49 protein-coding genes and 2 riboswitches (1 of these 51 running past the window's edge) are annotated in these 57671 nt (G+C 45.4%); of the genes, 37 read left to right on the top strand and 12 right to left on the bottom strand.

Annotated features, from left to right (window positions below):
• The 3 genes from zrgA to TW84_RS06450 all read right to left on the bottom strand — a co-directional run.
• Positions 1-116 carry the 5' portion of a zinc uptake protein ZrgA gene (gene zrgA, locus TW84_RS06460; RefSeq protein WP_045974833.1) on the bottom strand. It extends 550 nt beyond the left edge of the window, so only the first 116 of its 666 coding nucleotides appear in the window; the start codon lies at positions 114-116; the stop codon falls past the left edge of the window.
• A gap of 70 nt (positions 117-186) precedes the next feature.
• A complete protein-coding gene (locus tag TW84_RS06455) occupies positions 187-489 on the bottom strand; it encodes a DUF2607 family protein (protein ID WP_052707892.1) in 303 nt (100 codons plus the stop codon).
• A 73-nt stretch (positions 490-562) separates the two neighbouring features.
• Entirely contained in the window at positions 563-1114 is a 552-nt protein-coding gene (locus TW84_RS06450; protein ID WP_045974832.1) for a YtfJ family protein, read from the bottom strand.
• A gap of 209 nt (positions 1115-1323) precedes the next feature.
• Here TW84_RS06450 and TW84_RS06445 point away from each other — a divergent pair, with 209 nt between their 5' ends.
• On the top strand, positions 1324-1524 hold the full coding sequence (locus tag TW84_RS06445) for a DUF1107 family protein (protein ID WP_045974847.1): 201 nt from the start codon (positions 1324-1326) through the stop codon (positions 1522-1524).
• A gap of 47 nt (positions 1525-1571) precedes the next feature.
• Here TW84_RS06445 and msrA read toward each other — a convergent pair whose 3' ends face one another.
• Entirely contained in the window at positions 1572-2201 is a 630-nt protein-coding gene (gene msrA / locus TW84_RS06440) for a peptide-methionine (S)-S-oxide reductase MsrA (RefSeq protein WP_045974831.1), read from the bottom strand.
• A gap of 119 nt (positions 2202-2320) precedes the next feature.
• Here msrA and tamA point away from each other — a divergent pair, with 119 nt between their 5' ends.
• From tamA to TW84_RS06425, 3 genes are read left to right on the top strand one after another with little or no spacing between them, the layout of a single operon-like run.
• Complete coding sequence (gene tamA / locus TW84_RS06435; protein WP_045974830.1) at positions 2321-4030, top strand: autotransporter assembly complex protein TamA; 1710 nt, start codon at positions 2321-2323, stop codon at positions 4028-4030.
• Positions 4027-7788, top strand: coding sequence for an autotransporter assembly complex protein TamB (gene tamB / locus TW84_RS06430; protein ID WP_045974829.1), 3762 nt, complete (start codon positions 4027-4029; stop codon positions 7786-7788). The genes tamA and tamB overlap by 4 nt, the downstream gene beginning before the upstream one ends.
• A 20-nt stretch (positions 7789-7808) precedes the next feature.
• Positions 7809-8156, top strand: a complete 348-nt coding sequence (locus TW84_RS06425) for a gamma-glutamylcyclotransferase family protein (protein WP_045974828.1) — start codon at positions 7809-7811, stop codon at positions 8154-8156.
• Between the two features lie 43 nt (positions 8157-8199).
• Here TW84_RS06425 and ppa read toward each other — a convergent pair whose 3' ends face one another.
• The gene (ppa, locus tag TW84_RS06420; protein ID WP_006958318.1) at positions 8200-8727 is read right to left on the bottom strand and encodes an inorganic diphosphatase; all 528 of its coding nucleotides are present in this window, start codon (positions 8725-8727) and stop codon (positions 8200-8202) included.
• Positions 8728-8884: 157 nt separating this feature from the next.
• Entirely contained in the window at positions 8885-9898 is a 1014-nt protein-coding gene (gene fbp, locus TW84_RS06415; RefSeq protein ID WP_045974827.1) for a class 1 fructose-bisphosphatase, read from the bottom strand.
• A 314-nt stretch (positions 9899-10212) separates the two neighbouring features.
• Here fbp and mpl point away from each other — a divergent pair, with 314 nt between their 5' ends.
• The 5 genes from mpl (at position 10213) to thiQ (ending at position 15705) form a co-directional block, all read left to right on the top strand.
• Positions 10213-11565 carry a UDP-N-acetylmuramate:L-alanyl-gamma-D-glutamyl-meso-diaminopimelate ligase gene (gene mpl / locus TW84_RS06410; protein ID WP_045974826.1) on the top strand — a complete coding sequence of 451 codons (1353 nt, stop codon included), beginning with the start codon at positions 10213-10215 and terminating at the stop codon, positions 11563-11565.
• Positions 11566-11579: 14 nt separating this feature from the next.
• Positions 11580-12206: a flavin prenyltransferase UbiX gene (locus TW84_RS06405; RefSeq protein ID WP_045974825.1), complete on the top strand. Its 627-nt coding sequence runs from the start codon at positions 11580-11582 to the stop codon at positions 12204-12206.
• Between the two features lie 37 nt (positions 12207-12243).
• Positions 12244-12357: riboswitch (TPP riboswitch) on the top strand.
• A gap of 53 nt (positions 12358-12410) precedes the next feature.
• Complete coding sequence (gene thiB / locus TW84_RS06400; RefSeq protein ID WP_045974824.1) at positions 12411-13403, top strand: thiamine ABC transporter substrate binding subunit; 993 nt, start codon at positions 12411-12413, stop codon at positions 13401-13403.
• Positions 13404-13412: 9 nt separating this feature from the next.
• Complete coding sequence (gene thiP, locus TW84_RS06395) at positions 13413-15017, top strand: thiamine/thiamine pyrophosphate ABC transporter permease ThiP (RefSeq protein WP_045974823.1); 1605 nt, start codon at positions 13413-13415, stop codon at positions 15015-15017.
• Positions 15001-15705, top strand: a complete 705-nt coding sequence (gene thiQ / locus TW84_RS06390; RefSeq protein WP_045974822.1) for a thiamine ABC transporter ATP-binding protein — start codon at positions 15001-15003, stop codon at positions 15703-15705. The genes thiP and thiQ overlap by 17 nt, the downstream gene beginning before the upstream one ends.
• 67 nt (positions 15706-15772) lie before the next feature.
• Here thiQ and yjgA read toward each other — a convergent pair whose 3' ends face one another.
• Positions 15773-16300 (bottom strand): ribosome biogenesis factor YjgA, encoded by a 528-nt coding sequence (yjgA, locus tag TW84_RS06385; RefSeq protein WP_045974821.1) that lies wholly within the window; start codon positions 16298-16300, stop codon positions 15773-15775.
• A gap of 108 nt (positions 16301-16408) precedes the next feature.
• On the opposite strand from yjgA, the gene pmbA reads away from it, so the two are divergent.
• A complete protein-coding gene (gene pmbA, locus TW84_RS06380) occupies positions 16409-17752 on the top strand; it encodes a metalloprotease PmbA (protein ID WP_045974820.1) in 1344 nt (447 codons plus the stop codon).
• A gap of 270 nt (positions 17753-18022) precedes the next feature.
• On the opposite strand, the gene lysC is transcribed toward pmbA, so the two are convergent.
• The gene (gene lysC / locus TW84_RS06375; protein WP_045974819.1) at positions 18023-19375 is read right to left on the bottom strand and encodes a lysine-sensitive aspartokinase 3; all 1353 of its coding nucleotides are present in this window, start codon (positions 19373-19375) and stop codon (positions 18023-18025) included.
• Positions 19376-19465: 90 nt separating this feature from the next.
• Positions 19466-19643, bottom strand: a riboswitch (Lysine riboswitch).
• Between the two features lie 219 nt (positions 19644-19862).
• Between lysC and TW84_RS06370 the strand changes: the two genes are divergently transcribed.
• On the top strand, positions 19863-20984 hold the full coding sequence (locus tag TW84_RS06370) for a pyridoxal-phosphate-dependent aminotransferase family protein (RefSeq protein ID WP_045974818.1): 1122 nt from the start codon (positions 19863-19865) through the stop codon (positions 20982-20984).
• A 55-nt stretch (positions 20985-21039) separates the two neighbouring features.
• Here TW84_RS06370 and TW84_RS06365 read toward each other — a convergent pair whose 3' ends face one another.
• The 4 genes from TW84_RS06365 to TW84_RS06350 all read right to left on the bottom strand — a co-directional run bounded on the left by TW84_RS06365 (position 21040) and on the right by TW84_RS06350 (position 27467).
• Entirely contained in the window at positions 21040-22803 is a 1764-nt protein-coding gene (locus TW84_RS06365; protein ID WP_045974817.1) for a PglL family O-oligosaccharyltransferase, read from the bottom strand.
• A gap of 64 nt (positions 22804-22867) precedes the next feature.
• The gene (uvrA, locus tag TW84_RS06360) at positions 22868-25690 is read right to left on the bottom strand and encodes an excinuclease ABC subunit UvrA (protein WP_045974816.1); all 2823 of its coding nucleotides are present in this window, start codon (positions 25688-25690) and stop codon (positions 22868-22870) included.
• A gap of 139 nt (positions 25691-25829) precedes the next feature.
• Positions 25830-26702 carry a UTP--glucose-1-phosphate uridylyltransferase GalU gene (gene galU, locus TW84_RS06355; RefSeq protein ID WP_045974815.1) on the bottom strand — a complete coding sequence of 291 codons (873 nt, stop codon included), beginning with the start codon at positions 26700-26702 and terminating at the stop codon, positions 25830-25832.
• A 117-nt stretch (positions 26703-26819) separates the two neighbouring features.
• On the bottom strand, positions 26820-27467 hold the full coding sequence (locus tag TW84_RS06350; protein ID WP_045974846.1) for a response regulator transcription factor: 648 nt from the start codon (positions 27465-27467) through the stop codon (positions 26820-26822).
• A 281-nt stretch (positions 27468-27748) separates the two neighbouring features.
• On the opposite strand from TW84_RS06350, the gene TW84_RS06345 reads away from it, so the two are divergent.
• The 26 genes from TW84_RS06345 to tldD all read left to right on the top strand — a co-directional run bounded on the left by TW84_RS06345 (position 27749) and on the right by tldD (position 57631).
• Positions 27749-28300: a single-stranded DNA-binding protein gene (locus TW84_RS06345; RefSeq protein WP_045974814.1), complete on the top strand. Its 552-nt coding sequence runs from the start codon at positions 27749-27751 to the stop codon at positions 28298-28300.
• Positions 28301-28445: 145 nt separating this feature from the next.
• The gene (gene csrD, locus TW84_RS06340) at positions 28446-30461 is read left to right on the top strand and encodes an RNase E specificity factor CsrD (RefSeq protein WP_045974813.1); all 2016 of its coding nucleotides are present in this window, start codon (positions 28446-28448) and stop codon (positions 30459-30461) included.
• Positions 30458-31897, top strand: coding sequence for a hypothetical protein (locus TW84_RS06335; protein WP_045974812.1), 1440 nt, complete (start codon positions 30458-30460; stop codon positions 31895-31897). Before csrD ends, TW84_RS06335 begins: the two co-directional genes overlap by 4 nt.
• Positions 31897-32547, top strand: coding sequence for an MSHA biogenesis protein MshJ (locus TW84_RS06330; protein ID WP_045974811.1), 651 nt, complete (start codon positions 31897-31899; stop codon positions 32545-32547). The genes TW84_RS06335 and TW84_RS06330 overlap by 1 nt, the downstream gene beginning before the upstream one ends.
• Positions 32540-32863 carry a hypothetical protein gene (locus TW84_RS06325; protein ID WP_045974810.1) on the top strand — a complete coding sequence of 108 codons (324 nt, stop codon included), beginning with the start codon at positions 32540-32542 and terminating at the stop codon, positions 32861-32863. Before TW84_RS06330 ends, TW84_RS06325 begins: the two co-directional genes overlap by 8 nt.
• Positions 32864-32878: 15 nt before the next feature.
• Positions 32879-34513, top strand: coding sequence for a pilus (MSHA type) biogenesis protein MshL (gene mshL / locus TW84_RS06320; protein WP_045974809.1), 1635 nt, complete (start codon positions 32879-32881; stop codon positions 34511-34513).
• Between the two features lie 6 nt (positions 34514-34519).
• Positions 34520-35365: an ExeA family protein gene (locus TW84_RS06315; protein WP_045974808.1), complete on the top strand. Its 846-nt coding sequence runs from the start codon at positions 34520-34522 to the stop codon at positions 35363-35365.
• Positions 35362-36399 (top strand): tetratricopeptide repeat protein, encoded by a 1038-nt coding sequence (locus TW84_RS06310; protein ID WP_045974807.1) that lies wholly within the window; start codon positions 35362-35364, stop codon positions 36397-36399. The genes TW84_RS06315 and TW84_RS06310 overlap by 4 nt, the downstream gene beginning before the upstream one ends.
• Positions 36389-38113, top strand: a complete 1725-nt coding sequence (locus tag TW84_RS06305; protein ID WP_045974806.1) for an MSHA fimbrial ATPase MshE — start codon at positions 36389-36391, stop codon at positions 38111-38113. The genes TW84_RS06310 and TW84_RS06305 overlap by 11 nt, the downstream gene beginning before the upstream one ends.
• A gap of 8 nt (positions 38114-38121) precedes the next feature.
• Complete coding sequence (locus TW84_RS06300; protein ID WP_045974805.1) at positions 38122-39345, top strand: type II secretion system F family protein; 1224 nt, start codon at positions 38122-38124, stop codon at positions 39343-39345.
• 1 nt (position 39346) lies between these two features.
• Positions 39347-39808 (top strand): hypothetical protein, encoded by a 462-nt coding sequence (locus TW84_RS06295; protein ID WP_045974804.1) that lies wholly within the window; start codon positions 39347-39349, stop codon positions 39806-39808.
• A gap of 77 nt (positions 39809-39885) precedes the next feature.
• Entirely contained in the window at positions 39886-40461 is a 576-nt protein-coding gene (locus TW84_RS06290; RefSeq protein WP_045974803.1) for a prepilin-type N-terminal cleavage/methylation domain-containing protein, read from the top strand.
• A gap of 34 nt (positions 40462-40495) precedes the next feature.
• The gene (locus TW84_RS06285; protein ID WP_045974802.1) at positions 40496-40957 is read left to right on the top strand and encodes a type II secretion system protein; all 462 of its coding nucleotides are present in this window, start codon (positions 40496-40498) and stop codon (positions 40955-40957) included.
• Between the two features lie 149 nt (positions 40958-41106).
• On the top strand, positions 41107-41598 hold the full coding sequence (locus TW84_RS06280) for a type II secretion system protein (protein WP_045974801.1): 492 nt from the start codon (positions 41107-41109) through the stop codon (positions 41596-41598).
• Complete coding sequence (locus TW84_RS06275; protein ID WP_045974800.1) at positions 41576-42142, top strand: prepilin-type N-terminal cleavage/methylation domain-containing protein; 567 nt, start codon at positions 41576-41578, stop codon at positions 42140-42142. Before TW84_RS06280 ends, TW84_RS06275 begins: the two co-directional genes overlap by 23 nt.
• A complete protein-coding gene (locus TW84_RS06270) occupies positions 42139-42915 on the top strand; it encodes a PilW family protein (RefSeq protein ID WP_205622468.1) in 777 nt (258 codons plus the stop codon). The genes TW84_RS06275 and TW84_RS06270 overlap by 4 nt, the downstream gene beginning before the upstream one ends.
• Positions 42887-43309 (top strand): hypothetical protein, encoded by a 423-nt coding sequence (locus TW84_RS06265; RefSeq protein WP_045974798.1) that lies wholly within the window; start codon positions 42887-42889, stop codon positions 43307-43309. The genes TW84_RS06270 and TW84_RS06265 overlap by 29 nt, the downstream gene beginning before the upstream one ends.
• Positions 43306-46785, top strand: a complete 3480-nt coding sequence (locus TW84_RS06260; RefSeq protein WP_052707890.1) for a DUF6701 domain-containing protein — start codon at positions 43306-43308, stop codon at positions 46783-46785. The genes TW84_RS06265 and TW84_RS06260 overlap by 4 nt, the downstream gene beginning before the upstream one ends.
• A 153-nt stretch (positions 46786-46938) precedes the next feature.
• The gene (locus TW84_RS06255; protein ID WP_004747218.1) at positions 46939-47982 is read left to right on the top strand and encodes a rod shape-determining protein; all 1044 of its coding nucleotides are present in this window, start codon (positions 46939-46941) and stop codon (positions 47980-47982) included.
• A 58-nt stretch (positions 47983-48040) separates the two neighbouring features.
• On the top strand, positions 48041-48928 hold the full coding sequence (gene mreC, locus TW84_RS06250; protein WP_045974797.1) for a rod shape-determining protein MreC: 888 nt from the start codon (positions 48041-48043) through the stop codon (positions 48926-48928).
• A complete protein-coding gene (gene mreD / locus TW84_RS06245; protein ID WP_045974796.1) occupies positions 48918-49406 on the top strand; it encodes a rod shape-determining protein MreD in 489 nt (162 codons plus the stop codon). The genes mreC and mreD overlap by 11 nt, the downstream gene beginning before the upstream one ends.
• A gap of 3 nt (positions 49407-49409) precedes the next feature.
• Positions 49410-49970 (top strand): Maf family protein, encoded by a 561-nt coding sequence (locus TW84_RS06240; protein ID WP_045974795.1) that lies wholly within the window; start codon positions 49410-49412, stop codon positions 49968-49970.
• A 22-nt stretch (positions 49971-49992) separates the two neighbouring features.
• The gene (rng, locus tag TW84_RS06235; RefSeq protein WP_045974794.1) at positions 49993-51462 is read left to right on the top strand and encodes a ribonuclease G; all 1470 of its coding nucleotides are present in this window, start codon (positions 49993-49995) and stop codon (positions 51460-51462) included.
• Between the two features lie 7 nt (positions 51463-51469).
• On the top strand, positions 51470-55345 hold the full coding sequence (locus TW84_RS06230; protein ID WP_045974793.1) for a YhdP family protein: 3876 nt from the start codon (positions 51470-51472) through the stop codon (positions 55343-55345).
• Positions 55346-55357: 12 nt separating this feature from the next.
• On the top strand, positions 55358-56176 hold the full coding sequence (locus tag TW84_RS06225) for a carbon-nitrogen hydrolase family protein (protein WP_045974792.1): 819 nt from the start codon (positions 55358-55360) through the stop codon (positions 56174-56176).
• A gap of 9 nt (positions 56177-56185) precedes the next feature.
• Positions 56186-57631: a metalloprotease TldD gene (gene tldD, locus TW84_RS06220; protein ID WP_045974791.1), complete on the top strand. Its 1446-nt coding sequence runs from the start codon at positions 56186-56188 to the stop codon at positions 57629-57631.
• The last annotated feature ends 40 nt before the right edge of the window (positions 57632-57671 follow it).

Raw genomic sequence — 57671 nt, 5'->3', positions numbered from 1 at the left:
TTTAGCTCAACGTGGCCGTGCACGTGAGCTTCGTGTTGACGGAATCCTTCTTCAGCGAAAGCGTTAGTACTTAGGGCAAGGCCAACCAGTGTTGCAACTTTTGTCATTGAGTTCATTGTGAATCCTAATAAAGTGTTTTGATAAAATATATGGTTATTGCTTTGAAACAGCATGTAAAAATCTGGGTTAACTAGTTAGTCTCACCGGAGGAGAGCGGGCCTGATAGGCAAATGCTGGTCGCTGGTAGAAGTGATAATCATCCTGCTCGATGAATAAATCTGGTAATGAGGTATCGGTGAGTGTCGGAGATGAATGGCTCATGCCGTATTGCGCACAAGAAAATAGTTGGCAGTGATGATCACTGTGATGGGCAGGCGAGATATCGTATTGGTAGTCGATGTAAGCGAAGCTCATCCATAACATCAGCACAATGCCAAAGAAAGCAAGGGCTGCTGAGCGTCTGGTTAGATTGGGATGAGTTTTAATCACAGCGTTTCATTTAATACGAAAAAGAGCTGTTATATTATAACAACTCTTAAGAAAACGCTAAGCGCAAATGAGATTAGATATTATCTTTAATCAGTGTCAAAACTTGTTGAATTTCTTCATTATTCAGAGCACCTTCTTTAACAAACAAGACGGTACCTTGCTTGTCTTGTAGCACAATGGCGGAAGATTCTTCCTGAAGTTCCCAAGCGCCAGTAACCACGCCTTCTTTATCAAGTACCATTGAAGACCATGGGAATTCTTTTTTGCTGTCTTCTGCTGAGGATTTAACGAACGAGCCTGTACCCCAGATCGCATCATCTTGGTTAATGATGGAGGTAGTCTGGTAGCTTTCTGATGGAAATTTTGCGGCTGTGATAGCTGACATAAGGGGGGCATTAAGTTCTTTCGAGCTACTGCGTCCGGCGATAGCTTGGATCACACGTACCTTACCTAACATGTCCTGAGATGACCATGGTTGATACGTCGTATCATTATCTTTAACCATGATTTCACCGTGGCTGGCCACTTCAACGTTTGGAACTGTTTGGCCGACAGTGATGTTATGCGCCAGAGCAAACATGGGAGAGCATGCTACTGTCAAAGCGATTAGAGTCTTGTTTTTCACTATTTTCTTCCTTTTTAGTAAGCGGGAAAAGTATATACCTAAAAATTCTCAGTCGCTGAAGAAAACCAATGATGTTAATAATTTGTTTTGTGTTTGTGATCTTGCTTGTTGTTGGTCTTATATTAATGTGTATGATGTATTGTAAGCCGAACAAGAAAAGAAGCGGATCCAAGGAAAGGATCAGGTCGCAAATGGATATTGAGGTAGTTATGCTGCGCGAATTTACGAAATATCGACCACATCAAGTGGCACGCTTTGTGAAGACATTATTCAAGGGACAGTTTGTCATTTCAGGAATTGGCAAGTTTAGATTTGATAACGGTAAGGTTCTGATGCCGGACATAAAAGATAAAAAGAAAATGCATACTTTCAAGGAAATTAATCGAGCGATTACCGTGTTACCTGTTTAGGAAAATGAAAAGTCGCTCAACTGGGCGACTTTTTTGCTTAGTAGCGTTTAATCTTCTGGTGGGAAGCACACACCAGTACCACCTAACCCACAATACCCATTTGGATTCTTAGCCAAATACTGCTGGTGGTAACTTTCTGCGTAATAGTAGCGACCAGCAGGTAGAATCTCGGTGGTAATGGATGATGTTTCTTGTCCGAGCAACGATTGATACTCGTCTTGCGATTGTATCGCTGACTGATATTGTTCGTCGCTATACACGTAAATAGCTGAACGGTACTGGGTGCCTAAGTCGTTGCCCTGACGCATTCCTTGAGTTGGGTTATGACGCTCCCAAAATTTTTGCAGTAGTTGGTTAAAGCTGATAACTGCAGGGTCAAAAACAATCCGCACCACTTCAGTATGACCTGTCTGACCTGAGCAGACTTCTTCATAGGTTGGATTAGGTGTAAAGCCACCAGCGTATCCCACCGAAGTACTGATCACGCCATCAAGTTGCCAAAACAGACGTTCTGCTCCCCAAAAACATCCCATGCCGAACACGATTTCTTCACAGCCTTCAGCGGGTGGTGCGGTTAAATTGGATTGATTGACAAAGTGTGTATCATCAATCGCAAGTGGTTGTTTACGTCCCGGTAAAGCTTGCTGAGCCGTGATCATGGTTTGTTTATCGAGCATAGTGAATATCCTTAAATTAATAATCTTGAGAGTAGACCGCCTAATTGACTGTTTTCGTACAGACTTATTTTTTGTGTGGCGTTATCATTCCGTTACGATTCTTGGGTAGTAGATAAAACATGATAAGAAAGTCATTACCAGTCATTCTCCTTGCCAGTGGTTTTCCTGTGTCTGCTGATACAGTAGGCTTGTCTGTTCAAGGGTTATCTGGTGAGCTAGAGATGAATGTCGATGCTTATCTGACCTCTATTCCTGAGGAAGATTATAACACCAGTCTACGCTTTCAAGCTCGTGTCGAAAAGAACATCAAAGAAGCTCTAAATGCCCTCGGCTACTATCATCCAGATTTTTCGTTTCAAGTTCTAGACGATGGTCATAATTTAGTGGTGACTGTTACCCCTGGTCCACCAGTATTGATTAAAGAAGTGGATATACAGTTGACTGGTGAAGCTAGCGATGACCGTTCATTTAAAGTGTTGCTCCGAAAAAGTGGTATCAAGGAAGGCCAGATCCTGAATCATAGTCAATATGATGCACTTAAATCTGGGATCCGTAATCTGGCATTGCAGAAAGGCTATTTTGAGGGTGATTACTCGATGAGCCGCCTTGAAGTTTCACCGGATTTGAATCAAGCCTTTATACGCCTGCATTTCGACAGCGGTATTCGTTACGCTTTTGGTGAGAACATAATTTCGGGAAGTCAGATTGAAGAAGACCGTGTAGGATCGCTTTCTCCCTACAAAAAGGGAGAACCGTATCAGGTTTCGCAAGTCGGAGAGTACAATCAAAATTTGTCTAATACGGATTGGTTTTCTTCGGTGTTTGTTGAGCCTGACTTATCCATGCTGAGTAAGAGCAGAGAGTTGCCAATGAAAGTGTCTCTGGCTCCACAGGCAAAGAACAAACTGGAAACAGGTCTAGGTTACTCTACTGACGTCGGTGTTCGAGGTTCCCTGAAATGGAAAAAACCTTGGGTCAACGAACGTGGCCACAGCTTTGACAGTAGCTTTTCTCTCTCTGGGCCTGAGCAGACGATTACCGCAGGCTACCGTATCCCACTTGAAGATGCGTTGAATGAGTATTATCGCATTGGTTATGGGATGAAAAATGTCGATAACCGAGATACAAAAAGCCTTGAGTCTAACTTAGCGCTTGAGCGCCACTGGACCTTAGACAATGGTTGGCACAGAACTTTGTTTATTCGCTACTTGTTGGAAAACTACGAACAAGGCCTTCAAGATGACTCTGGTCAGTTTCTACTCCCAGGTCTGACATACAGTCGCAGCCGAGTTCGCGGCGGCGCCATGCCTCGTTGGGGAGATCGCCAAAGCCTGACTATCGAGTACGGTGATGACAGCTTATTATCTGAAACTCGGGTCATTCGCCTGCAAGCAGGCACATCTTGGATTCGCAGCGCAGGTCGCAATCATCGGGGGATCTTACGTTTAGACGGAGGTGCCAACTTTGCAGACAAGTTCGATAAGTTATCTCCATCACTGCGTTTCTTTGCCGGTGGTGACAATAATTTGCGTGGTTATGGCTATGAATCTATTTCCCCTAAAGACAGTAGTGGTGCATTGACGGGGGCCAAATACATCGCGACTTCATCCTTGGAGTATCAATATCGCGTCTATGGTAATTGGTGGGGAGCGGTATTTTATGATTATGGCGATGCCTTCAATGACAAGCCTGATTTTAAGCGCGGGACTGGTTTTGGTGTCCGTTGGGCATCGCCCGTGGGTCCAATTCGTCTCGACTTTGCTTGGGGCCTTGATGCTTCGCCGGGTGATGAATTTAAAATCCACTTCACGTTAGGGCCCGAATTATGACCAAGGTTGTTTTAAAGTGGTCAAAGCGGCTGTCTATCTCATTGTTCAGCTTTTTGGTGGTGATTGCCATTGCCCTAGCTGCAGTTCTTTTTACAACTCCGGGTCTTAAAATAGTACTCTGGGGAGCAGAAAAGTTTGTACCTCAGTTGAAAATCGAGTCCTATTCAGGGGCGATTTTCCCGCGCTTTACGCTTAATGGTGTCGCGTTTAAAGACGACTCGCTTAACGTCGATGTTCAGGCTCGCTCAATCACGTTGGCGGTTAATGCTGCTTGCCTGACAGAGCCCAGTGTTTGTGTCGATGAACTCGCGGTAGATGGCCTTAAGTTTGATATGCCGGAATTACCGCAGAGCAGCACAACTCCAGAGGAACCTGTGGCTGACGAAAGTGGACCAGTGACAGCGCCTATACCCATTAAAGTCAAACGCGTGGCCTTAACCGACATTTCCCTGGATATGCTAGGTAATCAGGTCAACTGGCAGTCTTTCACAACTGGGTTGGCCTTTCAGGGTAATCGTCTACGAATTAATCAAACGGCGATCGACTCCATTCGAGTGGCGCTGGCACCAAGTGATGCCAGTGAATCAGCCCCTGCTGCGACTTCTTCTGCGGACACTAACGCACCGATAGTCTTACCAAACATTACCTTACCGCTACAAATTGATGTAGTGCGACTGGATGTGAATGATTTTGAGTTGCAACAACCCACTCCTGTAGTCGTAAACCATTTGGGGTTGGAGGCAAGTGCCGCTGGATCCCAAGTTCAGGTTGATACTCTTGCATTGGATATGCCCGAAATCGAAGGTGTGCTTAGTACAACAGTGACCTTATCAGATGACTATCCGTTGGAGCTGGAACTTAATGCCAAAGTGAAGCAGGAGATAGCGGATGGACAGACAGTCAAACTGCATGCGACGGGAAGTGTTGCTGAACTGGCGTTAAAGGCAGACTTCGGCGGTTTAGCTAAAGCTCATCTTGAAGCTGCACTGCAGCCACTGAATGCCGAATTTCCTTTTGAACTGACTTTGATTGATGGTGACCTTCAATGGCCGTTAAAAGGTCAAGGTGATTATTTTGCCACAATACGCCACTTGCATACTCAAGGCTCGCTAAACGGCTATAGTGTTGAACTCGATTCGGCTCTGAAAGGTAGTCAATTGCCTGATGCTGACCTGACTCTGCATGGCAAAGGAGATTTAAACCAAATCGATCTTCAGTCCCTCTCTATACAAATTTTAGGAGGGGAGGTGAGTGGTACGGTGATGGCCAATTGGCAAGCGCCGATTAACTGGGCGGCGAACCTTTCACTGAAGGACATGCAACCGGGCCTACAGTGGCAGCAGGCAGAAGGGAATATTAGCGGCAAGTTCGCCACGACAGGTTCACTGACGGAGCAAGGTGGTTGGCAGGTTAAGTTACCAACATTAGATATTGACGGCGTTTTGCGAGATTACCCGCTGAACATAGAAGGTGCGTTGTCTGCTTCCGATAAAGCGGGCACTGGTGAACTCAAAATTGATACGCCACGCTTAGTCTTATCTCATGGACCGAATCATCTGACGGCAAAGGGTGAGGTTGAACAAAACCTAAATATGCAGCTTGCCGTCGACTTTCCAGATATCGCTAAATCCGTCCCTGATTTAAAAGGTAGCGCTCAAGGTCAGATTAGGTTGACTGGTAAGTTGGATAAACCTTTGGTTGGTGTGGATCTTAATGTGAAAGCCATTAAGTGGCAGCAAGATGTGCAGGTAGAGGATGTTTCGCTGCAAGGGAAGATCTCTCCACTGCCTTTACCTTCTGGTGAATTGCAGCTCAGAGTTGCCAGAGCCAAATATCAAGATTATCTGATTGATAAAGTGTTATTAAATTTTGATGGCGAGCAACAGCAGCACGCATTGACTCTTGATCTTGAGTCAAACATCGCCTCAACGAAATTGGCGATTAAAGGTGCGTTGCAAGATAAGCCTGAGTTGATGTGGAAAGGTGCGCTGGAGCGTATGTCGTTGACCTCAGAGCAAGGTATGTGGAACTTGAATCAACCGACTCAGTTAGAGTTTCTTATTGACTCACAGCAGGCATTCGTTGCGGCGCATTGTTGGTTACAAGCCGATGCTTCGATCTGTCTCGATCAGGATTTAAACGCGGGTCAAAGTGGCGAAGCGCATCTTTCCATCAAACAGTTCGATTTTGATCAGCTTAGAGCGTTTGTGCCTCAAACGATTAAATTAGAGGGTGGAGTGAATGCTACTGCGATGGCTAAGTGGGCACCAGAACAAGCGCCACAGATCATGATCAAGTTAGAAATGCCCAAAGGAGCGGTAACGCAAAATAATGAGCAGCCTGTCCATCTTGGTTGGGAATCACTCAAGCTTAATGCTCATCTTGAGAACAACAAACTTGAGGCTGACTGGTTACTGGATGTGACAGACAATGGAGACATTTCAGGTGAGATCCATATCCCTGATGTGTTAGCGAAAGACAAACAGCTGGATGGTAAGCTTGGCTTAACGACTTTCCACTTGGATTTTCTTGCTCCTCTTCTTGGCGACTATAGCAAGATGAAATCTAATGTTAGTACCGATTTAACATTTTCTGGCCCTATCATGCACCCTAAAGTTTATGGCCAGTTTGTGGTCGATGATATTTTGCTTAAAGGGGAAATTACACCCGTTGAGATTGATTCGGGTAAACTGTCCCTCAGTTTCTCGGGCTATGACGCCACACTCGCGGCGATGATCAATACACCTGATGGTAAGCTGGAAGCTGCCGGAGATGCTAACTGGCAAGATCTCAAAGATTGGCAGACGAGTGTTCGGGTTTTTGCCGAAGAGCTGTTAGTGGATGTGCCGCCGATGGTGAAAATCAAGGTTGTGCCAGATATGACGATATCGGCTTCTCCCAAGCAAGCTCAGATCGATGGTAAGATTTCTCTGCCTTGGGGACGTATTGTGATTGAGGAACTGCCGCCAAGCGCGATTGGAATATCGAAGGATCAGGTTATTCTAGATGATCAGCTTCAGCCCCAAAATGAAACCCCTAGCGTACCGTTTAGTGTTCAGACAAACATTAACATCAATATTGGCGAGGACTTCAAACTTTCAGCTTTTGGTTTAGAGGGCGGTTTATCGGGAAACCTCAATGTTGCACAGCGTGATAAGGGGCCGTTCGTGACTGGCGAAGTGAATATTGTCGATGGTTCCTACCGCTCCTTTGGCCAAGATTTGTTAATCAAACAAGGTAAGGTTCTGATGAATGGTCCGGTGGATCAACCTTATGTGCAAATTACTGCGGTACGTAACCCTGACAACACTCGAGATGAGGTCACGGCAGGTGTTCGAGTTACTGGGCCTGCTGATGAACCTACCGTCACTATTTTTTCTGAACCTCCAATGCCTCAAGCTAATGCACTATCTTATTTACTGCGTGGTCAAAATATTGATGGTGAATCAGGCAGTAACTCCATGACGACGACGTTGATTGGTTTGAGCTTAGCCCAAAGTGGTCGTGTCGTAGGCGAAATTGGTCAAGCTTTTGGTGTTCAGGATCTTCAGTTGGATACTTCTGGATCTGGTGATGATTCACAAGTAACCGTGAGCGGTTACGTTCTGCCGGGTCTGCAGGTCAAATATGGAGTGGGTATCTTTGACTCTGTGGGCGAATTTACGGTGCGTTATCGACTGATGCAAGATCTATATGTTGAAGCTGTATCAGGTCTGGACAGCGCAGTCGATCTGCTGTATCAATTTGAATTCAATTGATCGTCAAGCTAGGTGGCAGGATGCAACATTTACTCTTTGTGTACGGAACTCTACGTCAGGGAGAAAGTAACCATGATTATTTGGTTGGCTCCCAATGTTTAGGTCAATTTGAAACTCTACCTAACTACGCGTTATATGATCTTGGGTCTTATCCAGCGGTTATTGAGGGTCATGGTTCGATTCTCGGGGAAGTGTATTTGATTGATGGGCTGACACTATCTAAAGTCGATCAACTTGAGGATGTTCCTATTGAGTATCGCCGTGAGAAAATTGAAACCCCCTTCGGCGAAGCTTGGATATACCTTTACCAAGATGGCAGCAAACTTGATACCATTATTTCTTCAGGTGACTGGTGCCAGCGGGTCTAGCGTTCAGTGATATAAAAAAGCCAGCATTGCTGGCTCTTTTTTATTATTTCTGTGCGCGTTCGTAAGACTCAAGAATCTCTTTACGAGCAGATTCTACGTCTTCCCAACCGTCGACTTTTACCCACTTGCCAGACTCAAGCTCTTTGTAACGCTCAAAGAAATGCGTGATCTGTGCTTTCAGTAGCTCAGGCAGGTCGTTTACGTCTTTGATGTGATCGTATTCTTTGGACAATTTAGTGTGTGGGACCGCTACTACTTTCGCGTCTTCACCAGACTCATCCGTCATTTTTAGAACACCGACAGGACGGCAGCGGATCACTGAACCAGGCATCAGAGGGTGCGGTGTTGGAACCAGAACGTCTACTGGATCTCCGTCTAGAGACAAAGTGTGATTTACATAACCGTAGTTACATGGGTAGAACATAGGTGCAGACATAAAGCGGTCGACGAACACAGCACCTGAATCTTTGTCTACTTCATATTTGATTGGATCCGCATTAGCAGGGATTTCAATCACGACATAGAGATCATCAGGAAGAGACTTACCTGCTGGTACGTTGTTTAAACTCATTAAGAAAGTTCCTTTTTTAGTTTGTACCTCAGTGAGGCACACGGGCTTGAATATAAGACCGCAATACCTTACTGCTAAACTCGGTTTTATGTAAACCAACTAAGGCGAGATTTTGCTCAAGAAAATGTGAAAAAGGCGCCCGAAAGCGCCTTCATACTTAATCTTCTGGGTGACGTTCCAAGAACTGTTCCACTTTTTTAACCATGTTTTTTGAGCCAACAAAGAAAGGTACACGTTGGTGCAATTCAGTTGGCTTTAGATCCATGATACGAGTCTTACCATCAGACGCGACACCACCAGCTTGCTCAATGATATATGCCATTGGGTTACACTCGTAGAGTAAACGTAGTTTACCGTTTGGATGGCTTTGTGTACTTGGGTAGAGGTAGATACCACCTTTAAGCAGGTTGCGATGAAAATCGGCGACCAGTGAACCGATATAGCGTGACGTGTAAGGACGCTGCTCGCTCGGTTCATTTTCCTGACAGTATTTGATGTACTTCTTGACACCCATTGGGAAACGGATGTAGTTACCTTCGTTGATTGAGTAAATCGTTCCATCTTCCGGGATCATCATGTTTTCATGAGACAGGCAGAATGTGCCCAAAGATGGATCGTAGGTAAAACCATTAACGCCTTTACCAGTTGTGTATACCAACATGGTTGAAGAGCCGTAAATCACGTAACCTGCAGCAACCTGTTTATGGCCAGGTTGAAGGAAATCTTCTTCTGTCGGTGGAGTACCGATAGGCGATACACGACGGTAAATAGAAAAGATGGTACCGACAGACACGTTGACATCGATGTTTGAAGAGCCATCTAACGGATCCATCAGAACCACGTATTTCGCGTTTTTGTTCAACTCTTTATTGAACGCAACGGCTTCGTCTTCTTCTTCACTGGCTACACCACAAACCTGATCACGGGCTTCTAGCGCTGCTTTAAACTTTTCATTCGCGTAAACATCCAGCTTCTGCTGGTCTTCACCCTGTACGTTCTCTGTACCGACTGCACCGGTAATGTCACCAAGACCAGCAGCGTTTATCTCGCGGTTAACGATTTTTGCAGCAAGTCGGATAGACGAAAGTAGGGATGATAGATCACCGCTAGCGTGGGGGAAGTCCGCTTGTTTCTCAACAATGAACTCGCCAAGGGTGCGCATTCCAGACATGATTTTTCCTTTAGTCGCTTCAATATAGTAGGGGATAGGCGATGATGATCTCTGACGGATCTTAAATTTCGCCTAAGCCTAGTCTAAGAGTTAGATCTTTTTATTGGTAATGAACTAACTGACTGAGATCTCGTTTTATTTGTCGACTTGATAACAATTTTCATCTGCTTGTTTGAAGCCATACGAGTTGGATAACGCGCATAACACGCAATCATTTGCGCTCGTGTGAGGTAAAACAGTGAGTAAAGTAGTTCGCTTTTCTGCGTATAATCGCCATAATGTCAGCTCAGTTTTCGCCTTGGAGAAGGTTGTTTATGCATATTCATATCTTGGGAATTTGTGGCACATTTATGGGAGGTGCTGCAGTTTTAGCTCGTCAATTGGGTCATAAAGTGACGGGTAGTGACGCCAACGTTTATCCACCAATGAGTACATTGTTGGAATCTCAAGGTATTGAAATTATTGAAGGATTTGACCCGTCTCAGCTTGAACCTGCACCTGATCTCGTTGTGATTGGAAACGCGATGAGTCGAGGTAATCCCTGTGTCGAACATGTATTGAACAGTAATCTGAGATACACCTCAGGCCCACAGTGGCTGCAGGAGTTTCTTCTCCATGACCGTTGGGTGCTGGCTGTCTCTGGAACTCATGGAAAAACGACCACTTCCAGCATGCTGGCGTGGATTTTAGAAGATTGTGGCTACCAACCTGGCTTTCTTGTCGGTGGTGTCTTGGGCAACTTCGGTGTTTCAGCACGTTTGGGCGAAAGTATGTTTTTTGTCGTGGAAGCTGATGAATACGATAGTGCTTTTTTCGATAAGCGTTCTAAGTTCGTGCATTACCATCCTCGCACGTTAGTTATGAACAATTTGGAGTTTGATCATGCGGATATCTTCGATGATCTGGAAGCGATCAAGCGCCAATTCCATCACTTAGTCAGAACCGTACCGGGGAACGGTCGAATCCTTGCTCCGCAAGAAGATTCAGCAATTGGCGATGTATTACAGCGTGGCTGCTGGAGCGAAACGGAATTCAGCGGCGAACAAGGTGACTGGCGAGCGGAGAAACAAGTCGCCGATGGTTCAATATTCACCGTTTTCTTCCAAGGGGAAGCCGTCGGTACTGTGAAGTGGGATCTGGTGGGTGATCATAACGTCGATAATGCTTTGATGGCCATCGCAGCTGCCCGTCATGTGGGTGTAACTCCGGATTTAGCCTGTCAGTCGCTGGCGAAATTTATCAATACCAAGCGTCGACTTGAACTAAAAGGTGAAGTGAATCAGGTTACGGTTTACGATGACTTCGCTCATCACCCTACGGCGATTGAACTTACTGTGGGTGGATTGCGTAATAAGGTTGGCCAACAACGTATCCTAGCAGTACTTGAGCCTCGTAGTGCGACGATGAAACGTGGCGTGCACAAAGAAACATTGGCGGATTCCCTCGCTCAGGCCGATGTAGTTTTCCTTTATCAACCAGATAGTATTGAATGGTCTGTCGAGGACATTGCCCAGCAATGTCAGCAATCGGCTTATGTGTCAGACAGTGTTGATGCGTTAGTGCAGATGCTGACTGAACAGGCTCAACCGGGCGATCAAATTCTGGTGATGAGCAATGGTGGGTTTGAAGGCATCCACGACAAGCTGCTGTCTAAACTCGCCGAATAGATTAATGTAGTAGTATGAATAATGAGAAAAACAAAGCAATTACACTCGCTTTTACGGGGGCTTCAGGCGCACCGTACGGGCTTAGATTGCTTGAATGTCTGCTAGCCGCCGGCTATCAGGTACATTTGCTGATATCGTCAGCGGCTCGAGTTGTGTTAGCAACTGAGCATGATATGAAATTGCCAGCGAACCCAGAGTCCGCCCAACAAGCATTGGTCGCACACCTTAATTGTGATTCCGAGAAGTTGGTTGTCTATGGTAAAGACGACTGGTTTTCTCCAGTGGCTTCCGGGTCTGCGGCGCCAAAACAGATGGTCGTGTGCCCTTGCTCTGCAGGCAGCGTTGCTGCCATCGCACATGGTATGTCCGACAATCTCATCGAGCGTGCGGCTGATGTGGTGATGAAAGAACGCGGTCAATTGCTGCTGGTCGTCCGTGAAACACCGTTCTCGACGTTGCATCTAGAAAATATGCATAAGTTGTCGCAGATGGGCGTCACCATTATGCCTGCGGCACCGGGCTTCTACCATCAACCTAAGTCTATTGATGATCTGGTCGACTTTATGGTGGCGAGGATTCTCGATCATCTTAATGTTGAACAGGGGCTTGTTCCACGTTGGGGATATGACCAGCGCGCTTAATTCTGGCCAATTGATAACATTACGATTACAATTCAGCCGACACTCATCGGGGAGCTATTCATCGCACAGATGAAGCTGAGATTGGGCAAAGCCCAGGACCCGTGTACCTGAACCAGATAATGCTGGCGTAGGAATTGAGTCTGAACATTTGCCCTGCCAATGTTTCCTCAAACCTGTGCCGCTCAACCAAGGAGAGAGCGAGTAGTGAAAACCACTTTAAGCACCATCGCCGTTGCCACACTGACATCTTTTTCTGCATTGGCAGCAGATAACACCCTTACCGTTTATACCTACGATTCTTTTGCCGCGGATTGGGGCCCTGGCCCGAAAGTGGCAGCCGCTTTTGAAGCGCATTGCGGTTGTGATGTCAATTTTGTTGCTCTTGATGATGGTGTCTCTATTCTTAACCGCCTGCGTCTCGAAGGGGACAACAGCAAAGCGGATATTGTGTTAGGTTTGGACAACAATCTAATGGCGGAAGCACAGAAAACAGGTTTACTTGCTGAGCATAATGTCGATACCAAATCAGTAAAATTGCCCAATGGTTGGGAAGACAGTACTTTTGTGCCGTATGACTTTGGGTACTTTGCGTTTGTCTACAACAAAGAAAAGCTGACCAATCCACCAAAGAGTCTTAAAGAACTGGTGGAATCTCGGAATGATCTGAAAGTGATTTATCAGGATCCACGCACCTCAACACCGGGTCAAGGTCTGATGTTGTGGATGAAATCTGTTTATGGTGATGATGTTGTACCCGCTTGGAAGCTACTGGCTAAGAAAACCGTCACTGTCACGAAAGGTTGGTCTGAGGCTTACTCTATGTTCCTTGAAGGTGAGTCAGACATGGTGTTGTCTTACACCACCTCACCGGCATATCACCTGATTGCAGAAAGCGACAGCCAATACGCAGCGGCTGACTTTTCTGAAGGCCATTACACTCAGGTTGAAGTTGCGGCTAAAGTCAAAGCATCGAAAAACGAAAAGTTAGCCGATGAATTTATGACGTTTATCCTTAGCGATGATTTTCAGTCTTTGATGCCAACGGGTAACTGGATGTACCCAGTGACAGAAGTCGTATTGCCTGAAGGTTTTGAGACACTGACGGTACCTGAAAAAGCATTGAGTTTTAGCGCAGAAGAAGTAGCCCAAAACCGAAAAGCTTGGATACGTGAGTGGCAAAGTGCCTTAACCTTTTAAGGAGACGCTTTGCGTAGTATTCCACAATTGGGACTCTGGGTCGCGATAGCTATCGCGGCCTTTGTTGTTTCTGCTCTCGGTGCTTTATTAGTTGCGGCCCCATCCCTGAATATCGCTCAGGTTTGGTCAGACCCTTACTATCGGTATGTGACCAAGTTCAGCTTTTACCAATCGTTTCTGTCGACTCTGCTCAGTGTTGGTTTAGCGGTTCCTGTAGCGCATGCTTTATCTCGGCGTAACTTTCCTGGTAAGTCATTATTGCTTAAGTTGTTTGCCACAACATTAGTGCTGCCTGTATTGGTTGGGGTGTTTGGCTTGCTGGCGATTTATGGCAATAGCGGTTTGTTGTCGTCAGCATTTATATGGTTTGATTCTAGACTGCCTTTTTCAATTTATGGTCTGAACGGCATTTTACTGGCGCATGTGTTTTTCAACCTGCCTTATGCGACGCGCCTGTTATTACAGTCATTGGAGTCTATTCCGGCTGAGCAGCATAAACTGTGTGCGCATCTAGGTATGGGCCATTGGCATAAATTTAAGTGGGTCGAATGGCCTCGCTTACGTCAGCAGTTGCCGCACGTGTGTGGTTTGGTGTTTATGCTGTGTTTTACCAGTTTTGCAACGGTCATGGCACTCGGTGGCGGGCCGAAATCGACCACGATAGAGCTGGCGATTTATCAAGCGATCAAATTTGATTTTGACTTGCAGGCAGGGGCATTGCTCGCGTTATGGCAGATGCTATTGTGTGGCATTATGGCGTTGGCGGTGCAACGTTTGACCAAACCTGTGGCTGTGAGTTCAGGCGCGCCAAGTCACAACCTTTATATGGTAAAGGACTCCATCTGGTCATATAGCTGGGATTGGATCTGGATTGGCCTGAGTATGCTATTGGTGCTGCCACCTTTAGTTATGGTGGTGCTCAGTGGCATCAACTCAGAAGCTTTATTGGTGTTTACTGACCAACGATTTTGGCTGGCGTTATGGTCGTCGCTCAAAGTAGCAACATTGGCGAGCAGCATTGCACTCTCGGCAGGGATTGCAATATTGTTGACCAGCCGTCGATTGCGACTGAACGCAAGAAGTCGTCATGCGGATCAGATTGAGCTATTGGGTACGATCATTCTTGTCACTCCCGGCTTGGTGATTTCTACAGGATTATTTTTGCTATTGCGGTCTTTTACTGATGTGTTTAGTCTGGCGTTTTTTATTGTGGTTGCGGTGAATGCGTTGATGGGCTTGCCTTACGTGATCAAAACCTTGTCACAACCGATGCTGCATATCGAACAGCAATACCAATACGTATGCGCAAGCTTAGGTATCAAAGGTTGGCAGCGCTTTCGCGTTGTTGAATGGCGAGCACTGAGAAAGCCAATGGCACATGCTTTCGCGATCAGTTTCATGTTTGCGGTCGGAGACTTAAGTGCAATTGCCCTGTTTGGCAGCCAGGAGTTCCGCACGCTGCCGTTGTATCTTTTCCAATTGCTGGGCAGTTATCAGATGAATGCAGCTGCTGTAGTGTCAGTCACGTTGTTACTGCTCAGTGTTGGCTGTTTTGTACTGATTGAAACCCTGTTTAAGGCAAACGCCAAGGTGACTTATGCTGACCCTCAATGATGTTCGTTACTATTACCATCAGGATCTATTCCATTTTGATTTAGATATTGAGCAGGGAAGTCTGGTCGCATTGATGGGGCCGAGTGGGGCGGGGAAATCAACGTTACTGGCCTTGGTTGCGGGTTTTATCGAACCTGAAAGTGGCAGTATTAAAGCTGGTGAATTAGAAGTTGTGGGCAAAGAGCCTCACCAGCGTCCTTTTGCGATGCTATTTCAGGAGCATAACCTGTTTGCCCATCTCACCGTGCGCGAAAATATTGGATTGGGGCTGAACCCTGGATTGAAACTTAATTCTGAGCAAGCCAGTCAGGTGGAACAAGCCGCGATTCAGGTTGGTATTGAGGAATACTTGGATCGTTTACCTGAACAATTATCGGGTGGACAGCGTCAGCGTGTCGCATTGGCCCGTTGTTTTGTTCAGCCTCACCCTATCTGGCTGCTTGATGAACCTTTCTCTGCGCTTGATCCGGTGTTGCGTGAAGAGATGCTCGGGCTGGTCAAGCAGTTAGCCGCAGAGCGTAATATTACTGTGGTGATGGTGACTCACCATATCAGCGACGCGAAAGCTATTGCCTCGCATTTTGCTTTTGTTGACCAAGGCAAGGTGGCGGTTGCTGATACTATTGAACTTTTAACCCAGCAACATAGCCATGCTGTACTCAGCGGGTTTGTTAAAGCGGGCGAATAACTTTCCCTAAGAGCAAAAAATGGGCTGATGTATCTGCATCAGCCCATTTTTATCTAAAGCGGCTTGCTTAAATCTCTTCGTCGTTGAGCTCTTTTAGCACTTGGAATATTTCACGGAATGCTTTAGCTGGCTTACCCGCTTTCTTCTCTTTTGCTGCCTGACGTGCTAATTGGCGTAAACGCTGGCGATCCGCTTGTGGGTATAGATCAACTACATCCGCAATGGCGTCATCGCCTTCTTCAACGACGCGATCACGCAGCTGTTCCAGCTTGTGCAGTGCAGCAGTCGCTTGAGAGTGCTTGTTACGTACTTTGTCTAGTGCCGCTTGAAGTGGTTCAGGATCTTCGAAACGCATCAGCTTACCAATGTATTGCAACTGGCGACGACGTGCTTCATTTTTAAAGCGTTGTGCATCTTTAATTGCTTCGGCAAGATCCTCACTTAACGGGAATTTTTCTAACACTGAAGGTTTAAGACTGGCGAGTTCTTCACCCAGTTTTTGTAACTCTTCCATGTCACGCTTCATTTCGGTTTTACTGACCCAAATGATTTCCTCTTCTTCTTCCCATGGCGCTTTTTGATTCTTACGGGCCATCTTTCTGCCTTAATTTGAACATCTATTTCTCTATTTTAACAAGAATCATGGGGAGAATGCGAAATTCTTGTTATTCTAGGGACAACAGACCTTAAGCATGAAGAAGATATGGACGTAAGACAGCAAGTCGCTCAGCAACGTGTTGAGCTTGAGGCCGCCGTTGCGAAAGCACTGGAAATGGCCGCGGAAAAATCCGATGGCGCTGAAGTCGCGATCACTAAAACCACTGGCCTGAGTGTATCAACACGTATGTGTGAGGTGGAAAACGTTGAATTTAACAGCGATGGCGCTTTAGGTATTACCGTTTACCGTGGTCAGCGCAAAGGCAGTGCGTCTACCTCCGATCTCAGTGAGAAAGCCATTCAACAGACGGTGATGGCAGCACTTGATATTGCCAATTACACTTCAGAAGATCCATGCTCAGGCCCAGCTCCTAAAGAGCTGATGGTAAAAGAAATTCCTGATCTTGATTTGTTTCACCCTGATACACCAGACCCAGATCATGCTGCCGAGATTGCGATTGCTGCTGAGCAAAAAGCGTTATCTTTCAGTGACAAAATCAAACAAAGCGATGGTGCGAGTTACGACAGCCATTATGGCTTGAAGGTTTATGGCAACAGCCACGGTTTGCTTGCTAGCTATGCCTCCAGTCGCCACAGTACCAGTTGTTGTGTGATTGGTCAGGGCGAAAGTGGTGTTATGGAGCGTGACTATAGCTATACAGTCGCACGCCATAAAGATGATCTTTGGACACCTGAGTCAGTCGGTTTGAAAGCTGCGGAGAAAACCATCAGTCGCCTTGATGCGCAAAAGCTGAAAACAGGTCAATATCCTGTAATGTTCGCAGCTGATGTGGCAACAGGTTTACTTGGACACCTAGTGATGGCAATCAGTGGTGGTAATCTGTATCGCAAGTCATCATTCTTACTTGATCATCTCGGCCAAAAGGTACTTCCAGATTGGCTTAATGTTGCTGAAAAACCGCATTTACTCCGCGGCTTAGCGTCGAGCCCATTTGATAGTGAAGGTGTTATAACCCAAGATCGTGAAATCATTACCGATGGTGTGCTCGCGACATATCTATTGACCAGCTATGCCGCGCGTAAAATGGACATGATGCCAACGGGTCATGCTGGTGGCATTCATAACTGGTTCGTTCAATCGACGGGGCAAGACTTTGAGCAGATGCTTAAAGAACTGGGAACGGGCTTCCTTGTCACCGAAGTGATGGGACAGGGCGTGAATATCGTCACCGGTGATTACTCTCGAGGCGCGGCTGGCTTCTGGGTGGAAAATGGCCAGATCCAATATCCTGTTTCTGAAGTGACTATCGCCAGTAACCTGAAAGACATGTTTAATCAGATTGTCGCGGTAGGGAATGATGTTGAAACCCGCTCACAAATACAGACAGGTTCGATTCTGCTTGAGTCAATGAAGGTTGCGGGGGAATAGGGCTAGGCCCTAAGGAACGCTTCGCTTCGAGATCGGGCTGCACCCGCGAGAATCGGGAACGGGCTTCGCCCTTCGAGAGGCACTCTGTGCTATTAATCGGTCATTCCATAGAGTGACGAAAGAGCGAGTAGGGAATCTCATTAAGCTTTCGAACAGCTTCAAGAGATCCCCAACTCACTCGTTCCTCGTTCTTGAGGATGACGGGATTGACCTATTGAAACGAAAAGGGTTGACGCATTGCGCCAACCTTCTAATTTCTCTCGATTCTCGCTATTCCTCAAACAACTCTGTATGCAGTTTCTGAATTGCTTGTTTTGAAACAGACTCATCAACTAAGAAACACAGATTGTGTGGGCTTGCACCATAGCAGATCATTCTCAAGTTAAACTCTTCTAGTGTGCCAAATACTTGTTTTGCATAACCTTTGCTCTCACTCATATTGTTGCCAATCAGCGCGACCAGACACAGGTTATGTTCCACTTCAACGGTGCACAGCTCTTCCAGCTCAAGACGTGCGGCTTCTGGTAACTGAGGGGCACCGCCAGATGTGTCGGTTTGGTCCAGCGTTAGACTGACACTGATCTCTGAAGTGGTAATCAAATCCACCGAAATCTTGTGCTTCGCCAGAATTTCAAATACCTTGGCGAGAAAGCCGTAAGCGTGGAACATCTGCGCGCTGCGCAGCGTCACCATGGTCTGATTGCATCGTAAAGCCAAAGCTCGGAAAAGAGGTGAGCTCTCGACTTGATGGCGAATCCAAGTTCCGCCTTTTTCAGGTTGCTTTGATGAACCGACAAACACCGGGATATCATGGCGTAGAGCAGGGATCAGCGTCGAAGGGTGAAGGATCTTAGCGCCAAAATTAGCCATTTCGGAGGCTTCACTGAAGCTGATCTCTGAGATGGGAGAGGCTTTTGGGGCAATACGTGGGTCAGTGGTATAAATTCCTGGTACATCGGTCCAAATTTCAAGTCCCTGAGCTTCAACTGCTTCTGCAATAAGTGCGGCACTGTAATCGCTACCACCTCGACCCAGTGTCGTGGTATTGCCATCTGCATCGGCGCCAATAAAACCTTGAGTTACCACAACCTGTTGTTGGCATAACGGGATAAGTGAAGCTTGCGCTTGTTGACGAATGGTGGCCAGTTCCGGTTCTGCTTTACCAAAATTATCATCTGTGCGTAGTACGTCACGAATATCAAAGCGTACCGCATTGATGCCACGTTCTTTCATTAACTGGGCCAGTAGATGTGTAGACATCAACTCACCACAGGCGACAAGGTGATCGGTCAGCTTGGTACTTGACTGAATCGAGGCGGCTTCTGCCAAACTTGTAACGGTATCTAGAATGGAGTAGACCTCGTTGGCCGCTTGAGTCGCATCTTCTAGTTGATTGAGTACCGCATCATGAATACTGGCGAGTTTGGTTAGAATCACACTACGTTCTGTCTGATCTTGAACTCCGTTCGCGAGCTCGACTAATAAGTTTGTCACACCTGAACAGGCGCTACTGACGACTAACTTTGTGTTTGGGTTCTGTTCAATGATCGCAGCACAGCGACTCATGGCTTCAAAGTTAGCAACACTGGTTCCACCAAATTTAGCAACGTTAAAATTGCCCACGGCATTTCTCCCACAACTTCCTGAAAGTAAATAAGTAATCCTTGCTTGAAGAGAGAGTGAGCGTATAGAGAGGTTTTATTGTGTACGGTTTACCTCAGAAGCTCTTCACCAGACTGAGCTGATGACAGTTGATGGGAGTCAACCCAAGTCAACCGACAGATCAAAACCACAACGTTGATCTACCTCGGCACTACTCCCCCTCAGTGATTTGTATCGGAGTTGTGGCTCCACAAAACACCTACCTGGGTAGTGCTCCTCTTCTGCAAAATGCATTCATATGGCGGCATAAAAATTCACCATACAAACTGCATTGAACGTTTTTATGTGAGCTTTGTCAACGGGAAAGTATCACTTTAATCGGTTTATTAATTAACAAACTTGTGACAGTGGTTTTACCTGACAACTTTCGTCCAATTGCTGCTGGTGTCGATTTGTTTTAATGTAAAGACAAATAAAGTAAAAGCAGACCAGTATCAAGGAGTGAACAATGACGATTCAAAGCTTTATCCCCCCTCACCGTATTCTTATGGGCCCTGGTCCTTCGGATATTTCTCCTCAAGTTTTGCAGGCTTTGAGTCGACCTACAGTTGGCCACCTTGATCCCTTGTTCATCAAAATGATGGATGAACTAAAACAGCTACTCAAATACGCTTTTCAAACCGAAAATGAATTCACTATTGCTGTTTCAGCGCCGGGCAGTGCAGGTATGGAAACTTGTTTTGTTAACCTTATTGAACCGGGAGAGAAGGTGATCGTTTGTCGCAATGGTGTGTTTGGCGAGCGCATGCGCGAAAATGTAGTTCGAGCGGGTGGTGTAGCGGTCGTTGTTGATGATGAATGGGGTACTCCTGTCTCGGTCGATAAAGTCGAGCAGGCGTTGAAAGAGCACTCAGATGCAAAGGTCCTGTCATTCGTTCACGCAGAAACATCGACAGGCGCATGCAGCGATGCCCAAGCATTAGGTAAGCTTGCAAAAGCTCACGGTGTGCTAACGATTGTTGATGCAGTAACCTCTTTGGGTGGTGTACCGCTTAAAGTCGATGAATGGCAGCTAGATGCGGTCTATTCAGGTAGCCAGAAATGTTTATCTTGTGTTCCGGGTTTATCACCAGTGACCTTCTCACCTCTGGCCATTGAGAAGATTCAGGCAAGGCAAGCACCTGTCCAGAGCTGGTTTTTAGATCAAAGTCTAGTATTAGGCTATTGGAGCGGGGAAGGAAAACGTAGCTACCATCATACAGCACCTGTAAATAGCCTTTATGCGCTGCATGAGTCGCTATTAATCCTAAAGAATGAAGGGTTAGAGAATGCTTGGCAGCGTCATAGTGACATGCATGAAAAGTTGAAGTTAGGTCTCGAAAAGTTGGGTTTTGAGTTTGTTGTTGAAGAAGAATCACGTTTACCTCAGCTCAATGCAGTCTATATTCCTCAAGGCGTTGATGACGCAGGGGTTCGTAACCATTTGCTAGAAAACTATAATCTCGAAATTGGTGCCGGTTTAGGGGCATTAGCGGGTAAGGCATGGCGCATCGGCATTATGGGCTACGGCGCTCGTGCAGAAAATGTTGCACTCTGTTTGAGAGCATTAGAAGAGTCACTCACGCAGTAACTACCATCAAAATAGAATTGAACGGCGACGCTTTAAGCGTCGCCTTTTTATTCGGCTACTTTTCATTGTCTGCTTTGAGTGCATCGATATCTGGAGCTATGTATTGCACCTGTGAGAAATCGCGAGCAGGGAACAAGTATTGCGCCTCTCTACGAATTTGCTCGGCACGTTCACTATCCCCTAGGCCTTGGTAAGCAAGAATTAGGTTGTTATAAAACGCGGGCCTTGGTTTATCTTTAATAGTTTTCAATGACCAGTTAATGTATGGCTGGATGAACTTCGCTTCCTGACGATAAAGGCCAATATTGAGATAGGTGCTATAAATATCCCAGTCGTACCTATCTTTCCAAACTATTGGGTTACTGACTTGCTTGAGTAAGTCAGGATTTTTAGGCTGCGATGTTTCAAACTGAGTGAGGACATAGTTAGTGTGTAACGCTGTCAGCATGTAGAAACTGGTTATAATGGGTAAGACTAAACTCATCGCTCGGAACAGTGTTTTAGTCACAATGCTGAATGACGCAAAACGATACGAGCGCGCGCGTTGATCAATCCAGAAAAGCAGAACCACAAAGATTATCCAGTGAATGGCTGAATGGTAGAAAGGGTATTCAAGTTGGCTATGGAGGATTATTGGCACAAATAAGGCAAACATCGCGAGGCGAGTACCTTTTTTAACATTGTAGATCCTTACTAAAACCATCATCGCTGCGAGTACTATAGCTAATACTGGAAGTAAGCCTCCTTCTACCCCCCAATAAAGCAGCTCATTGTGAGGGTGGTCCATTGAAGCAAGACCGGGATGATAGTTGGGGTTTAACTGATGTTGGCGTGCTGTGTAGACGATGTATTCTGGCTCAAATCGCCCGTATCCGTAGCCTGTGAACGGCTTCTCAACTAACATATCGAGTGTTTGAGGAAAAGTGTATTGTCTCGGGCTTTCTAGGTTAGCCCGTTTAGCCGCTAGAGACTCTCCATCCGATAGTAAATTAATGCCACTACCAATTGATAGGCCGAGTAAAATGGACGCAAGCCAGCCCCAAAAGCGTTTTTTGGTTGCGAATTGATAGAGGTAAGGCAAGAGTAAAACGACAGCCATAAAAGCCCCTAGCCAACCAGTGCGAGACGCTATCAAAATGAGTAATGGAACCGTAACAACTGGCATTAAGTACAGCAACAAAACTTCACTGAAATGACGATTATACTTTTTGGGATGGCGAGTGAGTAGATACCCTGACAGAGCCAGTCCTGTGGCGAGAAAACTGGCCATGACATTCGGCTGCTGAAAAATACCGTAAGGGCGATTCTGTACTGTATCGTAACCAAATAAGTTGTCAGGTTGCAGGAGTAAATATTGAAACCAGCCAAACAGCGCCTGCATAAAGACTGAGATAGTGATGAACCACAACAAACCTTGCTTCTGCTTGTTGCTAAAGCGAAATTGTTGAAGAACAAAAAACAGCCCGTAGCCAGCCCATAAGCCGAGCAGTTTACCTTGAGACAGTGAAAAGTCTGAGTGAGGGAAAGATACCGGGATTGTGATCAATACGCAGCACATAAACAGTCCAATGGTCAGCTTATTGTATCTGATCACACCTTGGGTTCCGGTCTGATATAACCCTATTGCCAGAGAGAAACTGACTGCCAGCCAAGTCGTTGTATTAAAAGAGAGCGCGAGCCCAGCACCGCCAGGATTAGGGGTGAAAATGTGCATCGCGAGCAAAAATACGACCGCTATAGAAACAAGAAACGGCTTAATGAGTGGTAGTTTAGGTGCTTGCGGCTCTAGACTTGTACCTGCCAAATGGATGGTTGCCATTGATTATTGCGTCCTTCAAAAGAAAACAGACCATGTTATGGTCTGTTTAATTTACTACTTTTCTTTATTTTAACATAGGCTTGAGGAATCGTGCGGTATGTGAACCTTTTACCTTGGCCACTTCTTCCGGTGTTCCTTCAGCAATAATTTCACCGCCACCTTGACCACCTTCTGGTCCTAAATCGACAATCCAGTCTGAGGTTTTAATCACATCAAGGTTATGTTCGATGACCACCACTGTATTACCGTGATCACGTAGTCGATGCAGTACAGTAAGCAACTGTTGAATATCATGGAAGTGCAGGCCAGTGGTGGGCTCATCCAAAATATAGAGCGTCTTACCAGTGTCACGCTTAGATAGTTCTCGGGCCAGTTTGACACGTTGCGCTTCACCCCCAGATAAGGTGGTCGCAGCTTGGCCAAGACGAATATAAGAAAGTCCAACATCGATAAGTGTTTGCAGCTTGCGGGCTATGACGGGTACAGGATCGAAGAAGTTTCGTGCATCTTCAACCGTCATCCCCAGTACTTCATCAATGGTCTTGCCTTTGTAGTGGACTTCGAGAGTTTCACGGTTGTAGCGTTTGCCTTTACACACATCGCATGGCACGTAAACGTCTGGCAGAAAGTGCATCTCGACTTTGATGACTCCATCGCCCTGACAAGCTTCACATCGCCCTCCACGTACGTTGAAACTGAAGCGACCCGGTTTATAACCTCGAGAGCGTGCTTCTTGCGTTCCCGCAAATAGCTCTCGGATCGGTGTAAAGATACCTGTATAAGTGGCTGGGTTAGAGCGTGGTGTGCGCCCTATTGGGCTTTGGTCAATATCGATAACCTTATCAAAATGCTCCAACCCTTTAATTTTTTGATAAGGAGATGGAGTGGCTGTCGTCGCACCATTTAGCTGAGTGTGTGCAATCTTGAAAAAAGTATCGTTGATCAGAGTAGATTTACCAGAACCTGAAACCCCTGTCACACAGGTGAACAAACCAACCGGGATTGTTAATGTCACATCTTTAAGATTATTACCTGTAGCGCCGAGCAACTTGACCACTTTCTTTTTATTGATAGGGGTACGCTGTTCAGGCACTTCAATTTTTTTTGTACCGCTGAGGTATTGGCCAGTTAGTGACTCTGGAGTGGCGATAATATCTTCCATGGTTCCTTCTGCTACCACACTACCGCCATGTACACCAGCTCCAGGGCCTATATCGATCACGTGATCGGCGATGCGAATCGCATCTTCATCATGTTCCACAACCAGCACCGTATTACCTAAATCACGCAAGTGAGTTAGGGTGTTTAATAGTCGCTCGTTGTCACGTTGATGAAGTCCGATGGAAGGTTCATCTAATACGTACATTACCCCGACCAGGCCCGCACCAATCTGGCTGGCGAGTCTAATACGCTGAGCTTCCCCCCCTGATAAGGTTTCAGCGCTACGAGAAAGGTTGAGGTAGTTGAGGCCAACATTAACTAAAAATTGGAGACGATCATTGATCTCCTTCATTACTTTTTCGGCAATCTGCGCTCTCTGACCTTCTAGCTTCAATGACGCAAAGAAACCCAACGCATCTGCGATACTTAGCTCAACAATCTCAGGTAAGGTTGTGTCGCCTATAAATACATTACGAGCTTCTAAACGCAAGCGACTGCCTTCACAGCTCGAGCAAGTACGAGTTGAAATGTACTTAGCTAGATCTTCACGCACGGCATTGGATTCGGTATCACGATAGCGACGCTCAAGGGTATTGAGTATGCCTTCAAATGGGTGACGTTTGACGCGAATATCGCCGCGATCGTTAATGTACTTAAACTCGATCTCTGTACGTCCGGATCCTGTAAGTACCACATCTTGCATTTTCTTTGATAAAGACTTAAAAGGTGCTTTTAGATCAAAGTTATAGTGTTCTGCCAAAGATGACAGCATTTGGAAGTAATAATAGTTTTTCTGATCCCAACCACGGATCGCCCCTTCGGCAAGACTTAAAGAGTCATCGAGAATGACTCTATCGGGATCAAAATATTGTTGGACGCCAAGGCCGTCACAGGTGTGGCAGGCGCCTGCTGGATTATTGAACGAGAACAGCCTCGGTTCTAGTTCTTGCATGCTATAGCCACAATGTGGACAGGCGAAGTTAGCAGAGAAGACCACTTCTGCGCCATCTCCATCCATCGGAGCCACGACTGCAATTCCGCCGGACAATTCGAGCGTCGTCTCAAAGGATTCCGCCAGCCTCTGTTGTAAATCATCGCGCACCTTAAAGCGATCTACTACGACTTCAATGGTGTGTTTTTTATGCAATTCTAAGGTTGGTGGATCGGATAGGTCGCAAGTTTCACCATCGATACGAGCGCGAATAAAACCTTGTGCAGCAAGGTTTTCCAATGTTTTAACGTGCTCGCCTTTACGCTCTTTAACAATTGGCGCAAGGAGCATCATTTTGGATCCTTCAGGAAGCTCCAAAACTTTATCGACCATTTGTGAGATGGTTTGAGCTGTCAAAGGTACATGATGTTCAGGACAACGCGGCTCGCCAACACGTGCGTACAATAGACGTAGGTAGTCATACACTTCAGTAATGGTACCAACGGTCGAGCGAGGGTTGTGCGACGTTGATTTTTGTTCAATGGAAATGGCTGGTGATAAGCCTTCAATATGATCGACATCGGGCTTTTCCATCAAAGACAAAAACTGGCGAGCGTAGGCCGATAGGGATTCAACATAACGACGTTGACCTTCCGCATAAAGGGTGTCGAAGGCAAGTGATGATTTACCTGAACCGGATAAACCTGTAATCACGATGAGTTTATCTCGTGGAATGGTTAGGTTCACATTTTTTAAGTTATGGGTGCGTGCGCCGCGAACTTCGATCTTATCCATTGTTCTCGCTCAGTGTAAAAACAAGTGGGCTAAGTATTACATAGAGTAATAAATGTTCAAAGAAAATACTGGATAAAAAAACAGTAACAAAAAGGCCGCTCTATTGAGCGGCCTTAGAAGCATGGCTAGCATCAAGCGATTAAGCTTCTTTTGTCGTTTTTTGTTTATCCAGTTCTGACTTTTTGCGATCCGCTAGGTAAAGGTTCTCAAAACAGTAGTTAGTTGCTTCGATGTAGCCTTCAACGCTACCGCAATCAAAGCGTTTTCCTTTGAATTTATAGGCCAGAACACAACCTGCCTTTGCCTGTTTCAGTAGAGCGTCAGTGATCTGAATTTCTCCACCTTTACCTGGCTCGGTATTTTCGATGAGCTCGAAAATATCAGGCGTCAAGATATAGCGACCAATGATAGCCAGATTACTTGGTGCAGTTCCAGGCTCCGGCTTTTCAACCATATCATCCACACGATAGATGTCGTCTTTGATCATCTCACCAGAAATCACACCATACTTGTGAGTTTCGTCGGCAGGTACTTCTTGAACAGCGACAATTGAGCAGCGGAATTGCTTAAACAGGGCAACCATCTGGGCTAACACTCCTTCCTGTTCATTGACACAAAGGTCGTCGGCCAGCACAACAGCAAACGGTTCATCACCGACTAGCTCACGGCCAGTAAGAATTGCATGCCCTAGTCCTTTCATTTCACGCTGACGAATATAAGTAAAGTTAGCGCTCTCGATAATGTCACGAATATCGACCAACAGTTGTTCTTTATTCGTTCCGCTGATTTGATGTTCCAATTCGTAGTTCTTGTCGAAATGGTCCATGATCGAGTGCTTACCGCGGCCAGTGACAATGCACATGCCATCCATACCCGCCTGAATAGCTTCTTCAACACCGTATTCGATAAGCGGTTTGTTGACGACTGGCATCATTTCTTTAGGCATGGATTTGGTCGCAGGGAGAAAGCGAGTTCCATAGCCAGCCGCTGGGAAAAGGCACTTTTTGATCATGTTTAAACCCTATATATTTAATTAATCTGTTATAGCTGGCGCAACCTTATCACTTTTTGCGTGAATGGATAATGAATGTTAAAGACAAAATGTGAGTTTTTGCGTATCGGATTATATTTAAGACAGCATATGTTGATTAGCCCAAGCAATGGCTTGGACACGATTCCTTACCGAGAGTTTCTTGAAGATTTGGTACAAATGAGATTTAACAGTGAACTCACTGATGAACAGATCTTCAGCAATTTGTATGTTGGATGCTCCGGTTTTTAAACATCGCAGAATCTGGATTTCTCTAGCAGTTAAGTCTACGGTGGCTGGAGCAGTTTGGCTGAGTACTACATGGCGATAGTAATGCAGCAGTTGAGCAGCCACTTTTCGAGGTAGCCAGTTTTGACCATTGATCACTTCACCACACCCTTTTGCAATCGCTTCAATTGATTCTTCTTGATAAAAAAGAGCTTTTAGGTCGCCAAAGCAGAGCAGGTCGTCTGTTTTCAGTCTTTTTTCTACATTAAAAATGATGGTTTCAAACATTTTGTTCGAGAGAGGAAGGTCACGGATCTGGTTATTGAGTGTTTGATAGTTCTTGTGATCTATCATCAGAATCTTATGTTTATGCTGCTGCATGGCAAGCATTAATTCGTCGGGCTCGATTCGGGGGATCTGGATCTGGAGTTGTTCCTCAACCTGACGGATAAGAGGGTGAATTGTGCTTTTATCTTCACATAGAAAGTAGATAGTTCGGGTATAGATATTTTTGCTCATCGGAGTTTTCATTCGATTTCATTACAAGTACTTGCAGAGTGAAGGAGAAATGTGACTAGTGCGAATTATGTTTACAGGATTGCGTATAGTTTCATGTTAGTAGGTAATTATTAAATCTATCAATCACGTAATGAATTGAATTTGCTCGTAAATAATACTGATATCTATAGGGTTCATGACTTTGTGAACCCATGGTGAGGATTGCAATTTGTTCAAAGAGTAAAGCGTGTTATCCTAATGTGCTGTTTTAAGGTAAATAGAAAAATTAGACGGAGCGAATCATGGCGAGCCGTGGAGTCAACAAAGTTATTTTAGTCGGAAATCTGGGATCAGATCCGGAAGTACGTTATATGCCAAGCGGTGGCGCTGTAGCAAACATCACGATTGCGACGTCTGAAAGCTGGCGTGATAAAGCAACTGGCGAACAGCGTGAGAAAACAGAATGGCATCGTGTGTCACTGTTTGGCAAGCTGGCAGAAGTTGCTGGTGAATACCTGCGCAAAGGTTCTCAGGTTTACATTGAAGGCCAGTTACAAACTCGCAAATGGCAAGATCAAAATGGTCAAGACCGTTACACGACAGAAGTGGTTGTTCAAGGTTTCAATGGCGTAATGCAAATGCTCGGTGGTCGCGCTCAAGGTGGATCGCCCGGTCAGTCGATGGGACAGCCTCAACAGCAAGGCGGATGGGGTCAGCCTCAACAGCCTGCAATGCAGCAAAGTCAACCGGCTCAGCAACAGTATTCTCAGCCGCAACAGCAGCAGTCACAGAACCAAAGTCAGCCTCAATACAATGAGCCGCCAATGGATTTTGATGACGATATCCCATTCTAACTCATTGAATCCTGAAAAAAGCCGCGAATTTCGCGGCTTTTTTATATAGTTAGAAAAACAGACCAATCAGTTAATGGCAATGATGAGAGCTGATTGATTTTTATCGCTGCTACGACCTTATTTTTAGAAAAGGAATTCTTTACCTATGAGGTATACCCCTACCTTAAAGTTGAGCACTCGCCTCGTTGCGTTTGTCACTGTCATAGTGACCAGTGCGATGTTCATCCTTTTTTTAGGTGGGACCTTATCGTTTAAACGACTTGGCCAAGAGTACCTAGATCATTCTCTTCAAGGCATTGTCGAAGTATTAGATAAGGAAATGGAAGATCCTGACGCCGCGTACTCGTTGCAACGTTGGATGCCCAAAATGCTCCAAGCTTCCAACATTGTTGAGATGGAGCTGCTATCTACCCATGGTGTTATATACCGTTATAAAGACACCTCTTCGAAAGTTGATAAAGTTCTCCTCTATGACACTGAATACCAGCTAGAGCGTAATATTGGTTATCGTCTCCACTTTAAAGCCGTTCCTCCCTACATCGGCTATGGCTACTCCCTAGAAGCTTTATGGTCGATCACCTTAGCTGTGGTTTTGATTATTTTCTGCTTAATGCGTGGTGTTAAATGGCTCAAGGAGCAACTTGCAGGATCTGAGTTATTGGAGGAACGAGGACGAATGATTCTTGCTGGACGTGTTGAAGAGTATGCCAAAGGTGATGTTAGAGAGTGGCCCTACACGGCCAGTGAAGCTCTAGATCGGTTAATAGAAGAATTGCAGGACGCTCGTCAAGAGCGCAGCCGCTTTGATACTTTCATTCGTACCCAAACTTTTTTAGATCAGGTCACTGGTACTGCTAATCGCGTACTTTTCGACAGTAAATTAGAATCAGCACTTTCTGAACATGGTTCTCACGGTGGTGTATTGCTTTTGCGTATCGACGATTGGGAACAATTACAAGAAGAATCTGGAAAACAGGTCGCAGATGACTTTGTGATCGATATCGGCACTAGCTTGAATAACATTGTTCAGCGTTATCCAGACGTTATTCTATCTCGTTATTATGAGTCTGACTTTGCTATTTTTGCCCCTCATTTAGGCAGCAAAGAAGTCGCTCAAATAGCAATAAATAGCTTAAAGCAATTGACTAAACTCTCTCCTCCTTTACCTCTAGAAAAAGAAAATTGGTTGCATATTGGTGTCAGCATGTACAGAGAAGGAGAGAGCCAAGGACGTATTCTAGATGAAGTTGAAACGGCCCTGAAAAGTGCTCAGTTACAGCGCGTAAATACCTGGAGTAAATTTAATAAATTGGTCACGCATGATGATGACCGCGGTAACGTGCGTTGGCGTACTCTATTCGATTTAGTAATTAAGCCAGAAAAACTCTATATTTTTTATCAGCCCTGCTATTTGTTAGATCCAAACAAAGACAGGGTGTTTGAGCACTCTGAGCTTTTTGTTCGTATTAATGATCCGGATAAAGGTTTGATAAAGGCATCTAGATTCAATTCTGCTATAGAATCTGTGGGTTATGAAGCCGTTCTTGATCGTGCTGTTTTTGCTGCGATCGTAAAATTTCTGAAAGTGTCAAAGAAAAGAATATGTTACTCTGTAAACATTCATGTAGTGCCGTTTGCGGGTCGAGAATACTTCAAATGGTTTCGGGATGAACTACTACAATTAACATCAGAACAACGAAAATCGTTGATCTTCGAATTTTCAGAAGCAAGATTAGTTAAACATCTGGACTATATGCGTCCAGTGATAAAAATGATTTCTGGATTGGGGTGTCGCATTGCCGTTGGCCAAGCTGGTCGATCGATTGTGAGCACTCATTATTTAAAAGATCTTCCAGTCGATTTTTTAAAACTGCATAGAAGTTTAGTGAAACAAATAGATCAGCGAGACGAAAATCAGTTATTTGTTCGAAGTTTATTAGGCGCATGTGAAGGACTCAAAACTCAAGTTATTGCCGTTGGGGTCGACAATAAACAAGAGTACAAGACTATGCTGGCTTTAGGAGTACAAGGTGTTCAAGGACGCTACTTTCAGTCTGAACAACAATTGATGCCTAAAGTTGAAACTGAAAGGAAAGTTATGATGGCCAGTAAAGTGCAAGTCGGTCGTCGCAACCGGTGGCGAAAATTTAGCAGTAAATGAACATTCAGTCTTTGATAGGAAAGTTTAATCACAAACAGCGAGTCGGCTTAAAACTGACCGTCGTTGTTCAGCCTGGCGAACTCTATTTTTCAGCGTTGGCTGAAGGCAAACTACCCTCAAAGGTGACGGTAGAAGAGGGGGCATGGCAAGAAACACTGCTTAAAACATTGGTCCAATCGAAACTCTCTGATTTACATCTGGATATTGTCCTAAACTCGAAAATCTATCAAACCTACCAAATCGATAAGCCTAACATTCCTGAAACTGAATTGAGTAGTGCTTTACCCTTTCTGCTCAAAGATCTCATCAGTGAAAAAGTGACTGAGATTGTTGCTGATGCTGCTCACCTTCCGATCGGTAACAAGCTACAAGTGTATGTTGTACCTAAGAGCTTGATTGTTGGCTTACAACAAAGTTTGTCAGCTCATCATATCGTGCTAAACCGAGTCCTAGTCGAGGACGAGATATGGGGAGTATCTGCGGGTGAACTGTCCAGCTTTTTGCTTTTACAACGCAGTAAGCAAAGTAGCTTCCGGGTTCGAGCGTTCGTCGATCACCATTGTGCTTTCCAGAGAACGATTAGGGGAGTCGCTTCTCCACTAACAGGTGTTGCCACTAGTGCACTTCAGCTTGATGGTATTGCCTTGGAACTACAACGTTCGATTGACTACCTCTCCTCGCAGTTGCGCGGCGCTTCTCTTCATAAGATGAAAATATGTTGTGATGAGGAAGATCAACAACAATTGGTCGAAGCACTAAGTGAACGTCTGAGTGTCAACGTTGCGGCGTTAACTGAAGGTGATCGTGAATCTGGGGATACCCTGATTGAGTATGTTGATCAGCTCAGCGACGGCGCGGTCAACTTGTTCCCAGATTCCCTGAAGCCAAAAAAAGAAATATTTAACCTATTTCAAGTGGTTGTGGGTTGGTCTGCCGTTGCGACAGTCTTAGTCAGTATTTTCGCTTATCTTCAGTTTCAACAAGTTCAGCTTGAGCGAGATCTAGAAAAGTACAGAGCTCAGCAAGTAGGGCTCGAGCAGCAGATTGCCGAACTGAATCAGCGCATGGCAAAACATAAACCATCAGCAGCTAAAGTTGCCGCTGTTGCGCGATTAAAGCTTGATATTCAGGCGAAACAGGCTTCATTTAAAGCCGTCAAAGGGTTTGACCAATCTCAGCAAATTGGATACTCAGGTGTGATGCGTGCGCTAGCAGAGTTAGGCCGACAGGATATTTCGTTAAATCATATCTTTATCGATGCTGATACTATGGATTTACAAGGGCTTGCGCGCGAAGCTAGGGCGATTCCCAATTGGGTAAATCAATTTAAATCTGAAGTAGATCTTGTGGGACGAACATTTGAAAAACTCAAAATTGGTCGCAACGATGATGACATTGTGACGTTTGAACTTATCACGAAACAGGAGCCTAAATAATGCAGCTATTATGGCACCAATTGAGTGACAAATTCAGCCTACTAAGCCAACGTGAAAAGTGGCTTCTGACTATCTGTGGTCTAGTTATTATTGGTTTATCCTTGCTTGTTTGGATGATTGAACCTGTACTGAAAACGAATCAATCCTTATCAGGGCAAGTTAGCTCATCTAAGCTGAGCGTACAACGTCTCGAAGCGGATATTCTGTTGGCAACCGCTACACTTAACAAAGATCCTGATCAGAAGATAGATGTGCAATACAAGCAACTTCTGATGGAAAGTCAGCAGTTGTCAGAGCAGTTGGCTGAAATAATAGAAACCCTTATTTCCCCCAGCCAAATGGCGCGGTTACTGGAGGGTGTTTTGGCTGGCACAAAAGGATTGAAGCTGGTGTCTCTCGAGTCAATGCCAGCAGAGCCAATCGTTGGCGGCGCGGATAAACAGACTCAGACAGGGTATTACCTACATCCGGTCAAGATCGAACTAACGGGCAGTTATTTCTCGATTCTTAGCTATCTCAATACTCTAGAATCTCTTCCAGTGAAGTATTATTGGCGCAGTTTCAATTACACCGTTGAGGAATACCCAACCGCACGCTTAATACTTGAGGTGTACACGCTTGGCACAAGACAGGAGTTCATCGGTGGTTAAATTCATTTTTGTCGTTTTGATTGGCTATTCGTCGGTGATCTACGCTTCAAAGGACCCAACGGCGCCTTTGGGTTGGCAGAAGCCTCAAGAGGCGAAACCTGCTGCTAAGATTACTGAACAGCCCATCCCTACGTTGGAAAGTATTGTTTGCTCAGAGGCTAGACAATGTAAGGCAGTACTCAGTAATCAAGTGGCATTAGTAGGGGATACGATCAACGGATATACGGTGAGTCATATTGAACCAGAACTTGTTACGCTATTGAAAGCGGGTCAACAATGGAAGTTAGAGCTATTTACTCTGGATATAAAACAGTAAGGTTATTGGAAGCGTATGCGTAAACTTGTTGTAGTCTTTACAGTTGCGTCATTAATTGGCTGCTCTATGGGGCATCGTCCACCTGTGGAGGCAAAAGACGCTCTCAATGAAGCGTTGAGCCAATCAGGCAGTCATGGCTTAGATGAGTTGCCACCCTCTGTAGAAGCTGACCTGATGCCTGAGTTGGATGGTTCAGGCTTGATTGCGTCAGAGACGGTGAAACGCTTTCGAATTCAAGCAAATGATGTTGATGCCAACGCTTTTTTTGCCAGTTTAGTAAAGGGAACGGAATTCAGTGTCGCTTTACATCCTGATGTGTCGGGCACTATTACGGTTAACTTGACGGACGTTACTTTAGACGAGGTGTTGTCTGTTGTTCAGGATCTGTATGGCTATCAAATTGAAAAAGTGGGAAAGGTAATACAGATCTACCCAGCAGGTTTGAGAACAGTGACTATTCCGGTTGATTATCTGCAATTCAAGCGTAATGGCCGTTCATTGACTTCTATCACGACGGGTACTGTAACCAACAGTTCTTCAAGTTCGTCTTCTTCCAGTTCAGATACGTCAAGTACGGGGAGTTCCAATACCAGCTCGTCCAAAGGTGGTACTGAAATCGAAACCACCAGCGAGAGTGACTTCTGGCCTCAACTTGAGCAGGCCGTAAGCCAGTTAGTGGGTTCGGGTCAGGGGCAAAGTGTCGTCATAACGCCTCAAGCTGGTGTGATTACGATTCGAGCGTATCCGGATGAAATTAGAGAAGTGAGAAACTTTATTGGTGAATCTCAAAAGCGGTTACACCGACAGGTTATTCTCGAAGCTAAAATTCTTGAAGTCACTTTGAGTGATGGTTACCAACAAGGTATTGATTGGTCGAAGGCGTTCACTTCGAATGGGACCAATTACACCATAGGCCAAGGAACTCCAGTGACCACTGGTACGCCAGCCACATTACCCGGTTTAGATACGGTAGGTTCTTTGTTGGGTGGGCAGGCGAACTTAGTCATTTCTAGCGGTAGTTTTGATGCGGTCATCAGTTTTATGGCAACGCAAGGTGATCTGAATGTTCTTTCTAGCCCCCGCGTTACGGCTTCCAACAATCAAAAGGCGGTAATAAAAGTCGGTACGGACAGCTATTTTGTCACGGATTTTTCGACCAATATTGATTCAAGCAGCACAACATCGACAACCAGTACAGATATCGAACTGACCCCATTCTTTTCAGGTATTTCCCTCGATGTGACTCCACAAATAGACAATGATGGCAGTGTACTTTTACATGTCCATCCTGCCGTGATTGATGTGACGGAAGAAACAAAAAATATCAACACTGGCTCCTCAGGCACAGTCTCTTTACCTTTGGCTACCAGCTCTATTCGTGAATCAGACTCGGTTATTCGTGCCCAAGATGGCGATGTCGTGGTGATTGGAGGGCTTATGAAGTCAAACACTCTTGATCGAACCTCTAAAGTTCCATTTTTAGGCGATGTCCCTGCGTTAGGACATCTGTTCCGAAATACCACACAGTATACAGAGAAGACCGAGTTAGTGATCTTGCTCAAACCAACAGTTGTGGGCGTAAATACGTGGCAGAAAGAAATTGAACGGTCGAGGGATTTACTTCAGGAATGGTTTCCTGATGAGCAGTAAGCGACTATGTATTTGGAGCATTTTGGTTTAACTCAGTTTCCGTTTAATTTAACCCCGAACACCGAGTTGTTCTTGGGGTTGGATCCTCATTATGAGGCGATTCAAACGGTTCAGTCTGCGATAGAAATGGGAGAAGGTTTAATTAAGGTAACCGGAGAAGTCGGTACCGGAAAAACCATGGTCTGCCGAATCCTAGTCAATCAGCTAGGTCAGACAGTACAGCTGGTTTATCTGCCTAACCCCGCGCTAAGTGGTAATGAACTGAGGAGAGCGATTGCGACAGAGCTTGAAGTACGTGTTACCGATACCACGACTCTCGTCGATGATATACAAGCTAAGCTTATAGAGCTAGCAAGAAGTGGATCTCAAGTGGTGCTGTTTGTTGATGAAGCTCAGGCCTTGAGTGATGAAGCGCTGGAAGTGCTACGCTTGTTTGGCAATTTGGAGACGGAGTACCACAAACTGATGCAGATTGTACTAATAGGCCAACCTGAGTTGGATGAACGGCTTGAACAGCATCACCTGCGTCAACTTCGACAACGCATTACATTCAGTGCGAAATTAAGAACACTGTCTGTTTCTGAGGTGGTAGCTTACATAGATAATCGGATCGAAAAGTCTGGTGGCAAGCTTGAACTGTTTACACTCAGTCAGAAAAAAGCGATCTGGAAAGCCAGTCGGGGCATTCCAAGGTTGATCAATCAAATTTGTCATAAGTGCTTGGTCCTAGCGTGTAGCCAGAGTGAATACAAGGTCAGCAACCGACAGTTGTTTAACGCTATCCATGATACGTATGACAGCTGCAAACCAAAATTTAAATGCCCGCAAATTTGGGGTTGGAGTTTTCCATGAGTGCCATCAACAATGCGCTTTCTGAACTAGCCAATAATCATTCCAATCAGCCAGAGCAGATCGTCAAGGCGAACGTGAAACCTGTTAGCCAGCTTAAGGTCCTGCCTTGGGTCGTTGGCAGCTTTGGTTTAAGCTTGGCTGTCGGGGGGTGGGCGCTCTCTACTCAAGCGCCTATTTCCGAGTCTCAGCCTCTGGCGGCAGTTAGTGTTGATAAAACGGTTGAGCCTGTTGTTTCGCCTACATCGAAATCGTCAGTCAGCAGCAATGCTATTTATCTACCTCAGCACAAGTCTGATAAGAAAAACAATCCACCGCCATCAAATTTGACCAATAACAATTCGAACCTTTTGCCACAACCGAAGATACTCAAAGTAGCTGCGACTGCAACGCCTCCGGCTAAAGTCGAAAAAGGGGAGGTTGTGGTCCACCAAGTAGAGCTTTCTTCGGCTCAACTTGCAGAAAAAGCGGAGATTCGAGCTAAAAAAGCTCTCGACAATAGTAATCTCAACGAAGCGTTGAGCCATTATCAGGAGGCGCTTCGTTACGCGCCAGCTAGTGTTAAGGTCCGACAAAAGCTTTCAGCGCTTTACTACGGCAAAGGAGAATCTAGGAAAGCGGTCGATATATTAAGCAAAGGCATTCAGCTCGATAGAGAAGACAGTACACTAAGGATATCTTTGGCTAAGTTACTGATGAAAGAGCAGCAAAACGAGGCGGCGTTAACGGCTTTGGTGCACTTACCGCAGAAGGCTTCGGTAGAGTATTTATCCCTGCGAGCAGCACTGGCTCAAAAATCTAAGCAAGATGACATTGCTCTGAGTAGTTATCAAAGTCTAGTGTCAATGGACCCTGATAGTGGTCGATGGTGGTTAGGTTTGGGTATCCAGCAAGAGAGGGCGTTGAACTTACTTAAAGCCGAAGAAGCATATCAGCAAGCTTTAACGAAACTCGGGTTATCGAACCAGTCAAAACAGTTTATTCGTGACCGTTTGTCGCTTATTAGTCGTTTAGAAGGGCAACCGGATGCAAATTAAGCTTAGGAAACGTCTTGGGGACCTACTGGTTGAAGAAGGCATCATTACTGATTCTCAGGTAGAGGAGGCACTCGCTTCTCAGAAGAGTACAGGCCGAAAACTAGGGGCGACCCTGATTGAACTCGGTTTTTTAACTGAGCATCAAATGTTGACCTTTTTATCCCAACAGCTTGATGTTCCCCTTATTGATCTTAGTCGAGCGAATATAGATGCCGATGCCGTGCAGCTCCTCCCAGAGGTGCATGCCCGCCGTTTGAGAACGTTGGTTATTGGGCGTCAGGGAAATACGCTTCGAGTTGCGATGAGTGACCCGGCGGATCTCTTTGCTCAGGAAGCTTTGCTTGGGCAACTCCCTAATTACAGTATTGAATTTGTCATTGCTGCTGAAAAACAACTGGTTGATGGATTTGACCGTTACTATCGACGTACCAAAGAAATTGCTTCTTTTGCTGAGCAACTTCAAGCTGAGCATCAAGTGAATGAAACGTTTGATTTCAGCATTGAGGATGAAGACAGTGACGAAGTCACGGTTGTGAAGCTGATCAATTCCTTGTTTGAAGATGCCATTCAGGTTGGAGCTTCAGATATTCATATTGAGCCGGATGCCAATGTATTGCGCTTGCGCCAGCGTATTGATGGTGTGCTGCATGAGACCTTGCTCAACGAGGTTAATGTTGCTCCCGCTTTAGTTCTGCGTCTGAAGTTGATGGCGAATCTGGATATATCTGAAAAGCGTCTACCGCAAGATGGCCGTTTTAACATTAGGGCCAAAGGTCAGTCGGTTGATATACGTATGTCGACGATGCCAGTCCAGCATGGTGAATCTGTGGTAATGCGTCTTCTCAATCAATCGACAGGAGTGAGAAAGCTCGAATACTCAGGGATACCAGACCATTTACTAGTACGTCTGCGGCGTCAACTTCGTCGACCACACGGTATGATATTAGTTACTGGACCAACAGGTTCTGGTAAAACCACCACGTTATATGGGGCGTTAAGTGAACTCAACGAACCCGGCAAGAAGATCATTACCGCAGAAGACCCTGTTGAATATCGTCTACCACGCGTGAACCAAGTTCAGGTAAATTCTAAAATTGATCTCGATTTCTCAACGATTCTACGAACCTTTCTCCGTCAAGATCCTGATATCATTCTTGTTGGTGAGATGCGTGATCAAGAAACAGTGGAGATTGGTTTGCGTGCTGCGTTAACGGGGCATTTGGTTTTAAGTACTTTACATACTAATGATGCAGTGGATAGCGCGCTAAGAATGATGGATATGGGCGCTCCTGGTTACTTAGTGGCAAGCGCCGTTCGTGCGGTAGTGGCTCAGCGTTTAGTGCGTAAAGTTTGCCCAGATTGTAAAACTCAAGATGTTGTTGAAGATGCTCGCAAACAGTGGTTAGCGCAGCGTTTCCCTAATCAAGAACATGCTGATTTTGTTAAAGGGCATGGATGCCAAAACTGTAATCTTACCGGTTACCAAGGCCGGATTGGTGTTTTTGAGATGCTCGAACTCGAACAGGAGATGATGGATAAGCTTAGAGCTAATGACGCAGTGGGTTTTTCAGCCGTTGCCCGCCAGTCTGACAGTTATAAACCTTTGCTTGCGTCGGCAATGGAGCTTGCATTGCAGGGGGTAGTGAGCCTAGATGAAGTTATGAACCTCGGCGAAGGTGATGCGTCTGGGTCTGTTGAAGCCATCTATCTATAGGATGAGCCATGCCAGTATTTAGTTATCAGGGACGCAACATAGACGGTACAACTGCGACTGGGCAGGTAGAAGCCCCAAATGAAGAAGCAGCTGCAGAGTCTTTGCTCAACAAAGGCGTTATTCCTACCGCTATCATACAGGGTAGAAGTGGTGGGAGTTCGTTTAGCGCGGATTTCGGAGCTCTATTTAAGCCGTCGATTCCTCTGGAAGTGCTGGTTATTTTTTGTCGTCAACTCTATAGCTTGACAAAGGCGGGTGTCCCTTTATTACGTTCAATGAAGGGGTTAACCCAAAACAGTGCTAATAAGCAGTTGAAACAGGCACTAGAAGAAGTGACGCAAGAGCTGACCAATGGACGCAGCTTGTCATCATCAATGCAAATGCATTCTAAAGTGTTTAGTCCGCTGTTTGTTTCCATGATCAATGTTGGCGAAAATACAGGCCGACTGGATCAGGCTCTTATGCAGCTGGCTAATTATTATGAGCAGGAGGTGGAAACGCGTAAACGTATCAAAACAGCGATGCGTTATCCCACGTTTGTGATCAGTTTTATTCTCGTCGCGCTGTTTGTTCTCAATGTTAAGGTGATTCCACAGTTTGCCAGTATGTTTGCTCGCTTTGGCGTTGATCTGCCCCTGCCCACCCGAATTCTGATCGCGACATCTGACTTCTTTGTCAACTATTGGGCTTTTATGCTGGCGGGGATTGTCAGTCTGATATTTGCTTTTAAGGCATGGGTAAGAACGGCAACTGGCGAGGAAAAGTGGGACAAATTTCGCTTACGCATGCCAATCATTGGTGATTTAGTGAATCGTGCTCAGCTATCGCGATTTTCTCGTACTTTTGCACTGATGCTCAAAGCGGGTGTTCCTCTAAACCAGTCACTGGCACTCTCTGCAGAAGCTTTAGAAAATAAATATCTAGAAAACCGTCTTTTAGAGATGAAGTCGTCCATTGAAGCAGGGGGAACTATCTCAACCACAGCGAGTAATAGTCAGGTGTTTACGCCGTTGGTGCTGCAGATGCTATCCGTTGGAGAAGAAACCGGACGAATTGATGAGCTTTTGCTTGAAGCAGCGGATTTTTATGATCGTGAAGTGGACTATGACTTGAAAACGCTGACAGCAAGAATAGAGCCTATATTATTAGTCATAGTAGCGGGTATGGTATTAATTCTTGCACTTGGCATATTCCTGCCAATGTGGGGCATGCTAGACGCTATTCAAGGTTAATATGGCGGGTGGTATACAACGCTCAAGGTTAGTCGTCTGGTTGTCGACTATTATTATTTTATTGCTCAGCTTTGTTTTGGTGTTGGAAAAATTAGAGCAGGATGTTGATGATGCTGCCTTTTTACTGGCCAGTAAGCGGATAATTGAAAGAGCGAGCTTTTACAAACAGCAATGGATGTTGAAAGGGCAGCGAGAAAGTTTGATTGTGGAAAATCAAAGCTTGGTATTTTCTGAGACAGGTTGGGTATTGCCCAAAATGTCTGAAAAGAATAAGCAGTGTATGGCTTGGCTTTCACTATTATACCCGAAGTTGAGCATTTTGGATTCAATGCCACTCAAGGTAGTTAATCGCTCTGAATTAAATAATTACCAATGTGACTATGTTTATACTCAGGGTAAATCGATTCATATACAACTGGTGGATAATACGTTTACTGTGAGTGTCGGCTTTTCATCAACTTGATTTTATTGACATATTTGTGATGGTTATATCGTAGATATCTCGTATAATACGTTGTACTAAATAGCGAGTTTGTAGTTATGCATAATAGGCAGTTTGGTTTTTCGTTAGTTGAGCTTGTCGTTGTCATTGTCGTTGTCGGGTTACTGGCGGTTGCCGCTTTACCTCGCTTTTTAGATGTGACTGACGAAGCAAAGAAAGCCAGTGTAGAGGGGGTTGCTGGAGGCTTTGCTACGGGAGTGCTTTCAGCTCGCGCACAATGGGAAGCGGAGGCTCGTCCATCGTTGACAATAAGCTCTGAATCATACAATCGTGTTGATTATGACGGTGTCGACTTCTGGCTGACTCGCTCAAAAAATAGCAGCAATGCTGACACTGGCTTTCGCGATGGTTACCCCTACGGTTTGAACACAGACAATGTCAGTTTTCCAACCAGCCTCACGGATCAAATGTGTATAGATTTAATGGAAAGCTTGCTGCAAAACCCACCTAAGGTGGACACTGTTACAAACTCGAATACGAATTCTAATGTAAAGTATTCAGCACAAGCTGATGATTCAAACGATACTTGTACCTATATTCAGAAAGAAGGTAGCTCGGGTCATCAGTTTGTTTATGAGATTAAAACTGGTCGTGTGACCGTGACATTGCAGTAAAACTGCGGATCTTTAGCATAGAGAGATAGAGACTATGAAAAAACAAGGCGGTTTCACCCTAATCGAATTAGTAGTGGTGATTGTTATTCTCGGTATTCTGGCAGTCACTGCAGCACCTCGTTTTCTTAACCTACAAGGAGATGCACGAGAAGCATCTTTACAAGGCCTTAAAGGTGCCATTGATGGTGCTGCTGGCATTGTGTATGGCAAAGCTGTTATTGATGGCCAAGAAACGGCGAGCGCTGCTGCTGGGACCGCAGTGGAAGGCGTTTTGACAATTTATGGTTACCCGCTGGCGACAACTGGTGGTATCGGAGCGGCAGTTGTCGGCCTTGATAGTGATTGGAGCGTTGTGACAAGTGTTGCAAATACTAGTATTACCTATGGCTTCAGTGGCTCTACCGATGCAACATGTGCTGTTACTTACACGCAGGCCACAGGGACTGCTGTTGCGAGTGCGGCTTCGACAACCGTAGCTACAGGTGGTTGTAACTAATTATTAAAGAAAGGCCAGCAACGCTGGCCTTTCTTTTCTTCGACATCTGATTAATTTCTCATTTCCTCTCAAAACCTACCTAGAACACCCTCATTAATGGTTTTTCTAACTTATAATCAAACAAGAAAAATTAACTACTTAGGTAATTTATGAATGCTAAGCCTTGTCGAGGCTTTACGTTAATTGAGCTTATTATGGTTATTGTGCTGCTTGCCGTGGTTTCAGTCTATGCTGCCAGTCGTTACGTGGGTAAAAGCAGTTTTGATGCACAATTAATGGAAGAAGCCGTTTTATCGTCACTGCGCTTAACTCAGCTGAGAGCGATGAATCGTAGTAGTTTATGCGGGCGTTGGATTATCAATGGAAATCAAGCGATTGATATGGCGGCGTCCATCGTGTCGGGTGCGTGTACAACGACGTTTCCCACCAACACCAGCGACAGTAGTTTTGTTGACGCTAACGAAGACGGTGTGGCATTAACAATCAGCTCAGGTAACTTTATTGATTTTGATAGTCTAGGACGTCCATCTCAGTGCTCTGCAGCTTCTTGCACCATTACTATTCAAGGGCAGTCTGGTACTCGTCGATTTATTTGTGTTAATTCAGAAGGGGGGATTTTTGCGAACTCGACAAGCTGCTAGACATAACGGTTTTTCGTTATTGGAAATGGTGATCGTTATCGTGATTATTGGCATCGCGATCAGTGGTGTATCGATTGCGCTGTTTCCTAAAGGTAAACAAAGTGCTGAGCAGGTTTCATCGGTTAAAGCGGCGGAGTTAGGCCGCGCGGTGTTGGATGAGGTGTTGGGCCGTAATTTTGATCACAATTCTGGGCCAAATGGTGGTTTACCCGAATGTGTTCTCGTTGTTACTACCGATCGAGTTCTTTGTACTGAAACTGGCAGCCTTGGTCCAGAATCAGGAGAGGTAAATAAAACCTTATACAATGATGTTGACGACTTTGATGGCCTGAGCGGTGCCGTTCAAGATGTGCTGGGTGTTGATATTAGTGGCGAGTATCAAGGCTATAACGTCGCCATTCTTGTCTTCTACGAGCAAGATATCGGTGGCACCATGCAAGGCGCAGAATCTCTCACCAGGACACATTATAAGCGAATTAACGTCACAATTACTGACCGTCAGGGGAATACTTATCCATTTTCAGCGACAAAAGGGAATTTTTGATGCGTGGTTTTACTCTGATTGAAATGGTTATTTCCATCACTTTGTTAGGTATTGTTGGGCTGTTTGTCGGTGAAGTGGTGCGTCAGTCATTGGTACTTTACTCAGATTCATCTAATCGTGAAGCTTTAATTCAGCAAGGGCGCTTTGCTACTGAAAGGCTACGTCGAGAGATTCGCGAAGCGATTCCAAATAGTGTTGTGGTAGCGAATAACTGTATTGAAATTCTGCCAATTACGAACAGTGCCATATATATGGATCTTCCTACGGCTTTATCGGCCTCTTCGTCAATCAGAGTGCTTCCAGTGGTTAAAAGTATTGCCGCGGGCGAGCGTGTAGTGGTGTATCCAACCGATAGTGCTGAACTGAGAGAAGATGTGGATGGTTCTGGCCAAACCGCTCAAGTTAGTACCACTGTCGATTTCGCTGTTAGTGGCGCAATGACGTCTATGGTGGATGTTGACCTGACAGTGAGCTCCGGTTTTACGACATTGAGCCCTGCGGATCGTTTGTATTTCTACCGTGATCCCGTCGCATTTTGCTTGGTTGGCACTGAGCTATTGAGGTATTCCAACTATGCTCTAGATAGAGCGACTTTAACGCCTGCATTATTAGGTACTGGAGTTAGGGTTGCTGGAAATCTTAATCAGGTCAACTTTGTTGTTGCTGATCCCCAGTTGCAACGTAATGGCCTAGTTAAAATGGAGCTGACCTTCGTCGGTAATGGAGAGCAGGTTAGGTTTGATCATGATGCGCTTATCTACAACACGCCGTAGTCAAAACGGGAGCGGATTGCTGCTGGTTATCTTCATCATTGTTGTAGTGGTGGGGTTTATGGCAGCCATCGCCAATCGAAACCAAGAGCGTAGTAGTGATCAACTGATTGCATCAGTTATTGGTACAAGAGCAGAAATGGCGGCACGTTCTGCGGCACAGATAGAAATCAGCCGTTTCTATCAGACTGATACTGATGGCAGCTGTCAGGTGGGAGCCGCGCAAACGATTCGTTTTTCGGGGACTGGTTTATCTCAGTGTTCGGCCTCGGTGACATGTACCTCTTTGGGCAGACTGGATAATAATGTTGAGGTGTTTCAATTGGTTTCAACAGGATTGTGCCAAGTGGGAGGGTGGCAACTGCAAAGAGTCATTGAGGTAGGAGTCAGACAATGAACATGATGAGGAGCACTGTTTTTTTCGTGATTGGTCTAATGATACCAATGTACGCTTATGCTGTACCTCAATGCACAGACATCTTTACTGATCCTCCCTCTGGAAATCATTCCGTTAATGGGTTAATTCCTCCACCGGACGTCATTAATAACAAACTTGGTAATCTTGACTGTTTTCGTTTTCGGGGGAGTAATCTTTGTTGGCAAGGCGTTACATTAAGAACGAGTAACTTTACACCTGGCGATTACAGTTACAACTCTGGTCGATTCCAAAATAGGGCTGAACTCAGCACCAATGGTTCAACGACTCGTTTGTATTTTGATTCTCTCCAACTGACAAATGCTGAGTTAAACCTTGATGGTGATCCGGAAGATTTGTTTATTTATGTTGCAGGTAGCTTACAGCTTGCCGGTCAGAACAAAATCAATGGCATTGTTTACGTTGCGGGAAGCGTTCAGGTGGCTGGTAATGCACAAGTATCAGGTGCTCTTGCTGCTGGAGGCGCGCTAGTAACAACGGGTAATAGTACGGTAACGGTTGATCCCGATGTGGTAAAAAACGCTGATCTTATCGGTATGTGTGACAACTCAAGTGTTTCTTTGGAGTGTTTTAGCGATGATTTCAATTCGGGTTCACTTTCCGACCTGTGGGTGACATCTACTAGTAGTGGTTCTTTTCAACCTGGAATTATCAGCAGTCGATTGCGTTTTACTCAAGCGGTACAAGATCAAGCGACGTCGTCGACTTATCAGCGTCTATTCCCAGCTAAGGATAACTTGGTTGAAATAGAGTTTGATCATTTTGCCTACAATGGTTCAGGGGCGGATGGTATTGGTGTTGTGCTTTCAGACGCACTGGTTACTCCAAGAGCAGGCGCATTTGGTGGGCCTTTAGGTTATGGATTTAAACCTAATGAGCCCGGATTTGCTGGTGGTTGGCTCGGCGTAGGTATTGATGAATATGGTAACTTCTCCAATGAAGGCGGGCAGGGTAGTGACCCAGGGCGGAGACGCCAGTCGGTAGCATTGCGTGGTTCTGGCGTTGATGAAACGGGCTATCGTTATCTAGCTGGCGCGTGTAACAATGGCCAGACAAACCAGAATGGGAACTGTTTGTCGCCAACTGTGGATAACAATAATTCTGGGGCGGTACATCGTTATAAGATTGTGGTGGATTCTCGGATCACCAATGAATCGCAGGTGGAAATTTCCCGTAAGATTGGTAACGGTAGTTGGCAGTCAATTGTCGGCCCAATTAATGTTTTGGATAGCCAATATAACCAAGCAGCAGTCCCAGATGATTTCTTGCTTTCTATTACCGGCTCGACAGGTAGTGTGACCAACATCCACGAGATTGATAATTTTCAAGTCTGTGCACTTAAATCACGACCAATAGAAGATCAAATCGATCATTTTCGTATTACCCATACTGGGCAAGGGATTACATGTAACAAATCAGAAGTCACAATTAAGGCATGTAAGAATGATAATTGTACAGAGTTATACACCGATCCTGTCAGCATTACCTTATCTCCTTCCGTCGTTTCTGGAGGAGGAGGCTGGGAAGGGGGAATAACGCAAACCATTACTGGTGGTTCTGAGACCTTTTATATACGGAAACATTCCTCAGGCAGCATCAAGTTAGATGTGATGGGATCAAACCCTCCAGCTCGTCCTTTCTCCACTAATTTATGCCAAATTGGTAGTGGTAGCTGGAGTGACCAGAACTGTGATTTAGTCTTTTCTGATAGTGGTTTTGTTATCGATATGTCAGACAAGTATGCTGCTGAATCCGTTGAAGTAACGCTTAGTGCTGTCAAGCAGGGAGACAGCAATACTAAATGTGATGTCGGCTTTGGGGGAGTGACAAAGAGTGTCGCCCTTTGGAATCAATATTTAGACCCAGGAGCAGATTTGGTCGGAAGCCCTAAAGTATCTGTTGATGTGACGGGGAGTGATACGGATCTTGGTACCAGTGAGTTAGGGGCGACGAATTATAATTTAGCGTTTGATAGTAACGGTCAAACGAAATTCAATCTCAATTATGATGATGCAGGTCATTTACAGTTAAATGCGAAATATGTCGGAACTGGAGATGAATTAGGCTTAGAGCTTAGAGGTGCAGAGAATTTCGTGAGTTTCCCTAAATACCTGACCATAACGGCTGAAAACACGTCTGGTGGCACGGGAGTCTGCAGTAGTGCCGATATCAGTTGTAGTATTTTCGCCAAAGCAGGGGAAAGCTTTAATCTTAAGGTGACCGCTTACAATCAGGATGACCAAGTGACACCTAACTACAAACATAGCAACATTGCCATCAGTCATAGTTTGGTTCAGCCCTCAACAGGCACCGCAGGCAGTATCAGTACCACCTCTTATAGCCATACTCCTATTTTGAATGGTACCAATAGCGTGACGCAGTCGGTCTCTGAAGTTGGGGTGTTTAGTTTTACTGTGACGCCACCAAACTCATTTTATGGAAGTACGGCTAAGAGTATTACCGCTGGCACCACTGGGAATATAGGGCGTTTTATTCCTGCGTATTTCGAACTTCCAACAACGTCTACTGATATTTTGAATACGCCAGTACTGCAGGGTGCTTGCTCTCAATCCCCGAAGTTTAGCTACATTGGCCAATCTTTTGGTTATTCGACTAGCCCTGAACTGACACTAAATCCTAAAGCCGTTGATGGCACGACGGTTGGTAACTATGTTATCGGTGACTGGTGGCGTTACAGCAATAATTGGGGAAGTCGTAACTACCTCTCGGATAATAGTTTAACGATGACTATCGACACTACTACCTCATCTAGTGTGACCAGAACACCAACGACTGGTAATACTATGGTGCTGGAAAATGAAATGATTTATTACTCCAAGGAAACCACCCCCATCAATCCTTTTACTGCTAGCTTTCAATTGGTATTAACTGCGAGTGACGTGACTGATTCCGATGGTGTTTGCTTAAAGTCTAACGACTCAGGTAATTGCCAAGGTATTAATTTTGATGATGTAGATGGCACTATGGCCCTACGCTGGGGGAGGCTGGTTATCAACGACACTTATGGTTCTGAGATTGCAACGCTGAGGCAGCGACTGGAAGTGCAATATTATCAAAGTGATCGCTTTGACACCAATACCGATGACTCATGTACCAGCTTTGGAGGTATTGGTAACTTTGTATTTACATCGGGGAACTATACGGTTGTGACTAACGGTAGTCCTACTCAGCCGGAGGTTAATGCTTCGCTTACTTCTGCGATAGCCAGCGGTGGAGAGTCTTGGGTAGAGTTTACTCCTCCCGGATCTGGTAGCACTGGAACGATCACAACCTCTCTCAATGTGGATTTGTTATTTCCTTGGCTAAAATATGATGAAAATGGCGATGGTAGTCTGGATGATGTCACTTCAGGACTGACACAATTTGGTCTATACCGAGGGAGTGATCGAGTCATTTGGTGGAACGAGCAGAATTAGAGACAACGAGATTTTTCGACTTTCGTTAGGAATCTGTTAGAAATTGCGGGTTTCAGTCCATGTTTATAGTTCAATGCCTTGCTGATAAGGCAAGGCATTGGTACATTTAGTGCAATTTTCTATCTTCTAATTCTTTCAGGACGAGCGAAGAATATGTTCAAAAAACTTCGTGGCATATTTTCTAATGATCTATCAATCGATTTAGGTACTGCCAACACTCTTATCTACGTCAAGGGACAGGGTATTGTTCTAGACGAGCCTTCAGTAGTCGCTATCCGTCAGGACCGTAACAGAGCAGGAAAAAGTGTTGCTGCTGTTGGTCATGCTGCTAAGCAAATGCTGGGTCGTACTCCAGGTAACATCTCTGCAATTCGTCCTATGAAAGACGGCGTAATTGCAGACTTCTATGTAACCGAAAAAATGCTGCAACACTTTATTAAGCAAGTTCATGATAATAGTGTACTGAAACCAAGCCCTCGTGTTTTGGTATGTGTCCCTTGTGGTTCTACTCAGGTTGAACGTCGTGCCATTCGTGAGTCTGCACTGGGAGCAGGCGCACGTGAGGTCTATTTGATTGATGAACCAATGGCGGCTGCAATTGGTGCTGGCCTGCGAGTTTCAGAGCCTACTGGCTCTATGGTTGTTGACATCGGTGGCGGTACTACAGAAGTAGCGGTGATCTCTTTAAACGGCGTGGTTTACTCCTCGTCAGTACGCATTGGTGGTGACCGTTTTGATGAGGCCATTATCAACTACGTTCGTCGTAACTACGGTAGCTTGATCGGTGAAGCGACAGCAGAGAAAATCAAACACGAGATTGGTTCAGCATACCCAGGTGATGAAGTTGAAGAAATTGAAGTGCGTGGCCGTAACCTTGCTGAAGGTGTGCCACGAAGCTTTAGCCTGAATTCAAATGAAATTCTCGAAGCTCTACAAGAGCCTCTGACTGGGATCGTGTCTGCTGTGATGGTCGCCTTGGAGCAGTGTCCACCAGAACTTGCGTCTGATATTTCAGAAAATGGTATGGTTCTGACCGGTGGCGGTGCGTTACTTAAAGATCTCGATCGCCTTCTCACTGAAGAAACAGGCATTCCAGTCGTTATTGCTGAAGATCCACTGACTTGTGTAGCTCGTGGTGGCGGTAAAGCTCTAGAAATGATCGACATGCACGGTGGCGATCTATTCAGTGAAGAATAATCGGGTTTGCCTAGTATATCGCTAGGCTGCTTCGATTCGATTAAGGAACTCATATTCAATGAAGCCTATTTTTGGCCGAGGACCTTCACTTCAGCTACGCCTGTTTTTCGCAGTCATTATATCAGCCAGCCTTATGCTGGCTGATAGTCGTTTAGGCGCATTTGCACAGGTACGCTACTTGCTCAACAGCGTAGTTGCCCCTATTCAGTATCTCGCTGATGTTCCTCGTACTATGTTTGACGGGGCTTATGAACGGTTCAACATTCGCAAAGACTTTATGGAGAGCAATCACCAGCTTAAGCGCGAAATTTTGCGTCTTAAAAACGACATGCTGCTTTTGGATCAGTACCGTGAAGAAAACCAGCGTCTTCGAAAGTTACTGGGCTCTTCGTTTGTGCGGGATGAGCGTAAGGTCGTCACTGAAGTAATGGCTGTGGATACGTCCCCCTATCGCCAACAGGTTGTCATCGACAAAGGCCAGATAGATGGTGTTTATGTCGGTCAACCCGTAGCGAACGAAAAAGGCATTGTTGGTCAGGTGACATTTGTATCAGCGCACAATAGCAGAGTGTTATTACTGACTGATAGCCAGAGCGCAATTCCAGTTCAGGTGATACGTAACGATATTCGAGTTATTGCGTCAGGTAATAGCAAAATTGACCGAATTAACTTAGATCACATCCCGATTAGCCTAGATATTCAGGAAGGTGATTTATTGGTGACTTCTGGGTTAGGAGGCGTGTATCCAGAGGGGTATCCTGTCGCTCATGTCGTCGATGTGCTGCGTGATACGGCACGAGAGTTTGCCGCTATTGAAGCGGAACCAGTAGTAGACTTTGAACGTCTACGCTATCTATTGTTGATCTGGCCAAATGACTCACGTCAGAACAAAATCCAACAGGCATTACCGGACAATATGCAAGAGGTAACAGGTAATGGCAAATAGTGTATTCAAAGGCAAGATGGTCATTGTCTTCTCGTTTTTAATTGCCTTAACACTGCAGACGATTCCATGGCCTGGTGTATTGGATTTATTGCGACCGTCTTGGTTGTTTCTGGTGATTTGTTACTGGGTACTTGCATTACCTCATCGAGTTAACGTTGGCACAGCTTTGGTGCTCGGTCTGTTGTGGGACTTACTGTTGGGTTCAACATTAGGTATCCGCGGTATGATGATGTCAATTGTGGTGTACCTCGTCGCACTTAATTTCCTAGTCCTACGCAATATGGCACTTTGGCAGCAAGCGATGCTGATTGGAGTGCTTTCCATGATTCTCGACGTCTTGATCTTTTCGGGTGAGTATTTGATACAGGACATAACGTTTAATCTGCTGTCACTTTGGAGCGGATTAATCAACTGTATTCTCTGGCCATGGCTATTCCTATTGATGCGTAGAGTAAGACGACACTGGCATATAAGGTAATTAATGATGAAAAAACTGGTGTTAGCATCAGGCTCTCCGAGACGGAAAGAATTGCTGTCACAACTGGGTTATTCATTTACAGTCATTCGCACCGATGTTGAAGAAACGCAGGCCGCTCAAGAGACGCCCGTTCAGTATGTATCACGCCTTTCTTTAGATAAAGCGATGGCTGGCGTAGCGGCTGAGAGTGATTCCGTCGTGCTTGGTTCAGACACGATCGTGGTCTGCGATGGTACGGTTCTGGAAAAACCAGAGAGTTTGGAGCAGGCTAAACAGATGTTGATGCGACTTTCAGATCGTGCTCATCAGGTAATGACGGCAGTGACCGTTGCAACCATAGAACAACAAGAGACTATAGTGGTGACTACAGACGTTTGGTTTAAACCTTTGACCGAAAATGAAATAGAGCAATACTGGCATACTGGTGAACCATGCGATAAGGCTGGTAGCTATGGGATCCAAGGGATTGGCGGACGTTTCGTTACGCGTATTGAAGGCAGTTATCATGCTGTGGTGGGGCTGCCATTATTCGAAACAGACCAGCTCTTGCACAAATTCTTATAATTTAAAATACTGAGGTGCGCCGATGAGTGCAGAGTTGCTAATCAACGTGACCCCGAGTGAAACTCGTGTGGCCATGATTGAAGGGGGAACCCTACAAGAGATTCATGTTGAACGTGAAGCAAAGCGCGGAATAGTCGGTAATATATACAAAGGTAAGGTGAGTCGTGTCTTACCGGGGATGCAAGCCGCTTTTGTTGATATTGGCCTCGATAAAGCCGCCTTCCTTCATGCTTCTGATATCGTTCCTCATACTGAATGTGTGGCTGAAAATGAGAAACAGCAGTTTCAGGTCAGAGATATTTCCGAGTTAGTTCGGCAAGGGCAAGATATTGTTGTTCAGGTGGTGAAAGATCCATTGGGTACTAAAGGTGCTCGTTTAACAACGGACATTACTCTACCTTCTCGTTATTTGGTATTTATGCCCGGTGCTAGCCACGTAGGCGTATCACAGCGTATTGAGAGTGAAGATGAGCGCAACCGCCTCAAAAAAGTGGTCGGTCATTACTGCGATGAAGACGGCGGCTTTATCATTCGCACTGCTGCAGAAGGAGCTCATGACTCTGAGCTATCTCAGGATGCTGCATTTCTTAAGCGCCTCTGGTCTAAGGTGAATGAACGTCGCACCAAGTACAAAACCCGCTCTACGCTTTATGGTGAGCTTGGATTATCTCAACGTATCCTCCGAGATTTTGTCGGTACAGAATTGACTAAGATACTGGTTGATTCTCGTTTGGAGTTTGAAAATCTCAAAGAGTTTACATCTGAATATGTTCCTGAATTGACGGAAAAGCTCGAACTGTATAATGGCGATAAACCCATTTTCGACATGTATGATACCGAGAATGAGATTCAGCGTTCTCTGGAGCGTAAAGTTGAGCTCAAATCTGGTGGTTATCTGATTATTGATCAAACAGAAGCAATGACGACGGTTGACATTAACACCGGTGCTTTTGTGGGGCGCCGTAATCTCGAAGAAACGATTTTTAATACCAATGTTGAGGCGACGCAGGCGATTGCTCGTCAGCTCAGACTGCGTAACCTTGGTGGTATTATTATTATCGATTTCATCGACATGCTGTCAGAGGAACACCGTAAGCGTGTACTCACTTCTTTGGAGGCTGCTCTCGATAAGGATCGAGTGAAAACCAACATTAATGGTTTTACACAGCTAGGGTTGGTCGAAATGACGCGTAAACGCACACGAGAAAGTATTGAACACATTCTATGTTCTACTTGTCCAACCTGTGAGGGGCGGGGAAGTGTAAAAACGGTTGAATCGGTTTGTTATGAGATTCTTCGTGAAATCACCCGAGTGAATCGGGCGTATGAAGCAGACAAGTTTGTGGTTTATGCTTCTCCTTTCGTTGCGGATGCACTACAAGGCGATGAATCGCACGCACTAGCAGAGCTGGAAGTCTTTATTGGCAAACAGGTCAAGGTTCAGGCAGAGCCTCTTTATATTCAAGAGCAATTTGACGTTGTCATGATGTAGGATTTTCGTGAACACCACTGTTAGACGTTTCACCCAAGTATTCATATGGCTCTTGGTGACTGTGATGGTCACCTTAGCTATTGTCATCACCTCATTGCGTATTACTTTGCCCCAGCTCAATCACTTCCAAAGTGCCATCCAGAGCTGGGTCAATAGAGGATCAGAACTTGATTTCGAAATCGATAAGATCAGTGGGTTCTGGCGAAACACTCACCCTTCTATATCACTGCAGAATGTGCGTGCGAATACGCCTGAAAGCAGCGGTATTCATTTTTCGGCACAAACAGTCGAAGTTGAATTTGACCTCATTCAATCATTGCTTGATCGGCGTCCAGTAATTGCTGATTTGAGCATTCATAACCTGAAGTTGGACATCAGCTCCATAGAATGGGTGCAATCTGGGCAAAAAACGGCGATGCAGCCGCAAGGTGAGCAGAAGAGTGTTGTACAGCAGTTGGATCAGCTACTGTTACGTCAATTAGATAGCTTTTCGTTAGTGGATTCTGAAATTTTGTTGCAGGGAGTTGATGGCTCAAAGCGTGAACTCGACATAGCGAAATTGTTCTGGCAAAACAAAGGTCGGCGCCATATAGCAGACGGTGAGGTCAGCATTGCTCACAGTAACCTTAATTCTGTTCAGGTTAAAGCCAACTTTATTGACCATGGTTCTTTGGCTGAAGTTAGCGGTGAGTTCTATCTGGCAGTCGACAACGTTTTGGTCACACCTTGGCTGACAAAATACCTTAAATCTGAAACGGGTATTGAAAAAGGTCAGGTGAGTTTAAACAGCTGGGTTACTCTGCGACACAACAAACCAACCAATGCATATGTTGAATTCGAACCTTCTGAGCTGACATGGAAAGAGGGGCGTAAACATGAACTGCTGATTGAGTCGGGTATATTACAACTTGAGCCTAAAGGTGAAGGTTGGCAAGTGAATGCTCACTCACTTTCCCTAGAAACGGATGGCCAGCCATGGCCTGAGTTGGATATTGCTTATCAGTGGCAACCTGAAGACTGGCTACTTAATATCTCTCAGCTTGACCTTAAAGCCATTTCCCCATTGGTTAAGTTGGCACCAGAGTCGAAGCAAACTACCCAGCTCCTAGAAACTTTAGACCTTGGCGGTGTAGTGGAAGATATACGAATTTCAATGCACGGTGAAGAAATAAACTCGCTCCACTATTCTGCGCAGCTGACTGATGGTTCAATGAAACAATGGGAGTTATTGCCCGGTGTCCGTCATCTTGCCGCGACAATATCAGGTGATATCCATCAGGCTAGAGCAAGTGTGACTTTAATTGATGACCTATTACCTTATGGCGAAGTGTTTCAGGCACCATTGAACATTAAGCAAGGCCAAGTCGATATGGTGTGGCAGAATCACAAAAATGGGTGGAGTTTGTGGGCAGATAAAGTAACGGCGGCAACACCTGATCTTCAGGTGCTCGGTTCGTTCAAGCTCGATTTTCCGAATGATAAAAGCCCTTTTTTGTCCTTCTATGCGGAAGCCGATTTGTATAATGCAGGTGAAACGTGGCGCTATTTGCCCGCTTTAGCGCTCGGAAGAGACTTAACCGATTATCTTTCTACAGCTATTCAAGCCGGGAAAGTAAATACCGCTAAATTGCTCTGGTATGGTGAACTAGGTGATTTTCCATACCATAAGAATGATGGCATGTTCCAGGCTTGGGTAGGCCTGAAACAAGCGAAGTTCAGTTTTGATACCGCTTGGCCTGCCATCACGGATTTGGAGTTAGATTTACTGTTCCAAAATGATGCAATGTACCTTAACTCACGTAATGCAAGGTTAATGGACGTAAGTGCGACTCGAATTACTGGCCGTATACCTGAGTTAGCACCGGGCGGACATATTGAAATTGAAGCGAGTGCAGTCGCGCAGGGTAATGCTGTTCGTGACTACATGACGTCCTCACCATTGGTTGATTCTGTGGGAGCTGCGTTAACAGCGGTACAGGTTGATGGCAAAGTAGCATCCAGTTTCCAACTGAATATACCGTTTAGTTCTGATGAGGAAGCTCGTGCTTGGGGGTACGCTGAACTGGATGAAAATCAGGTCACTATCGAAACCCCACCGCTGAAACTGGAGAACGTATCTGGCCGAATCGAGTTTGATAATGATGTCGTCAGCGCAGCCGGCTTGTCAGCGCAATTATTGAAGCAGCCCGTTGCTATTGATTTTGCTGGTGAGAATGCCGGTCAAGGTTACAACGTTAATATTGATGTTGTCGGTGACTGGGATTTGAAACCGCTAACACCTTATGTCGGTGAGCGCTGGATTGGGCCTTTAAAGGGGCATGCTCCGTGGAGTATGGGAGTGGACATTCAGCTTAATGATGTTGGATTTACTTACCAACTTGATACCAGTGCGGATCTTAAGATGGTGAGCAGTCAGTACCCTTATCCCCTGAATAAAGACTTATCTCAACTGGGGAAAGCCAGTATGCAGGCATCTGGCAATCAGGAAAGCATTACTGCTCGCTTGCAGTTACCTAATTTGAAGTATCAAGCAGAAATTGATATTCGGCCTGATACACCTGTTTTAAAAGCGACAAATCTGATTTTAGGCAAAGGCAGTTTTAAAATTAGCCCAGTGGCCGGACATCAGGTTCAAATACGCACAGACAAGTTTGATCTTGAACAGTGGGCGGATCTGCTTTCTCCTTCTACATCAATATCGAGTGAGGCGGCTCTTAATGAGGTGAACACGCCGGAGGTACCAATACCCAATCGAGTTGAATTGGATGTGGGGGAGCTGACCCTAGCGGGTATCGAATGGAATGATGTCGACTTTATTGCCAAACGTAAAAACCTTGGCTGGCATATGAGTCTTGAGAGTCAGGAGGCCGCAGGTGAGGCGAGCTACATTGAACCTTATGATCTCTCCGTAGCGCTCGACAGGTTACATGTATACATTCCCGCTTTAGATGCCGAATACAAAGACAAGACCTTGTTTGAAGCGGGGAAAGATCAGAAAGAGCTAATCAGTCATTTTGAACGTGCTTTCCATGAGCAAGTTCCCAACATAACACTGACAATCGATGATTTCTGGTTGCAAGGTTATAAAGTCGGACAAACGCATCTAGACCTCCAACGTCAAGGCGAGCGAATCGAGTGGAAAAAGCTCTCTTTTCAAAGTGGTGCGAACAAGGTGGATATGAATGGTTCGTGGCTGCTTACGGAGGACATGAGTCATACTAAGTTCAATATCAAGATGTCTGGTGACAACAATAGTGATGTAATGGAACGTTTTGGAATTACTTCAGGCATTCAACAGGCACCGTTTGAGATAGACTCTAAAGTCGAGTGGGATGGCTCCCCTTGGTCGATGAGGGTAAACACATTGCAAGGGCATGTTTCGACCAAGCTAGGTAAAGGTCAAATATCAGATGTCAGTGGGGCAGCACGCCTGCTTGGTCTGTTTAGCTTAGATTCTATCATTCGAAAAATGCAGCTCGACTTTAGCGATGTCTTTGACAACGGTATGGCCTTTAATTCGATTAAAGGTAGCGGTGAGATTAAAAATGGTATCTTCCTTACCAATGATATAAAGATGGATGCGGTGGCGGGTGAGATGACAATCAAAGGGTTGGCTAACCTTAACTCACGTACTGTGGACGCAGAGGTGAACTTTGTTCCTGATATTACGTCGGGTATTCCTGTACTGACCGCGTTTGCAGTGACACCGCAAACGGCACTATATGTGCTTGCTATTACCACGGTTATTTCACCAGTTGTAGAGGTCTTTACTCAAGTCAATTATGAAGTGAAAGGGCCATTGGATGCGCCTGTCGTTAAAGAGCTATCACGGAGTAAAGGCGAGTTTAAGTTGCCAGAAACGTTACGCGGAAAAATTGAATAATAAGGAGCGCTCATGGAAAGAGTGGGACTGATTCAAATGACATCGGGGCCAGATGAACAGGAAAATCTGGCTTACATTCAACAGCAAGTTGCCAAGTTAGCCGCCGCTGGCGCTCAGTTGGTGATCACGCCGGAAAATAGCTTAGTGTTTGGCCATCGTACCGATTACCACACAATAGCGGAGCCATTAAATGAGGGAATGATTCAAACGGATCTGGCTATGGTAGCGAAACGCCATGGTGTATTTCTAGTCATAGGAAGCATGCCAATTCGTTGTGAGAATGATGTGACCACGACCTCATTGGTCTTCAGTCCTCAAGGAGAGCTCATTGCACACTATGATAAGCTGCATATGTTTGATGTCGATGTTGCCGACTCTCATCAGCGTTATCGAGAATCCGAAACGTTCAAGCCAGGTGTGCAAATTGTGTCAGTCGATACGCCTATCGCTCATTTGGGCTTAACAATCTGCTATGATGTTCGTTTTCCACAGCTGTATAGTGAACTGGCGAAGCGGGGTGCAAATGTGATGCTGGTCCCTGCCGCATTTACGGCTGTTACAGGCAAAGCGCATTGGGAACCGTTACTAAGGGCAAGAGCAATAGAAACGCAAAGTTGGGTTATCGCGGCCAATCAAACTGGAGTTCATCCTTGTGGTCGAGAAACTTGGGGACACTCTATGGTAATCTCTCCATGGGGAGAAGTGGTCGCCAAACTCAATAGTGAACCGCAGAATCTGTTGGTCGATATTGACTTAAAACGAGTATCTGAAATCCGTAAGGCGATGCCTACTCTCAACCACACTCGGTTCCAAAACCAATTACATGTTTAAGAGCAAAGTATGACAATAAACCAAGTAGAAGACGCATTGCTAAACTCGGCAGGTCTAACCGAGAAGGACATTGCAAAGACTTTAGCCAGCATTGCTAGCCGTCAGATTGACTATGCTGATATCTATTTTCAGTCGAGCTGGCATGAATCACTGGTTCTGGAAGATAGTATTATCAAAGATGGTTCGTTTAACATTGACTGTGGTGTCGGTGTACGAGCGGTCGCGGGTGAGAAAACCGGTTTTGCTTACTCAGATCAAATTCAGCTTGAAGGTTTGAAACAAAGTGCCATGGCCGCTCGTGGTATTGCGCAACAAGGTCAAAATATTCAAATTCAGGCGTTCAAGCGTAGTGATAATCAACAAGTTTACGCTGCTGAGAATCCACTTGAAAGCTGGCAAAAAGAGCAAAAAACGCAATTGCTAAAAGAGCTGGATGCCTACATCCGTACCAAGGAGCCTTTGATTACAGAGGTGTCTGTAAGCCTGAGTGGTGTACATGAGCAAATGCTAGTTGCTGCAACAGATGGTACCTATGCTGGAGATATTCGCCCTTTAGTACGTTTGTCTATCAGTGTACTGGCTCAGCGTGGTGAACGCCGTGAGCGAGGCAGTGCTGGTGGTGGTGGACGATTTGGTTATGACTTCTTTTTGACTGAAGAGCAGGGTATAAAAGTAGCCTATCGCTACGCTGATGAAGCGATTCGTATGGCGCTAGTTAACCTTGAAGCTGAAGCTGCTCCCGCGGGCGCGATGCCGGTTGTATTAGGTTCAGGTTGGCCTGGTGTCCTGCTTCATGAGGCCGTAGGCCACGGGTTGGAAGGGGATTTTAACCGTAAGGAATCTTCGGTGTTTAGCGGCAAGGTTGGTGAGAAAGTCACCTCTGAGCTTTGTACTATTGTTGATGACGGTACTTTGAAAGACCTACGCGGCTCTCTTAACATCGATGACGAAGGGGTAGCTGGCCAATACAACACCTTGATTGAAAATGGTGTCCTGAAAGGTTACATGCAGGATAAGCACAATGCGCATCTTATGGGGGTTGCGCCTACAGGTAACGGCCGCCGTGAGTCTTACGCACACCTTCCTATGCCGCGAATGACCAACACTTATATGCTACCAGGGCAACATTCGCCAGAAGAAATCATCTCTACGGTAAAGAAAGGTCTTTATGCACCAAACTTTGGTGGTGGCCAGGTCGACATCACGTCGGGTAAATTCGTTTTTTCTGCTTCAGAGGCTTATTTGATTGAAAATGGCAAAATTACTCGCCCTGTGAAAGGAGCAACCTTGATTGGTTCGGGGATTGAAGCAATGCAGCAAGTTTCTATGGTTGGTAATGACCTCAGTATTGACCGAGGTGTCGGTGTGTGTGGCAAAGCAGGTCAGAGCGTACCTGTCGGTGTTGGGCAACCCACCTTGAAGCTTGATTCGCTTACCGTTGGTGGCACTGACTAGACGCGACTCGACATACCCAATAACTGTCTCGTCCTAAAAT

It is taken from the genome of Vibrio neptunius (assembly GCF_000967495.1).
Taxonomy (GTDB): Bacteria; Pseudomonadota; Gammaproteobacteria; order Enterobacterales; family Vibrionaceae; genus Vibrio; species Vibrio neptunius.
Note: the sequence above shows the minus strand (reverse complement) of the source record. Positions and strands in the feature narration are given on the sequence as shown.

Bases quoted from the DNA above. Each gene is read 5' to 3' on its own strand.
- uvrA (WP_045974816.1), bottom strand. From the start codon at position 25,690: ATGGATAAGATCGAAGTTCGCGGCGCACGCACCCATAACTTAAAAAAT.
- TW84_RS06330 (WP_045974811.1), top strand. From the start codon at position 31,897: ATGCAGCTATTATGGCACCAATTGAGTGACAAATTCAGCCTACTAAGC.
- TW84_RS06225 (WP_045974792.1), top strand. From the start codon at position 55,358: ATGGAAAGAGTGGGACTGATTCAAATGACATCGGGGCCAGATGAACAG.
- TW84_RS06425 (WP_045974828.1), top strand. From the start codon at position 7,809: ATGCAACATTTACTCTTTGTGTACGGAACTCTACGTCAGGGAGAAAGT.
- ppa (WP_006958318.1), bottom strand. From the start codon at position 8,727: ATGAGTTTAAACAACGTACCAGCAGGTAAGTCTCTTCCTGATGATCTC.
- fbp (WP_045974827.1), bottom strand. From the start codon at position 9,898: ATGTCTGGAATGCGCACCCTTGGCGAGTTCATTGTTGAGAAACAAGCG.
- rng (WP_045974794.1), top strand. From the start codon at position 49,993: ATGAGTGCAGAGTTGCTAATCAACGTGACCCCGAGTGAAACTCGTGTG.
- yjgA (WP_045974821.1), bottom strand. From the start codon at position 16,300: ATGGCCCGTAAGAATCAAAAAGCGCCATGGGAAGAAGAAGAGGAAATC.
- TW84_RS06300 (WP_045974805.1), top strand. From the start codon at position 38,122: ATGCCAGTATTTAGTTATCAGGGACGCAACATAGACGGTACAACTGCG.
- tamA (WP_045974830.1), top strand. From the start codon at position 2,321: ATGATAAGAAAGTCATTACCAGTCATTCTCCTTGCCAGTGGTTTTCCT.
- TW84_RS06285 (WP_045974802.1), top strand. From the start codon at position 40,496: ATGAAAAAACAAGGCGGTTTCACCCTAATCGAATTAGTAGTGGTGATT.
- TW84_RS06345 (WP_045974814.1), top strand. From the start codon at position 27,749: ATGGCGAGCCGTGGAGTCAACAAAGTTATTTTAGTCGGAAATCTGGGA.
- TW84_RS06335 (WP_045974812.1), top strand. From the start codon at position 30,458: ATGAACATTCAGTCTTTGATAGGAAAGTTTAATCACAAACAGCGAGTC.
- TW84_RS06310 (WP_045974807.1), top strand. From the start codon at position 35,362: ATGAGTGCCATCAACAATGCGCTTTCTGAACTAGCCAATAATCATTCC.
- thiQ (WP_045974822.1), top strand. From the start codon at position 15,001: ATGCTGACCCTCAATGATGTTCGTTACTATTACCATCAGGATCTATTC.
- TW84_RS06240 (WP_045974795.1), top strand. From the start codon at position 49,410: ATGATGAAAAAACTGGTGTTAGCATCAGGCTCTCCGAGACGGAAAGAA.
- TW84_RS06295 (WP_045974804.1), top strand. From the start codon at position 39,347: ATGGCGGGTGGTATACAACGCTCAAGGTTAGTCGTCTGGTTGTCGACT.
- mpl (WP_045974826.1), top strand. From the start codon at position 10,213: ATGCATATTCATATCTTGGGAATTTGTGGCACATTTATGGGAGGTGCT.
- TW84_RS06405 (WP_045974825.1), top strand. From the start codon at position 11,580: ATGAATAATGAGAAAAACAAAGCAATTACACTCGCTTTTACGGGGGCT.
- mshL (WP_045974809.1), top strand. From the start codon at position 32,879: ATGCGTAAACTTGTTGTAGTCTTTACAGTTGCGTCATTAATTGGCTGC.
- TW84_RS06365 (WP_045974817.1), bottom strand. From the start codon at position 22,803: ATGGCAACCATCCATTTGGCAGGTACAAGTCTAGAGCCGCAAGCACCT.
- mreC (WP_045974797.1), top strand. From the start codon at position 48,041: ATGAAGCCTATTTTTGGCCGAGGACCTTCACTTCAGCTACGCCTGTTT.
- tamB (WP_045974829.1), top strand. From the start codon at position 4,027: ATGACCAAGGTTGTTTTAAAGTGGTCAAAGCGGCTGTCTATCTCATTG.
- csrD (WP_045974813.1), top strand. From the start codon at position 28,446: ATGAGGTATACCCCTACCTTAAAGTTGAGCACTCGCCTCGTTGCGTTT.
- msrA (WP_045974831.1), bottom strand. From the start codon at position 2,201: ATGCTCGATAAACAAACCATGATCACGGCTCAGCAAGCTTTACCGGGA.
- TW84_RS06255 (WP_004747218.1), top strand. From the start codon at position 46,939: ATGTTCAAAAAACTTCGTGGCATATTTTCTAATGATCTATCAATCGAT.
- mreD (WP_045974796.1), top strand. From the start codon at position 48,918: ATGGCAAATAGTGTATTCAAAGGCAAGATGGTCATTGTCTTCTCGTTT.
- TW84_RS06370 (WP_045974818.1), top strand. From the start codon at position 19,863: ATGACGATTCAAAGCTTTATCCCCCCTCACCGTATTCTTATGGGCCCT.
- TW84_RS06265 (WP_045974798.1), top strand. From the start codon at position 42,887: ATGATGCGCTTATCTACAACACGCCGTAGTCAAAACGGGAGCGGATTG.
- TW84_RS06315 (WP_045974808.1), top strand. From the start codon at position 34,520: ATGTATTTGGAGCATTTTGGTTTAACTCAGTTTCCGTTTAATTTAACC.
- TW84_RS06290 (WP_045974803.1), top strand. From the start codon at position 39,886: ATGCATAATAGGCAGTTTGGTTTTTCGTTAGTTGAGCTTGTCGTTGTC.
- TW84_RS06280 (WP_045974801.1), top strand. From the start codon at position 41,107: ATGAATGCTAAGCCTTGTCGAGGCTTTACGTTAATTGAGCTTATTATG.
- galU (WP_045974815.1), bottom strand. From the start codon at position 26,702: ATGATCAAAAAGTGCCTTTTCCCAGCGGCTGGCTATGGAACTCGCTTT.
- pmbA (WP_045974820.1), top strand. From the start codon at position 16,409: ATGGACGTAAGACAGCAAGTCGCTCAGCAACGTGTTGAGCTTGAGGCC.
- TW84_RS06445 (WP_045974847.1), top strand. From the start codon at position 1,324: ATGCTGCGCGAATTTACGAAATATCGACCACATCAAGTGGCACGCTTT.
- TW84_RS06350 (WP_045974846.1), bottom strand. From the start codon at position 27,467: ATGAGCAAAAATATCTATACCCGAACTATCTACTTTCTATGTGAAGAT.
- TW84_RS06260 (WP_052707890.1), top strand. From the start codon at position 43,306: ATGAACATGATGAGGAGCACTGTTTTTTTCGTGATTGGTCTAATGATA.
- tldD (WP_045974791.1), top strand. From the start codon at position 56,186: ATGACAATAAACCAAGTAGAAGACGCATTGCTAAACTCGGCAGGTCTA.
- TW84_RS06305 (WP_045974806.1), top strand. From the start codon at position 36,389: ATGCAAATTAAGCTTAGGAAACGTCTTGGGGACCTACTGGTTGAAGAA.